The organism is Pseudomonas sp. MF08831, from assembly GCF_059862645.1.
Window position 1 is genome coordinate 1 of sequence record NZ_JCBCUX010000011.1, and the last position, 56,557, is coordinate 56,557.

Annotated in this window: 53 protein-coding genes and 3 pseudogenes (1 of these 56 cut by a window edge); 34 read left to right on the forward strand and 22 right to left on the reverse strand. The window is 60.3% G+C overall.

What is annotated here, in order from left to right; genetic code table 11:
- Positions 1–137: 137 nt before the first annotated feature.
- From AC19YS_RS21425 to AC19YS_RS21445, 5 genes and pseudogenes are all read left to right on the forward strand, one after another.
- Positions 138–260: pseudogene (locus AC19YS_RS21425) on the forward strand (ubiquinol oxidase subunit II); the annotation flags it as partial.
- A 360-nt stretch (positions 261–620) separates the two neighbouring features.
- Positions 621–869, forward strand: a complete 249-nt coding sequence (locus tag AC19YS_RS21430; RefSeq protein ID WP_200625418.1) for a hypothetical protein — start codon at positions 621–623, stop codon at positions 867–869.
- Positions 870–958: 89 nt separating this feature from the next.
- Positions 959–1,396, forward strand: a complete 438-nt coding sequence (locus tag AC19YS_RS21435) for a hypothetical protein (RefSeq protein WP_200625417.1) — start codon at positions 959–961, stop codon at positions 1,394–1,396.
- A gap of 628 nt (positions 1,397–2,024) precedes the next feature.
- Positions 2,025–2,263: pseudogene (locus tag AC19YS_RS21440) on the forward strand (DNA-binding protein); the annotation flags it as partial.
- Positions 2,264–2,279: 16 nt separating this feature from the next.
- Positions 2,280–2,582: a secretin GspD/PilQ domain-containing protein gene (locus tag AC19YS_RS21445; RefSeq protein ID WP_442793545.1), complete on the forward strand. Its 303-nt coding sequence runs from the start codon at positions 2,280–2,282 to the stop codon at positions 2,580–2,582.
- Positions 2,583–2,637: 55 nt separating this feature from the next.
- On the opposite strand, the gene AC19YS_RS21450 is transcribed toward AC19YS_RS21445, so the two are convergent.
- Together AC19YS_RS21450 and AC19YS_RS21455 are read right to left on the reverse strand one after the other, a co-directional pair.
- A complete protein-coding gene (locus tag AC19YS_RS21450; protein ID WP_200625415.1) occupies positions 2,638–2,877 on the reverse strand; it encodes a hypothetical protein in 240 nt (79 codons plus the stop codon).
- Positions 2,878–3,099: 222 nt separating this feature from the next.
- The gene (locus AC19YS_RS21455) at positions 3,100–3,654 is read right to left on the reverse strand and encodes a hypothetical protein (RefSeq protein WP_200625414.1); all 555 of its coding nucleotides are present in this window, start codon (positions 3,652–3,654) and stop codon (positions 3,100–3,102) included.
- Positions 3,655–3,983: 329 nt separating this feature from the next.
- Between AC19YS_RS21455 and AC19YS_RS21460 the strand changes: the two genes are divergently transcribed.
- Complete coding sequence (locus AC19YS_RS21460; RefSeq protein ID WP_500602605.1) at positions 3,984–4,484, forward strand: hypothetical protein; 501 nt, start codon at positions 3,984–3,986, stop codon at positions 4,482–4,484.
- A gap of 322 nt (positions 4,485–4,806) precedes the next feature.
- On the forward strand, positions 4,807–5,868 hold the full coding sequence (locus tag AC19YS_RS21465; protein WP_200625413.1) for an SDR family oxidoreductase: 1,062 nt from the start codon (positions 4,807–4,809) through the stop codon (positions 5,866–5,868).
- 35 nt (positions 5,869–5,903) lie between these two features.
- On the opposite strand, the gene AC19YS_RS21470 is transcribed toward AC19YS_RS21465, so the two are convergent.
- Positions 5,904–7,274 carry a heavy metal sensor histidine kinase gene (locus AC19YS_RS21470; protein ID WP_500602690.1) on the reverse strand — a complete coding sequence of 457 codons (1,371 nt, stop codon included), beginning with the start codon at positions 7,272–7,274 and terminating at the stop codon, positions 5,904–5,906.
- The gene (locus AC19YS_RS21475) at positions 7,271–7,942 is read right to left on the reverse strand and encodes a heavy metal response regulator transcription factor (RefSeq protein WP_500602608.1); all 672 of its coding nucleotides are present in this window, start codon (positions 7,940–7,942) and stop codon (positions 7,271–7,273) included. Before AC19YS_RS21475 ends, AC19YS_RS21470 begins: the two co-directional genes overlap by 4 nt.
- A gap of 146 nt (positions 7,943–8,088) precedes the next feature.
- On the opposite strand from AC19YS_RS21475, the gene AC19YS_RS21480 reads away from it, so the two are divergent.
- The 5 genes from AC19YS_RS21480 (at position 8,089) to AC19YS_RS21500 (ending at position 11,142) form a co-directional block, all read left to right on the forward strand.
- A complete protein-coding gene (locus AC19YS_RS21480; RefSeq protein ID WP_500602610.1) occupies positions 8,089–8,592 on the forward strand; it encodes a GlcG/HbpS family heme-binding protein in 504 nt (167 codons plus the stop codon).
- A 10-nt stretch (positions 8,593–8,602) separates the two neighbouring features.
- Positions 8,603–9,013 (forward strand): hydroxyisourate hydrolase, encoded by a 411-nt coding sequence (uraH, locus tag AC19YS_RS21485; RefSeq protein WP_124417469.1) that lies wholly within the window; start codon positions 8,603–8,605, stop codon positions 9,011–9,013.
- 194 nt (positions 9,014–9,207) lie between these two features.
- Positions 9,208–9,672 (forward strand): thiol-disulfide oxidoreductase DCC family protein, encoded by a 465-nt coding sequence (locus AC19YS_RS21490; protein ID WP_200625410.1) that lies wholly within the window; start codon positions 9,208–9,210, stop codon positions 9,670–9,672.
- Positions 9,673–9,825: 153 nt separating this feature from the next.
- The gene (gene folE / locus AC19YS_RS21495; RefSeq protein WP_106580338.1) at positions 9,826–10,395 is read left to right on the forward strand and encodes a GTP cyclohydrolase I FolE; all 570 of its coding nucleotides are present in this window, start codon (positions 9,826–9,828) and stop codon (positions 10,393–10,395) included.
- A 36-nt stretch (positions 10,396–10,431) separates the two neighbouring features.
- Positions 10,432–11,142 (forward strand): SDR family oxidoreductase, encoded by a 711-nt coding sequence (locus tag AC19YS_RS21500; RefSeq protein WP_106580339.1) that lies wholly within the window; start codon positions 10,432–10,434, stop codon positions 11,140–11,142.
- Positions 11,143–11,165: 23 nt separating this feature from the next.
- Here the strand turns inward: AC19YS_RS21500 and AC19YS_RS21505 are convergent, their stop codons facing one another.
- Both AC19YS_RS21505 and AC19YS_RS21510 read right to left on the reverse strand, forming a co-directional pair.
- Positions 11,166–11,747: a DedA family protein gene (locus tag AC19YS_RS21505; RefSeq protein ID WP_500602613.1), complete on the reverse strand. Its 582-nt coding sequence runs from the start codon at positions 11,745–11,747 to the stop codon at positions 11,166–11,168.
- 332 nt (positions 11,748–12,079) lie between these two features.
- Positions 12,080–12,328 (reverse strand): CsbD family protein, encoded by a 249-nt coding sequence (locus AC19YS_RS21510; RefSeq protein ID WP_106580341.1) that lies wholly within the window; start codon positions 12,326–12,328, stop codon positions 12,080–12,082.
- Positions 12,329–12,628: 300 nt separating this feature from the next.
- On the opposite strand from AC19YS_RS21510, the gene AC19YS_RS21515 reads away from it, so the two are divergent.
- A complete protein-coding gene (locus AC19YS_RS21515; RefSeq protein WP_200625407.1) occupies positions 12,629–13,096 on the forward strand; it encodes a PAS domain-containing protein in 468 nt (155 codons plus the stop codon).
- A 76-nt stretch (positions 13,097–13,172) separates the two neighbouring features.
- Here AC19YS_RS21515 and AC19YS_RS21520 read toward each other — a convergent pair whose 3' ends face one another.
- From AC19YS_RS21520 to AC19YS_RS21535, 4 genes are read right to left on the reverse strand one after another with little or no spacing between them, the layout of a single operon-like run.
- Entirely contained in the window at positions 13,173–14,144 is a 972-nt protein-coding gene (locus AC19YS_RS21520; protein WP_500602614.1) for an XdhC family protein, read from the reverse strand.
- A 1-nt stretch (position 14,145) separates the two neighbouring features.
- A complete protein-coding gene (locus AC19YS_RS21525; RefSeq protein WP_500602615.1) occupies positions 14,146–15,381 on the reverse strand; it encodes a c-type cytochrome in 1,236 nt (411 codons plus the stop codon).
- A 2-nt stretch (positions 15,382–15,383) separates the two neighbouring features.
- Complete coding sequence (locus AC19YS_RS21530; RefSeq protein WP_119740456.1) at positions 15,384–15,923, reverse strand: (2Fe-2S)-binding protein; 540 nt, start codon at positions 15,921–15,923, stop codon at positions 15,384–15,386.
- Positions 15,916–18,747, reverse strand: coding sequence for a xanthine dehydrogenase family protein molybdopterin-binding subunit (locus AC19YS_RS21535; RefSeq protein WP_500602616.1), 2,832 nt, complete (start codon positions 18,745–18,747; stop codon positions 15,916–15,918). Before AC19YS_RS21535 ends, AC19YS_RS21530 begins: the two co-directional genes overlap by 8 nt.
- 296 nt (positions 18,748–19,043) lie before the next feature.
- Between AC19YS_RS21535 and AC19YS_RS21540 the strand changes: the two genes are divergently transcribed.
- A complete protein-coding gene (locus AC19YS_RS21540) occupies positions 19,044–19,634 on the forward strand; it encodes an acyl-homoserine-lactone synthase (RefSeq protein WP_200625403.1) in 591 nt (196 codons plus the stop codon).
- 49 nt (positions 19,635–19,683) lie between these two features.
- On the opposite strand, the gene AC19YS_RS21545 is transcribed toward AC19YS_RS21540, so the two are convergent.
- On the reverse strand, positions 19,684–20,409 hold the full coding sequence (locus tag AC19YS_RS21545) for an autoinducer binding domain-containing protein (protein WP_339385059.1): 726 nt from the start codon (positions 20,407–20,409) through the stop codon (positions 19,684–19,686).
- 431 nt (positions 20,410–20,840) lie between these two features.
- Between AC19YS_RS21545 and AC19YS_RS21550 the strand changes: the two genes are divergently transcribed.
- Genes AC19YS_RS21550 through phzG form a run of 7 tightly spaced genes read left to right on the forward strand, consistent with a single transcriptional unit; the run spans position 20,841 to position 27,128 of the window.
- Positions 20,841–21,332, forward strand: coding sequence for a PhzA/PhzB family protein (locus AC19YS_RS21550; RefSeq protein WP_500602617.1), 492 nt, complete (start codon positions 20,841–20,843; stop codon positions 21,330–21,332).
- Between the two features lie 25 nt (positions 21,333–21,357).
- Positions 21,358–21,849, forward strand: coding sequence for a PhzA/PhzB family protein (locus tag AC19YS_RS21555; RefSeq protein WP_500602618.1), 492 nt, complete (start codon positions 21,358–21,360; stop codon positions 21,847–21,849).
- A gap of 23 nt (positions 21,850–21,872) precedes the next feature.
- The gene (locus tag AC19YS_RS21560; protein WP_200625400.1) at positions 21,873–23,075 is read left to right on the forward strand and encodes a 3-deoxy-7-phosphoheptulonate synthase; all 1,203 of its coding nucleotides are present in this window, start codon (positions 21,873–21,875) and stop codon (positions 23,073–23,075) included.
- A gap of 15 nt (positions 23,076–23,090) precedes the next feature.
- Positions 23,091–23,714 carry an isochorismatase family protein gene (locus AC19YS_RS21565; protein ID WP_106580352.1) on the forward strand — a complete coding sequence of 208 codons (624 nt, stop codon included), beginning with the start codon at positions 23,091–23,093 and terminating at the stop codon, positions 23,712–23,714.
- Positions 23,715–23,734: 20 nt separating this feature from the next.
- Positions 23,735–25,624: an anthranilate synthase family protein gene (locus tag AC19YS_RS21570; RefSeq protein WP_372239328.1), complete on the forward strand. Its 1,890-nt coding sequence runs from the start codon at positions 23,735–23,737 to the stop codon at positions 25,622–25,624.
- A 2-nt stretch (positions 25,625–25,626) separates the two neighbouring features.
- Complete coding sequence (locus AC19YS_RS21575) at positions 25,627–26,463, forward strand: PhzF family phenazine biosynthesis protein (RefSeq protein ID WP_124417462.1); 837 nt, start codon at positions 25,627–25,629, stop codon at positions 26,461–26,463.
- Positions 26,460–27,128: a phenazine biosynthesis FMN-dependent oxidase PhzG gene (gene phzG / locus AC19YS_RS21580; RefSeq protein ID WP_200625398.1), complete on the forward strand. Its 669-nt coding sequence runs from the start codon at positions 26,460–26,462 to the stop codon at positions 27,126–27,128. Before AC19YS_RS21575 ends, phzG begins: the two co-directional genes overlap by 4 nt.
- Positions 27,129–27,137: 9 nt before the next feature.
- Here phzG and AC19YS_RS21585 read toward each other — a convergent pair whose 3' ends face one another.
- The 6 genes from AC19YS_RS21585 to AC19YS_RS21610 form a co-directional block, all read right to left on the reverse strand.
- Positions 27,138–27,755 carry a dTMP kinase gene (locus AC19YS_RS21585; protein ID WP_200625397.1) on the reverse strand — a complete coding sequence of 206 codons (618 nt, stop codon included), beginning with the start codon at positions 27,753–27,755 and terminating at the stop codon, positions 27,138–27,140.
- 185 nt (positions 27,756–27,940) lie between these two features.
- Entirely contained in the window at positions 27,941–29,173 is a 1,233-nt protein-coding gene (locus AC19YS_RS21590) for a phosphopentomutase (RefSeq protein WP_500602619.1), read from the reverse strand.
- Positions 29,170–30,477: a thymidine phosphorylase gene (gene deoA, locus AC19YS_RS21595; RefSeq protein WP_500602620.1), complete on the reverse strand. Its 1,308-nt coding sequence runs from the start codon at positions 30,475–30,477 to the stop codon at positions 29,170–29,172. The genes AC19YS_RS21590 and deoA overlap by 4 nt, the downstream gene beginning before the upstream one ends.
- Positions 30,478–30,487: 10 nt before the next feature.
- A complete protein-coding gene (locus tag AC19YS_RS21600; RefSeq protein WP_500602621.1) occupies positions 30,488–31,753 on the reverse strand; it encodes a NupC/NupG family nucleoside CNT transporter in 1,266 nt (421 codons plus the stop codon).
- 54 nt (positions 31,754–31,807) lie between these two features.
- On the reverse strand, positions 31,808–32,206 hold the full coding sequence (locus AC19YS_RS21605; protein ID WP_256587063.1) for a cytidine deaminase: 399 nt from the start codon (positions 32,204–32,206) through the stop codon (positions 31,808–31,810).
- A gap of 315 nt (positions 32,207–32,521) precedes the next feature.
- Positions 32,522–33,427, reverse strand: coding sequence for a LysR family transcriptional regulator (locus tag AC19YS_RS21610; protein WP_500602622.1), 906 nt, complete (start codon positions 33,425–33,427; stop codon positions 32,522–32,524).
- Between the two features lie 150 nt (positions 33,428–33,577).
- On the opposite strand from AC19YS_RS21610, the gene AC19YS_RS21615 reads away from it, so the two are divergent.
- Positions 33,578–33,775, forward strand: coding sequence for a tautomerase family protein (locus AC19YS_RS21615; protein ID WP_164487938.1), 198 nt, complete (start codon positions 33,578–33,580; stop codon positions 33,773–33,775).
- A gap of 50 nt (positions 33,776–33,825) precedes the next feature.
- Positions 33,826–34,176 (forward strand): annotated as a pseudogene (locus AC19YS_RS21620) (putative quinol monooxygenase); the annotation flags it as partial.
- On the opposite strand, the gene AC19YS_RS21625 reads toward AC19YS_RS21620, so the two are convergent.
- Both AC19YS_RS21625 and AC19YS_RS21630 read right to left on the reverse strand, forming a co-directional pair.
- Entirely contained in the window at positions 34,169–35,488 is a 1,320-nt protein-coding gene (locus AC19YS_RS21625) for an LLM class flavin-dependent oxidoreductase (RefSeq protein WP_500602623.1), read from the reverse strand. The pseudogene AC19YS_RS21620 and the gene AC19YS_RS21625 sit on opposite strands and share 8 nt — an antisense overlap.
- 23 nt (positions 35,489–35,511) lie before the next feature.
- Positions 35,512–36,468, reverse strand: coding sequence for an ABC transporter substrate-binding protein (locus AC19YS_RS21630; protein WP_500602625.1), 957 nt, complete (start codon positions 36,466–36,468; stop codon positions 35,512–35,514).
- A 317-nt stretch (positions 36,469–36,785) separates the two neighbouring features.
- Here AC19YS_RS21630 and AC19YS_RS21635 point away from each other — a divergent pair, with 317 nt between their 5' ends.
- The 4 genes from AC19YS_RS21635 (at position 36,786) to AC19YS_RS21650 (ending at position 43,645) form a co-directional block, all read left to right on the forward strand.
- Positions 36,786–38,393, forward strand: coding sequence for an efflux transporter outer membrane subunit (locus AC19YS_RS21635; RefSeq protein WP_500602626.1), 1,608 nt, complete (start codon positions 36,786–36,788; stop codon positions 38,391–38,393).
- A gap of 91 nt (positions 38,394–38,484) precedes the next feature.
- Positions 38,485–39,597, forward strand: coding sequence for an efflux RND transporter periplasmic adaptor subunit (locus AC19YS_RS21640; protein WP_177413700.1), 1,113 nt, complete (start codon positions 38,485–38,487; stop codon positions 39,595–39,597).
- A gap of 9 nt (positions 39,598–39,606) precedes the next feature.
- Positions 39,607–42,672 carry an efflux RND transporter permease subunit gene (locus AC19YS_RS21645; protein WP_106580367.1) on the forward strand — a complete coding sequence of 1,022 codons (3,066 nt, stop codon included), beginning with the start codon at positions 39,607–39,609 and terminating at the stop codon, positions 42,670–42,672.
- 22 nt (positions 42,673–42,694) lie between these two features.
- Complete coding sequence (locus AC19YS_RS21650) at positions 42,695–43,645, forward strand: LysR family transcriptional regulator (RefSeq protein WP_119740496.1); 951 nt, start codon at positions 42,695–42,697, stop codon at positions 43,643–43,645.
- 180 nt (positions 43,646–43,825) lie between these two features.
- Here AC19YS_RS21650 and AC19YS_RS21655 read toward each other — a convergent pair whose 3' ends face one another.
- Positions 43,826–44,767, reverse strand: a complete 942-nt coding sequence (locus AC19YS_RS21655) for a cupin (protein WP_500602627.1) — start codon at positions 44,765–44,767, stop codon at positions 43,826–43,828.
- A gap of 279 nt (positions 44,768–45,046) precedes the next feature.
- Here AC19YS_RS21655 and AC19YS_RS21660 point away from each other — a divergent pair, with 279 nt between their 5' ends.
- Positions 45,047–45,916 (forward strand): isocitrate lyase/PEP mutase family protein, encoded by an 870-nt coding sequence (locus tag AC19YS_RS21660; RefSeq protein WP_106580370.1) that lies wholly within the window; start codon positions 45,047–45,049, stop codon positions 45,914–45,916.
- A 45-nt stretch (positions 45,917–45,961) separates the two neighbouring features.
- Here the strand turns inward: AC19YS_RS21660 and AC19YS_RS21665 are convergent, their stop codons facing one another.
- Positions 45,962–48,580, reverse strand: a complete 2,619-nt coding sequence (locus AC19YS_RS21665) for a type III effector HrpK domain-containing protein (protein WP_500602628.1) — start codon at positions 48,578–48,580, stop codon at positions 45,962–45,964.
- A gap of 463 nt (positions 48,581–49,043) precedes the next feature.
- Between AC19YS_RS21665 and AC19YS_RS21670 the strand changes: the two genes are divergently transcribed.
- Positions 49,044–50,366, forward strand: coding sequence for an OprD family porin (locus AC19YS_RS21670; protein WP_179610182.1), 1,323 nt, complete (start codon positions 49,044–49,046; stop codon positions 50,364–50,366).
- Here the strand turns inward: AC19YS_RS21670 and AC19YS_RS21675 are convergent.
- Positions 50,353–50,844: a winged helix-turn-helix transcriptional regulator gene (locus tag AC19YS_RS21675; protein WP_106580373.1), complete on the reverse strand. Its 492-nt coding sequence runs from the start codon at positions 50,842–50,844 to the stop codon at positions 50,353–50,355. The two genes, AC19YS_RS21670 and AC19YS_RS21675, sit on opposite strands and share 14 nt — an antisense overlap.
- Positions 50,845–50,951: 107 nt before the next feature.
- On the opposite strand from AC19YS_RS21675, the gene fabF reads away from it, so the two are divergent.
- The 5 genes from fabF to AC19YS_RS21700 form a co-directional block, all read left to right on the forward strand.
- Entirely contained in the window at positions 50,952–52,220 is a 1,269-nt protein-coding gene (fabF, locus tag AC19YS_RS21680; protein WP_200625385.1) for a beta-ketoacyl-ACP synthase II, read from the forward strand.
- Positions 52,221–52,291: 71 nt separating this feature from the next.
- Positions 52,292–52,672, forward strand: coding sequence for a RidA family protein (locus AC19YS_RS21685; protein ID WP_500602629.1), 381 nt, complete (start codon positions 52,292–52,294; stop codon positions 52,670–52,672).
- Positions 52,673–53,630: 958 nt separating this feature from the next.
- Complete coding sequence (locus AC19YS_RS21690) at positions 53,631–53,915, forward strand: DUF6124 family protein (RefSeq protein ID WP_178125284.1); 285 nt, start codon at positions 53,631–53,633, stop codon at positions 53,913–53,915.
- Between the two features lie 147 nt (positions 53,916–54,062).
- The gene (locus tag AC19YS_RS21695) at positions 54,063–55,304 is read left to right on the forward strand and encodes an exonuclease SbcCD subunit D C-terminal domain-containing protein (protein WP_106580495.1); all 1,242 of its coding nucleotides are present in this window, start codon (positions 54,063–54,065) and stop codon (positions 55,302–55,304) included.
- Positions 55,301–56,557 carry the start of an AAA family ATPase gene (locus AC19YS_RS21700; RefSeq protein WP_500602630.1) on the forward strand. The gene runs 2,382 nt beyond the window's last position, so the window shows 1,257 of its 3,639 coding nt (coding positions 1–1,257); its start codon is at positions 55,301–55,303; its stop codon lies beyond the right edge, outside the window. Before AC19YS_RS21695 ends, AC19YS_RS21700 begins: the two co-directional genes overlap by 4 nt.

Genomic DNA, 56,557 nt, shown 5'->3' on the forward strand with positions numbered 1-56,557 from the left:
GCTCCGCATGAGCTACGTCAGATACAGGCTTATTCAATGGGTATACCTGCGGGCAAGGCTTTGTTTTCCACCCGTTCTTGTCTGAGCTGGTCTGTGTGCTGAGAGGTGAGTTGGCCAGACGGTTACGATGCATCGCGCCTTCCAGCCAGTTGTTCATCCTGATTGGCACCTTATTCATCCTGCCGATCATCTTGATGCACAACTGCTGGAGCTACTTCGTGTTCCGCGGGAAAGTGAGGATCGGCGATGGCTCCCATTAATAGCGCCACATCAAGCTGCTGAAAAAAACTTACCTTTTTACAAGCAGGTGGCGCGGTTAAGCCTACTGTATTTAGGATCGCTGATCATGCTGGCAGCCGCAACAGCACTAATGATGGAGTTGGTCCATGGAGCCTTCTGCCAACTTGGACCCTAGTACAAGCGGGTGTCGTGGCTGGTCGCTATTTGGCTAGCCAGTGTGATTGCAGTTTTCGCTGGATGGTGCATATGGCTGGTATGACCACCCATTGAAGGTCAGTTTTACAGGGTAAAGATCCGGCACTGACGTTAGCGCCGAATCTTTTACTGAATTTCAGCTACTAGTTGTTACTCACGCCTAGCGCTGGATCGAGGACAGACAAATGTCGGTACGCATTGATAAATCGCATCCCGTTGAGTACAAGACTAAAAAGGGTGTCATCGTGCAGATTGGTTTCAGTTGGAGCCCACCACTCGATATCCCTGTCGGGTCAACGTTGACTTTGGTAAGGTCACATGTAGAGCCTCACCTCATGGCTTTTGTAGAAGGTGATCACTGGGGAAGTTACGATCAGGCATTTAAAGAAGCGCAAGAGGCTGCGGATCGTAGGGCGAACCTCCTGCGCCGATAATTCGGGCTAGCTGCCAAGGTAATTAGCTACCAATCTCTGTAGTGGGTTTCATCAATCGTACATCGCTGAATGTCTATTGGAGGTTAAATATGCAATTCGAACGCCTTTCACTTCTACGAATTAAGGAGCGCGAAAAAACAGGACCGCACCTGACGTCACAAGAGCAATTGGGACTAAATGGGCGCATCGCTCTGCTCATCACCAATGCGGTTGGCACCATGTGGTGTGCCTACATTTTTGGGGTGATTGCCCTTATCAGCTTACCCTCAGCCATCGAGGGGGGGATCTCGACGCTGATTGCCTGGATTGCCCAGACATTTCTACAGTTAGTCTTGCTCTCCGTCATCATGGTGGGCCAAAAAGTAGCGGCCGCCGCCTCAGACAAGCAAGCGCTGCAGACCTATAAGGACGCTGAAGCACTTTTGAAAATTCAGGATGAGATGCAGCGCCTCATTGAGGTCAATAACACGATGACCGAAGCCATTCATGCCGCTGTAATCGCAAAGGATTCATCAGTAGTGAAGTAGCTGGCTACTGACCGCATACCAACTGAGGCGTGGTGCTGATCAATCGGATCTTCCAAGGTAGCGTTTTATCCGGGTATGAGGCTATGGTTCGACGCGTTAAGACACATAGATTCGTTTCGATCATGTGACTGGTCTATTGAGCGTCGAATTCTTCGAGGTAATGCGGGACCTCATAGCCTCTTCCTAACCTTCCCGAGTCCCAACCTTAGAATCGGCTACTCCCGCCATAGAGGACCGTAGAAGCTCCGGCTATTGCCCTGGAACCTTTTCAGCTCACGCGATGGTGTGTGGTTTTGGAGATGCTGAGGCGAATACAAAACTCGTGAGCTCTTTTTTTCCGCAAATCTGGGTCGCCGATCTTGTAGCTTGCGATGGAGGTACGGTAAACAACCGCGTTTGCGTTAGTTGCGCCCCCCTGAAAGACAACGATGCTCTCAAGCTTCTCAAGAGCCCATTCACGTCGACCGCTGACCGTCGGAGCGCACATCATGTGGACATGCTCGACTACTACGACATTTTGGCCAGATGTGCGCTCAAGGCTCGGAAGCAATTCGTTGGTCCCGTGTAAAATGCGTCATTTCTCACGATTACTTCACGTTCCAAATCAAGAATTGCTTCCGAGGACTGTTTGCTCGATCAATGGTGGGCGAGGCTGACCGAAAGGCTGAGTGGGGAGGTTCGCCTGCCGACATTGCCGGCGGGGGGGGGTCGCAGGCCTTTGTCGCCGTGTGGCAACAGGCGATCCGTCTGGCTCAGGGCGTTGCTGAGCAGGCGTTGTCCGAACAGCGTAAGGTCTTGGCCGCCGAGCGCGAGCGAGTCGCGGTCGTGGAGGACAAGGCTCGTCAGGACGCAGCACTTGCTCGACAACATACGATGGTCTGGGGTGATTTTTACCATCACCCCCCAGGTGCGCCAGGCTGTTGTCGATCTCACTATTGATCAGCAGCTTTCCGACTTCGTTCAGACCACTACCGGTGTAAATGGAAGCCCGACTTTGACCAAGCGGCAATTGACGACAAACGTGCAGATGCGTAACGCCGAGGTCCTCATTTTGGATGGATTGACCGAGGAAAAAACCTCAGAAACGCAAACTGGCCTATCTTTCCTGCCGTCTATTTTCCGTTCCAGGGTTACTGAGTCGAGCAAGTCGGAAATCTTATTGGTTATCCAGATGATGAGGATGTGAGGGCAGGGTGCTTCACGTAGTCAGAACCCGTAGGAGCGGACATGCCCGCAGCGCGTCAGCGCGAGGACTTGACCACTCCTACGGGTACATTCATAGGGGTAAATAGGGGAGGAGGGATGCGTTGACGGCGCTTTTCGTCGTCTGGTTTTCGCATCACTTCTTTTAGGAGTTGGGACGGGCCTTCAATGTCAGACGGCGCCGCGACGCTAACAGCAAGCATTAACGCCTCGCGGCGTTTCTTCTTGCCGTCCAAGATTTCAGCGAAACTACTTTCCGGCTGGCTTTGTTGGCTCATCATTGCTGCCTTTAGCTGTGCTTCATTGGATGCTAGCACGGGCTTGATTCGACTTAGTTCGGGCTCGACACGTTGTCGATTTAGCAGCTAAATTTCTGAACGATCCTTCTGGCGCTCAATCGGCTTTCACCGTGAAAAGCTGAGCATCTTGTTATAACTAAACTAAAGAACTATTTAGTTTAGTTATAATTAAGATGCATATCAGGGGGAGGGGAGGCAAGATTACCGGCTGGTTCGTCCAACCATTAAAAGAGCCTGAAAGGCAGCTTCAGCCGCCGCCTCAGCCGTTTTGATTTGGTTGAGAACCGTCATTAAGTGAAGGTCAATCACATCTTGCAGCTCTTTATCTGACAGGTCACCGAATAAGCCGACGAATTGTTTTAAGCGATTTACTTCAGAAAATGCGTTTGCCAGGGTGCTGCTGACAGCCTCACTGAAGAAATCAGCTTTGTCCAAAAACTGGGATGGAAGCTCAATCGTAATTGCTGATGCCTTTTCGACCAGCTGCTTTCGCGCATTTTTGTCCTGCAGCAAACTGCCGATCAGGGGATCACTGCCAGTTGGAAAAAGATCGCTTTTGAATTTAGAAATCTGGACATGAGCAGCTCCAACAAGTGTCGTCATGATCTGAGCTAGAAGCCTAGCACTGGCCTTGCGTTCGAGCCTCCGTTGATGCTTGTCGTAAAGCCAAACGGATAATGCGATGAGTGCGGCTGCGGCAGTAGCCACGGCGCTGATTGCGTTCCAATCAATTTTCCAGTCTGTACAAAGCCACATTCCGTTTCTCCGGCGCCGAGTGGAAGCAACAGCGTTGCTAAAGGCCGGCATTCAAGCATGCGGAGAAAGCATCGCCAAGCCGAGCCTGTACGAGCTGGAGACGGTGATCGAGGGTTGAGCCTGGCTTGAAATCTGACCAGCAGAGCCCCCCAGACCCGCATAGGACGGTTCGCATAATGTATATTATGTTAAACGATGTGCTATGTCATATAAAGTCCGTCAGAATCGACCTAGCCACCGAGACAACATTCCAGGTGGGCGCCAACAACAGCGGCAAGTCCTCTATCTCAAGCCGTAAGCTCTGCACTACCTATCAAGGACGATCCAGCATGCCCGCAACGCTCATCCCATCAGAGAATGCGCAATGGTTCGCAATGCTCGGTCTGGGCGACATGCCCGACTACAGCGCCATCTCCATCACGCTGAGCAACGAGCCCATCGAGCATTGGTTTTACAAGCGCAATAAATTGAGACCTGAGAGCCTGAAGCTCCGGTTACTCGTTCCTTCCTTAGGAGGCTGGCGGGTCGAGCTGGAACGGCACGACGAGCTGTTCCTGGCTCAATGGCGCCCCAAGGACGACCTGCGAATTGAGTCTCAGCAATTGCGTTATCGAAAGCTTGTGGCGTGGCCACGCCTGTCGAGAATCATCGACTTTCCGCAATTGATCGGATCGCTGGAGCGCAGCCTTGAGGTAAGTTTCTTGCCGCATGCAGATATCGGCGCGCGCCTGATTGACCCCGAGACCTTGGCCGCAAATCTACAGCTACGCCAGTGGTTGGCTCCGTGCGCCAGTAGCCTCGGATGGAGCCTGAAAGTGCAGCCGATGTAGAGGCTGAACAACCAATCGGCACCACGCCTCGCATTAGAAATGCCTCAAGCCTCACCTCAATGCCGATCTCTTTAGCCATCGCAATCATGATGTCCACGCGGTCGGCATTCACGATGAAACCCACGTGCTCGTTACCGCCAGTGTCCAGGTGCAAATAGCTTGCGCCCTGCCCCTCAATATTCAGTGTTCGCCTAGGTCAGAGCATTCAATAGTTAGTTAAGTGTGTTCGACATCCGCTTACGGCACACGCCCATACGGATCCGGTTCAGGTTGAACCTCTGCTGCTCGGGTGAACTCCCAACTCTAAATCTAGGAGGAACTCATGAGCCAAACAGCTTTGGTCGTCGGCGCCAGCGGCATTGTCGGCAGCGCCATCACTCAGTTATTAATCGACAACCATTGGCAGGTCGCCGCGCTATCGAGGCGCCCGTCGCAATCGCAAGGTGTGATCCCCATCGCCGCAGACCTCCAAGATCCCGCTTCGCTGGAACGTGCGCTTGCGGACCTGAAACCTACTCATGTGTTCATCACCACATGGTCACGGCAAGCCACCGAAGCCGAAAACATCCGCGTTAATGCCGCCATGGTACGCAACGTGCTGGCCGCTATTCGACCAGCCAGGAGCGTTAAGCACGTAGCACTGGTTACTGGCCTGAAACACTACCTCGGGCCTTTCGAAGCCTATGGTAAAGGCAGCCTCCCGCAAACACCGTTCCGCGAGGATCAGGGGCGTCTGAATGTGGAGAATTTCTATTACGCCCAAGAGGACGAACTTTTCGCCGCTGCCGAAAAGGACGGCTTCACCTGGAGCGTTCACCGCCCGCATACCGTGACCGGCGTTGCCGTCGGCAACGCGATGAATATGGCAACCACCCTCGCCGTCTACGCCTCGATTTGCAAACAAACCAGGCGCCCTTTTGTATTTCCGGGATCAAGCGTGCAGTGGGACAGCCTCACCGATATGACGGATGCACGGCAGTTGGCGAAACAACAACTGTGGGCGGCCACTACGCCGGCGGCGGCCAACCAGGCTTTCAATGTCACTAATGGCGATGTGTTTCGCTGGAAGTGGATGTGGAGCCGAATTGCCGAATACTTCGACCTGCCTGCTGCCGATTATCCCGCCGCACTTTCACCTCTCGAGAAGCAAATGGCTGACGACCAAGCCGTGTGGACGCAAATAGTGGCGGAGCACGGCTTGAAAGAAGCCGATATTGGTCGCCTGATATCCCCCTGGCACACCGATGCAGACCTTGGTCGACCCATCGAAGTCGTCACTGATATGTCGAAGAGCCGTGCAATGGGCTTCACCGCCTACCAAGCGAGCGATCAAGCCTTTTTCGATGTGTTCGACAAACTCCGCGAGATGCGCTTGATACCCTAGGTCGTGCCACAACGGCTAGGCTCAAGGGCATTCGCTCAAGCATTCTGTAGCAGAAACACCAAGCAAAAGCGCGTACCCGTACCAGTGCTCTCAACGGTTACGCGCCCGCCATGCAATTGCATAATTGAGCGCACGATTGCTAACCCCAAGCCACCAGAATCGTCCGGCTGATTACGTGACGGGTCGCACCGGTAGAAGCGCTCAAACAGCCGGGGTAAATGTTGCGCTGAAATCGGCGGGCCTTGGTTGTGCACGGTGACTTCGATCCTGTCCTCCCGCGCCACACTGCCAATCGTCACCGCGCTGGCAGTAGCGCCATAACGCAGCGCGTTGGACAGCAAGTTAGCCAATGCTCGACGGACCAAGGCCGGATCGGCACGCAAGTGGTCATGGGCCTGATTGATCAGCGTGACGTCACGCTCTTGCGCCACGCCTTCAAAATACTCACACAGTTGCTCGACTAGATCGTGCAGGTTGATGAGTTCATCACTGACCGACGCATGCGACTGTTCGTTACGAGCGAGAAACAGCATGCTGTCGATCATTCGTGCCAGACGCTCATATTCTTCCTGATTGGAAACCAGCAGGTTCTGATAGTCCTCAATTGAACGACCATGCCTCAGGGATTGTTGGGTATGCCCCATCAGGTTAGTGAGCGGAGTTCGCATCTCATGGGCGAGATCCTCTGAGAACCGTGATAGCTGGGCGAACCCCTCTTCGAGGCGTGCGAGCATTTGATTAAGCGCCTGGCTGAGCACTTGCAGTTCACTAAATTCGTTGAACTCATCCAGCCGCAGATGCAGATGGTGTGCATCAATGGCGGCAGCGCGCTTGGCCAGCAGGCGCACAGGTCGTAACCCTCGCTGACTGACCCACCCGCCGAGTACAAAAGCCAGCAGCGCGCCGACCGACATCGCGAGCCACAGCTTGAATCGGTAAGCCCCCAGCATTTGCTCGCGCTCGCTCAACAACTTGCCAGCAATCAGGGTCAAGCCGCGATTACCCTGCATGACATGCTGCCAGGCAAGCCGCACCGGCACCGAAGTGTCACCGTCACCCAATTGAGCCTGGGCTGCAGCCGGTAACGTGGGCAAGCTCATGCTGACGGGGTTGATTTCGATCAGCACCTGGCCTGTGTCATCGATGATCCACAGCAGGTTGTCGCGATTGCCCAGCATATTTTCGTATAGCTTGGGCCGGTTTCTGAGTTGCTCGACGCTGACACTGTCGTTGATCAGCGCCTGCATGCGCTCCAGGCGCCCGAGCAGGGCCTGGTCATCGCGCCACGCGATTTCTCGCTGTAACGACTGATAAAGGTAAAACCCAATGGAGCCCAGCAGCAGCGCGCTGACTAACGCGAACATGACCGCCAGGCGCAAGCTCAGGGCGCGCGGAAACAGTTTCAGGATTGCACCTCAAGCATGTAACCGATGCCACGCACTGTCTGTATCAACTTGAGCGGGTAAGGATCGTCAACCTTGGCGCGCAGTCGCCGGATGGCGACGTCGACCACATTGGTATCACTGTCAAAGTTCATCTGCCAGATCTGCGAAGCAATCAACGAGCGCGATAGCACCTCCCCTTCACGGCTGACCAGCAGGTGCAACAGGGCAAACTCCTTGTTGGTCAGGGTGAGGCGCTCTCCTCCGCGCGTCACTTTACGCCGCAACAGATCCAGGCTCAGGTCTGCAACCAGGAACTGCTCGACCTCACGTGGCGGCCCCCTGCGCAGCAAGGTACGTACGCGCGCCAACAACTCGGCATAGGAAAAAGGTTTGACCAGGTAATCATCGGCCCCTGCCTCAAGCCCCTTGACCCGATCCTCCACAGAGTCCCTGGCCGTCAGAAAAAGCACCGGGGTTTGCCACTTGCGCCGAATAATCTGCAGCAATTGCCATCCGTCCAGGCCCGGCAGCATGACGTCCAGGATGATCAAGTCGAACTCACTTTCCTGCGCCAGATACTGGCCCCCCAGGCCATCCAGGGCGACTTCCACCACGTAGCCCGATTCAGTCAGGGCTTTGTGCAGGTAATCCGCTGTTTTCGCTTCATCTTCTACGACCAGGATACGCATCTTTTCCTCCGGAACTGGAGCATAGGCTAGCGCGCCCGAGCGTTTTGGCACATTACATCTTGGTAATCATCAGGCAACCATTTTGACGGAGTGCACGGGGCATCATGCCTGGCTATGACTCAGCCAGACCACACAAAGGACAAAGCATGCGTATAAGCCTATCGACCTCATTGCTGATGTCACTCGCCATGAACTCAGCGCTCGCCGTTGCAGCCCAGGATCAAGTGCTGCAGCGTAACGACGTATCACTGGCAATGGCCAATGATTTGCTCAACGCCGCGCTGACAGCCTGCCATGCCGATGGCCGTACAAGTGTTGCTGCCATTGTCGACCGTGGGGGCAATTTGGTCGCCCTGCAGCGTGACGATAACGTGGGCCCACACAACACATTAGCCGCCCAACGCAAGGCCTACACCGCCCTGTCGACCAAGACGCCAACGCGACTATTGGCAGAGCGGGCCCGCAGTACCCCCGATGCAGAAAACCTCAACACCCTGAATGAGCTATTGCTGCTGGGCGGCGGCGTGCCGTTGCTGTTTGAAGGGCAAGTCATTGGCGCGATCGGAGTGGCCGGTGCCGGTGGTGCCGCAAACGATGAAGGGTGCGCATTGGCCGCTATCGACAAAATCCTACCTACCGTCAAAAACTAAGGACATCATCATGACTGGATTAAAAACATGCTTCGCGGGCCTTGTATTGAGTGTCGTATCGTCACTGGCGCTGGCGGCAGGAAACCCGCTCAGCGTGCATGTGCTCAACTTACAAGATGGTCTGCCCTCCCCTGGCGTCAATGTCACGCTGGAAAAACAGGACGGCAACCACTGGAACATGCTCAACAGCGCCGCGACAAATGAGCAAGGGCGTATTCCCGGGTTGTACCCCGAGGGTCAGGCGCTGGAGAAAGGCACCTACCGCGTCACGTTTAAAACCGGGGAATGGTTCAAAGCGCACAAAGTTGCCAGTTTCTTTCCGGAGGTACCGGTCATTTTTGAGGTAGACGGTACGCTTTCGCACTACCACATCCCATTACTGCTCAGCCCCTATGGTTTCTCTACCTACAGAGGCAATTGAGCGTCGACCAGACATAGAGACAAGGCCGCCCCAGAACTCATGGGCGGCCTTTTTGCTTAATGAGTTTGCATCAATATCGTGTCCGTACCTGTATCGCACCGTTGGCCACGCTCAGTACAGCAAAAACAGAGTGCCCATTGTCAGTCTGTTTCTTTCAGCCTATCTTGTACAAAACCTATACAAGAGCATGGCCCATGTACAAGAAAGTGAATTGGCCGCTGACGCTGTATTTTGACGGTGAATGCCCTCTGTGTGCGCGCGAAATCAAGCTACTGCGCGGCCATGCCGTAAAGGATCGACTGCTGTTTGTGGACATCAGCAGCCGTGCATTCGACGCCCAGGCACTCGGGTTCACATTCGAGCACATGCAGTCCTCGCTGCACGCCCGTTTCGCTGATGGACGCTGGGTAACAGGCCTGGATGCCACGCTATGGAGCTGGCGAGCCGCAGGCCTGGGTTTTTGGGCAACACCACTGACGTGGCGGGCCCTGCGCCCATTGCTCGAGTTCGGCTATCGGCTTTTCTGCCGCTTACGTCCCCATTTGGCGTGGTTGCCCCACCCAGACGGTGGGCGCCGCTGCGTCGATAGCCGTTGCGCGGTGCCTGCTTCCAACCCCGACTCAGACGAGCAGTCCACATCGAAAAAAAAGCACACCTAGAACGCTTTGCTTGGTCATGGGCCCGACGAAGAGCCAGGGTCATGGCTGACCTGGCAAGTCCTAGGGTGTACGCCTCAGATCGTGCGCAGCAGATACTCCCCACTGCCAAGGATTGCCGTCACAGAAAGCGCAGCAAGGCTGCGAGGAATCAAGATGAACGCATCGACCCCATCACTCGCCGCACATTACCGTGAAATTCTCGTCGGCGTGGGCGAGAACCCTGAACGTGAAGGACTGCTGGACACACCCAAGCGTGCAGCCAACGCGATGCAGTACCTGTGCAATGGCTACACGATGAGTCTGGAGGATGTGATCAATGGCGCATTGTTCGAATCGCAAAACGATGAAATGGTCATCGTGCGCGACATCGAGCTGTACTCATTGTGTGAGCATCACATGCTGCCCTTCATCGGCAAGGCGCATGTAGCGTACATCCCCACCGGAAGGGTGCTGGGCCTCTCGAAGGTGGCCCGAGTGGTGGACATGTTCGCCCGTCGCCTACAGATCCAGGAAAACCTTACCAAACAAATTGCCGACGCCATCCAGCACATCACCGATGCCGCCGGCGTGGCCGTGGTCATTGAGGCGAAGCACATGTGCATGATGATGCGGGGTGTGGAGAAACAAAATTCGGTGATGACCTCATCGGTAATGCTGGGCGCCTTTCGCGAGTCCTCTGCGACACGTCAGGAGTTCCTGCAACTGATAGGGCGACGGGGCTAACACCAACACATCGCATCAGAACGCAGGAGAGCCTGGATGAACACTTCCTTCACGATGAATTCCCTGGGTGAGGGCTATCGTGCCCTCGTGATAGGCGCCAGCGGGGCGCTGGGCTCGGCTTTTTGTGAGTTGCTTAACCAGGACCCACGGTGCGCGCATGTTCATGAGTTAGGGCGCAACAGTGTTCCATTCCTTGACCTGGAGAATGCCGACAGTATCGCCAGCGCCGCAGCCGAATTGACTGAGCAAGCACCGTATCAGTTGATCTTGCATGCCGCAGGTCTGCTCCATCGCGACAAAATAAAGCCTGAGAAAAGTTATTCCGCGATAGATGCAGATGCGTTGCAGTCGGTATTTCAAGTCAACACCATCGGGCCTGCGCTGGTTTTGCGCCACTTTTTACCCTTGCTTGACCCTCGCGGCGCGATGGCGATGCTCTCTGCCAAGGTAGGTAGCATCGGCGATAACCGCTTGGGCGGCTGGTATGCCTATCGCGCCTCTAAGGCAGCCCTGAACATGCTGATTAAAACGGCGGCCATCGAACTGGCAAGAACGCGACCTCAGAGCCGACTGCTGAGCCTTCATCCGGGCACAGTTGTATCAGCGCTGTCGCAACCCTTTCGAGGCGCGTCTGCCGCCAGGCCGGCAAACGTGGCCGCCTATGAATTACTGTCGCTGATCGACCGACTGGAGCCTGCCGACAGCGGCAATTTCTTCGCTTATAACGGAGAGCGCCTTCCCTGGTAGGTACGCAGGTCTATGCCAATGCCTCAGCGGTGCAACCCCTTGGTTCGGCTGCGCAAATACCGCACCAGCGCCGCAAGGCTCACAAGGGCTACCACCCCGATGAAGATCGGCAGGCGATACGGTCGCAGGTCGCCAAAGAAATGCTGCAATGCTTCGCCAGCCCAATAGCCGGCGCTGACGAACAGGGTGGCCCAGATCGCCGCACTCAGCATATTAATCAGCGCGAAACGCCAAGGGGCAAGACCGCTTGCACCTATCACCATAGGGCCCACTAAGCGCATTCCGTAGAGAAAGCGCACAGCGAATACAGACGTCATCGGGTAGCGATGGATAAGGCGCTCCACCCGTTGGATGGCAGACTGGTGACGCTTGAGTTTGGGCAGCAGGCGGCTCCCGGAATAACGTCCGGTCCAGAACAGTAACTGATCGCCGAGTATGCCGCCCAGGGTAGCCCAGCCGATCACATGCAGCCATTGCAGAGTGCCCTGGTGTGCAGCCATACCGCCGAGGAGCAAAACTGTTTCGCCTTCCAGCAGGCAGCCCACGAGGATGACCCAGTAGCCGTAGACGGCAATCAGCGCGTTGAGGTCGAGATGTTCGAACATGGGCATTCCCGGATGCGGTGGGGGCAATGGCGGAATCATTGCATGTATTCGACCCAGCGTTAATGGGCATAAACAGATCGGTTCCTCGATCGATTCACGCCAATGCTTTAGCCGTCACGTTTGACGCCTTGGCGAGATGGGTATGCGTCCCGCCGAGCCATAATTCTTTGATTGACCTAAGGTCGGTGCTAGCCAGTTGATCCAGCGTGCTTGGCGTGTCCATTGCGCTGTGCCTTACCAATAAGTAGACATACAGGCTTAGGTCCTCGCACTGTCGAGGTAGACGCCCTGGGCAGTGCGAGGGAAAGCGACACAAGCCCTCTCCTTGCGGCTTAGCGGCGCAAGAGACGGTCCAGCACAAGCAGGGCTACTGCGCCAATGGCCAATGCAGCAACCGGTTTTTCCTTGACGAACGTAGACACGCTGTCGAGTGCATCGCCATAGGTCTGGGTCAGCTGGCCCGCAGCTTGACGTCCAGCGCCTTCAGCTTCCAGCTTCGAATCACCCATCAGCTTCCCGACCGCGCTCTGCGCCTTGCCGGCCAGTTTCTCTGCAACACCTTCTACCTGTTCACTCTTCATATTCATAAACCTTCGTGTCAGTGGGACGCTTAAATAAGCCCACTGCGATGGCGCCACGTTCAACACCATCGCAGCCAGGGGATGTGGACAGAAAAGTTGACCGGTGGTGAAGAGTCGGAGTTCCACTTTTTATGTGCACCTCGTCTGCGACGCCCATAAAAAGAGACGCTGTAATAAGCACCGTCACAGCGAACCGTCGGCCATGCTTCGGTCGATCACAGGGATACGTTCAATTATTCCGAAACGCGCTTGACCCTCAAGTTGTCCTAGAATGATGTGAAATTCGCCGGGGCTCTGAAGATGATCGACGCAGAACTGCTGAAACTGATGGTTGAAACCTCGGAAGATGGCATTGTCATTGCGGAGCAGGAAGGCGATGAGCATATCCTGATCTACGCCAACCCCGCCTTTATGCGCCTTACGGGCTATAACGCTGACGAAACGCTGTACCAGGACTGCCGCTTCCTGCAGGGTGACGACCGAGACCAGGCGGGTTTGGTCGTGATCCGCGAGGCGATAAAGTCGCGTCAGCCCTGCCGGCAAATCATTCGCAACTACCGTAAGGACGGCAGTGCCTTCTGGAACGAGCTATCGATTACTCCCGTATTTAACCGGGCAGATCAGCTCACCTATTACATTGGCATCCAGAAGGATGTCAGCGCCGAAGTCGCGGCCAGCGAACGCGTGCGCGAACTTGAGGCGCAGGTTGCCAGCCTGGAAGCTCAACTGGCTCAATTGCACAGGCTGTTACCGGGCAAGCCCAGGTAATGCGCGGTCGGCATCCTGGGCCCATTACTTGGCAATCACCGCGCCGATACCTTTGAAAGCGCCGATCACAGGCGGGTCAGAGTCGATCCCGCGCGATGCCGCTGCGCGTACGAAGAATATCGGCCAGCACCGCCAACGCGATTTCCGCCGGAGTCTTGCTGCCCAGGTTCAAACCGATCGGCGCATGGATGCGTGCCAATTGGGCCTCGTCCAACCCGCCAATCCGCCGCAAGCGCTCGAAGCGCTTTTGTGACGTGCGCATCGAACCCATTACACCGATGTAAAACGCGTCGGTGCGCACCGCCTCCATCATCGCCAGATCATCAATACGCGGATCATGAGTCAACGCGACCACCGCAGTGTCGTTGTGGCAGCCGCCGTCAGCGATGACCACCGACGGCAGCTGGCGGCGGATTTCGACGTTGTGCAGCACCACGCCTTCGAGCACCTCGTCGCGTGGGTCGCACAGAATCACCTCAAACCCCAGGCCCACGGCAAACTCGGCGCAGGCCTGGGCGACACTGGAATAGCCCGCCAGCAGCAAACGCTGCGCCGCGCCGACCCGCACACGGACCCGGTCGATCTCGCGCTCAATGCGCGCGCCCTGCTCGCTGTCTGCACACACGCGGCGCGCACCGCTGGCCAGGTCGACTTCGCGAATTAGTCGGCGCTGGCCCACCAACGCGCACTCCAGCTCGCGCAGATGCGCCTGAACCGCGCAGTCCGGCGCAAGCTTCTCCACCAGCACATCGAGCACGCCGCCACACGGCAGGCTCACGCGCGAGCGCGGGTCCTCGCCTTCGCCGTAACGAACGACGTTGACCGCCTGCTCAAACGCGCCTTCGGCCACTCGCTCAAGAAAGTCTTCCTCAACGCAGCCACCCGACAGCGAGCCGATCCATTGCCCGCTCACGTTCACTGCCAGCAACGAGCCCGGCGCACGGGGCGCCGAGCCGTAGGTGGCGAGCACCGTGCACAGCCAAACCGGCTGGCCGGCCGTCGACCATTCCAGCGCCCGGCGAATGACTTGCAGATCCAGATGCTGCATGTCAGTGCGCCTTGTGCTCGGCTGGCGGTGCATCGGCCTGAAGCTTCTGCACGTCGCTGACCGCCAGCTCACTCGACTGACCGCCCCAACCCTGGCGCAAATAATTGAGCAAATCGGTCAGCTGTGCCGGAGTGAGCTTGTCGGCAAAGCCGGGCATCGGTTGCATGCGTTCAAAGCCGGTGAATGTCTGCTCGCCGATGCCGTCTTCGATCACCCGCAACAGGTTGCGCGGATCTTCCAGGCGCAACGTGGTGTTGCCGCGCATGGCCACCGCGATGTGCGGCTTGCCCTCGCCGTTCGGCGCGTGGCAACCGGCGCACACGTTCAGGTAATCCTGACGACCGCGTTGGGCGCTTGGGCTCATGTTGTCGAGTGGCACCTCGCTCAGCACTTTGGCGGCCGGGGCTGGATCGCCGAGCAGATAGGTGGCCATCGCCGCCAGGTCCGTGTCACTGAGGCCCTGGGTGCTGTTGTGGAACACTGGGAACATCTCGTTGAACATCGTGCCCTGGGCGCCCATGCCGTGCTTGAGGAAGGTGCTCAGGTCTTGTTGATTCCAGCCGCGAGCGGCCAGGTCAGTGGCCAACAGGCTCGGTGCCAAGTAGCCGTTGAGCAGGCCGCCGGTCAGGCGTTTGTCCTGCTGCATGGCGCCGGGCAACCCGCGTGGGGTGTGGCATTCGCCGCAGTGCCCGAGCACTTCGACCAGGTATTCACCCCGCTTGAAAGTTTCGCTTTTGCCCTCGGTTGGCGCGAGTTTCACGTCTTTGCCGTAGAGCAGGTTCCAGCCCATCAGGCCCAGACGCACGTTGAACGGGAAACTCAGGCGAGTGACCGGCGCGGCACGTTCAATCGGCTCGATGGTTTTCAGGTACGCATGGATCGCATCCGAATCTGCGCGCGGCATCAGGTGATATGAGGTGTACGGCATTGCCGGGTACAGGTTCGCACCATCGCGGCGTTTGCCTTCGGTCAGCGCGGCGAAGAATTCGTCATCGTTGTACAAACCAATGCCGTGCGCTTTGCTCGGGGTGATGTTGGTGCCGTAGATGGTGCCGAACGGCGACACAATCGGCAGGCCGCCCGCAAACGGCGCGCCGCCCGGTGCGGTGTGGCAGGCCATGCAGTCAGCGGCGCGGGCAAGGTATTCGCCGCGTTTCACTTGATCGTCCGCGTGCGCCAACAACGCCGGCGCAGCCAGACCAACCGCCAATGCCAGGCGGGAAAGTAGATGCTTCATGCTTAACCCTCCTTGACCAGGCCGAGATCGGTCAGCACGTTGCGGGTCGCGTTGTAGTAACGCACGTAGCCGGTGCAGCGGCAGATGTGGTGACCGAGGCTGTCCTCGATGACTTTTTCCAGCTGGCTTTTAGCGATGGGCTGACGCTGCAGCTTCTCGACCAGTAGGGTCGCGGCATTGACGAAACCTGGCGCGCAATAGCTGCACTGGAAGGCGAATTCGTCGACGAAACGCTGCTGGATCGGGTTCAGTTGAGTGACGTTGCCCTGCTCATCGCGGGTCGCGTGCCCCTCGATGGTCCGCACTTTTTTGCCTTCGAAATAGTGGGCGCCGGTGATGCAGGTGCGCACTTCTTCGCTGGTGCCGTCCGGGTTGTCGACGATCACCACGCAGGCGTGGCAAATGCCCTGGCCGCAGCCGAGCCGCGAACCGGTGAGGTTTTTGTATTCGTGCAGGTAGTCGATCATCGGCAGGTCATCAGGGATGTCCACCGGGCCGACGGATTGACCGTTGAGGGTCAGTTGAAACGGACGGTTAGCCATTGAGGGCCTCCTTGATGCGCGCAGAAGTGATAGGCAGGTCGCGGACACGTTTGCCGATGGCGTGGGCCACGGCGTTACCGATAGCGCCGACGATCGGGATCATCACCACTTCTGCGATGCCCTTGGACGGGTCGCTCGGCGACAACGGCGGCAGGATTTCAGCCGTCTGGTTCCACACAGCAACGTGTCGGGCCATCGGCAAGCGGTAACGGTTGAAATTCCAGTCACCCTCCCCCGGCCCGCCTTCGTACAGCGGCATCTCTTCCATCAACGCATGGCCGATGCCCATGGCGATCCCGCCTTCGAGCTGCCCCTTGACCAGCTCTTCCACCAGCACCCGACCGCACTCGACCCACGAGTGGTGGTTGAGCACTTGCACTTCGGCGGAGCCCTTGTTCACTTTCAACTCCACCAGCGTCGCAACCGGGCTGTAGTAAGTCACCGCCGCGTTATTCAACTGGGTGTCCGGGTAGTGGACGTTCTGGCGATCCAGCAGATGGAAACCGTTGCTGGTCATCTGTGCCAGTTTCGCCTTCGGCGCGCCGTCGCCGTACTTCACCGCCAAAGCATCCAGGGGCAGACGCTCGCGCACGCCGTCGATGCTGTACTCGGCCTCGGCCCAGCTCCAGCGGTTGAAGCCGTGCACAGTAGCGCCGGTCACCAGGCCCTTTTCGTGCGCGTACCTGGCCAACTGCTCAAAACTCAGCGGCTGCATGCCGTTGGCGGTGAGTTTGCCGTCGACCCAATGCGCATCTTCGCGGCGCACCACGTATGGGTTGGCCTGGCCGCCGTAAGGGCCTTGGCCCCAGATCTGCAACGCTGCCGGCCACAAGCCGTGGTTGAACAGCACCCGTGAGGCTTCACGGGTGGCGTGGCTGAAGTAGTACGCGGAGTTGGTCGCCGACGAGGCCGACGCCAGTTTGCCGACCCAACGCGGGTTGCGCAGGAAACCATCCTGTTCGGCCTGGCTCATGGTGTACGGGTTGCCACCCGTGGTCAGTTGCAACTCTTTCCATTCGGTTTCGCCGGTCTTCACTTGCGTGGCCGGAATGCCGATGAAATCGGCCACCACCAGGGCTTGCGAGGTGGACATGCCGGTGCCGATTTCAATGCCGATATGGCGCAACGTCACGTGCCCTTCAGCGGTGAATTCGATGCTGGCCATCGGCGCCTCGGAACCGGTGCCGAAGTCTTTTTGGCAGATGGCAAAGCCGACGCCATACCAGTGATCCGGGTCAGCGGCTTCGCGTGTCTTTTTGATCAGGTCGCGATTTTTCCACACGTCATGGGCAGCCGCCTTGTCGAGAATCTCGTGCAAGCGCAATGCGCCGGCCGGCACCGCGCCCTGGGTGTTTTTCATGCCCGACAGCATGGCGTTTTTCTGGCGCAGGTCGATGGCGTCGATGCCGAGACGGCCGGCGATTTCGTCGACCATCATCTCGGTCGACGCCATGCTTTGCAGGGTGCCGTAACCGCGCATCGAACCCGCTTCAACCGCGCGGGAATGGTAGGCCGTGACCTGCAAATCGTTCTGCGGCATGTAGTAGATCGACTGCGCTGCCGTGGCGCCAACCGCGGCCACCGAAGGGCTGTAGTTGATGCGCCCGCCGCCATCGACGTTCATCTCGGCGCGGAAAATCTGGAAGCTGTGATCGTTTTTGTCCACCGCCAATTGGTAGCGGATATCGAACGGGTGACGCTTGATGCCGCTCTGGAACTGCTCATAGCGGTCGTTGGCCAGGCGCACCGGCACACCCGCGCCGTACAACGCGGCGAGGGCTGCGTAGTAGACAAAAATGTTGTGGTCCTTGGAGCCGTAACCGACGGTGTAGCCCGGGTGCATGTGCAGATTCGCCAGGCCGAAGCGCGATGGCGCAATCATCTTCGCGGTTTCGGTGGCCGCTTCCAGCGGGCACTGGGTGGCGACGACAAAGTGCAAAGTCCTGGTGGCCGGGTCGTACCAGCCGTTGCCGTTGTCCGGCTCCATCGCGGCCGGCTCAATGGACGGGGTTTTGTAGCGCTCGTCAAACACCAGCCAGTGGTCGGGCGGCGCGTCGATTTGCTGCTTCATCCGGTCGGCGTAAAACAGCCCGCGCTCGGTGAGGTTGCCGTGCAGGTCCGGCTGGGAATTCCACACCGGACGACGGTTTTTCAGCATCGGGAACAGGATCGAATCCTTGAGGCTGGCGAATTCATCTTCGTCCGCCGAGGTCGCACCGCCGACGCGTACATAGCGGAAGCTGCCATACGGGTCACGTTCGTAGTACGGCGCTGAGGCGCCGTAACGGATCGCTTTGTCATTGAATTTGAGCTTGGCCTTGGCCTGGCGGAAACGCTCGAAGTCGTTCCAGATCAGGATCGCCACGGGGTGACCGATGAACATTGGCACCTGGCCTTCGGGCAACAGCGGATCCGGCGCGTGCTCTTCCGGGAAGACAATACCGTCTTTGTCCAGGTCGGCGGCCGTCACGATGCGGTCAGGTTGCAGGTCGGCGCCAAGCCACGACAGATCGTAGCCGGCGTAGATGCGATCGGCCTTGGTGGTCTTCAGCAACAGGGCGTGGCCCTGTTGCTGCGGCCAGCCCGGCATGTCCTTGGAACGGATGTCGCGGGCAAAGACTTTGCTGCCGCAGACCTTGGACAAGGCGTCGTTACGCGAGCGCGCCTTGCCATTGTTGCCGAGCCATTGCTCGGACGGCACGGTCACGCTGTTTTCCATCAACGCAGCCAGCGCCTGGGTGCTGAGCGGTGTAAGCGTCACGCTCACACCCGCCACCAGCCCGCCCTGAAGGAACGAGCGCCGGGAGATATCACGGTTGGACATGGATCATCCTCTGGGCGGTTATAGGTCCGCCCTTATGGTTATGTTCTGGGGATCTCGGGTCTGGCAGAAGCGCTTTTGCCGGAACAAAAGGCTGTACGTGGCAGTGCAAAGCTGACCGAAAGGTTAACTTTATAGGTTTATGCGTCAGCCGCAAACAAGCTGTTACAAAAAATTGACCGAAGAATCAAATCTGCGAACCGCATGCCAACGCCACCTACAAGATCTTGTAGGTGCCAAGCCTGTGCAAGTCCTCTATAAAAACCGCACTCACCCCCACCCCCAAGGAGCTCCGGACCATGCACATGGAAGAGCACACGCTGAGCGCAATGAGCGACGAGCTCAAACTCAGGCTAGGCCGCTTTCGGCACGAGCAATTTGTCGAGAAACTCGGCTGGCGGCTGCCTGGCCATCCGCACCAGGCGGGTTGTGAATGGGATCAATACGACACCGAGCATGCGCGCTACCTCTTGGCGTTCAGCGAGCACCGCGCCATTGTCGGCTGCGCGCGTCTGATACCCACCCCATTCCCAAACCTGCTGGAGGGTGTTTTCAGCCATACCTGCGCTGGCACGCCGCCCAAGGATCCTGCCATCTGGGAAATGACACGCTTCACCACCCGCGAGCCGCAATTGGCCATGCCGTTGTTCTGGAGAAGCCTGAAGACCGCCAGCCTGGCAGGCGCCGATTTCATTGTCGGCATCGTCAACAGCACGATGGAGCGCTATTACAAAATCAACGGGGTCAACTACGAACGACTGGGACCGGTCACCGTGCACCAGGACGAAAAAATCCTCGCGATCAAACTCTCGGCTCACCGTGAACACCACCGGTGCGTCCGCCCGCCTTCAGCCTTCATGCCCGGCGCACTGTTGAAAGACACCGCTTGATACCGGCCGAGTCATCCTTTTGGGATGGCTCGGCAGCAGTTGATGAACCTCAGATATACCCCAGCGCCACCGCGTAAGACACCGCCTGCACACGGTTGCTGGCGCCGATTTTGCGTTGGATATTGCGGTGATGGTAATTCACGGTGTCGGTGCACACGCCCATGATCACGCCAATTTCCTCGGAGGTTTTGCCGTCCGCGGTCCAGCGCAGCACATCACACTCCCGTTCGCTGAACTCGACATCCGTGTTGAACACACGAGCGTCATTCTCCAGCTCAGAAATTTTCTGGTGGGCCGCAGCGGCAAACGCTTTGGTCACCGGCTTCAAGGCTTCGAACTCCTGAGGGCTGATGACGTTGTCCTTGCGTGCAATGCTCAACACCCCTACCCGGCCCTGGGTGTTGAACGAAGGTTGCGCCAGGCCATGGCACAGACTCGAATCGTTGGCCTCAGACCACAGCTCAGGGCACCCCTTGAATAGCGCATTGCTCCACAAGATGGGGGCGGACGAGACTTTGCTGTGTTTCACCGTGGGGTCAATCGCCGCGTAGTTCGCTGCCTGGTATCGCGCTATCCAATCCTTGGGATAATTACTGTACATATACGTTTTGGGCCGCATGAACGGGGTTGCGCTGCACATGCCATAGGCGAAAAAATCAAACTGCAGTTCACGTAAGGCCCTCAATGCAACAGCCGTAAACTCCTGCATGTTCATAGTTTGCGCAAAGATACTGTAAAAATAAGCATCCCATCCCAACAGCTGTCCTAATTCCATTTGAACACCACTCGAGTTGGAAACGAGTCGTGAGACTAGACGAACCTGAACTCATGTCAATACACAATGTTCGAAGGTTATAGACCGCTTCGCAATAGCGAAGGGTTTATTGTGCCTAACGAACTAACTAGCCATAGGCCATTGATAGCCTGGCGATGTTAGCGGGCCATCGGTACGGTTTGGCCGACGAACGAGCCGGTTGATTCATAATAGTGCAACACACCCTCCGATGGATTTGCATCCAACCCATTCACGCACCCGCCGCTACAAGATCTGGTAGTTCCTGCCGCGAGAAGTGCAGGTGTATAAACAACACGCCTCAGCACGCTCTCACCCTCCACAGTTAAAACCTGTCAATGCTGACGTGCGTTATTAACTAAATATTTACTTGATTTTCAAAAACGTTAATCAAATTAAGGAGAACATGGCTCATGTCGGTTTCGCTTTGCGCCAGTGGCTTTAATGATCAGCTTGAACTTCGCCGAAAAAACCGCGCCACCGTGGAACAGTATATGCGCACTCATGGCAAAGATCGCCTGCGTCGGCATGAACTGTTCACCCCGGATGGCAGCGGCGGTTCGTGGAACACCGAAACCGGTAAACCCTTGGTATTCAAGGGCCACGCGAAACTTGCCGCCCTTGGCGTGTGGCTCGAGCAGTGCTTCCCAGACTGGCAGTTTCACAACGTGCGGGTGTTTGAAACCGACAACCCCAACCACTTCTGGGTCGAAAGTGATGGCCGTGGCAAAACCCTGGTTCCCGGCTATCCGGAAGGTTATTGCGAAAATCATTACATCCATTCTTTCGAATTGGACAACGGCAAGATCAAGCAAAACCGTGAATTCATGAACCCCTTCGAACAACTGCGCGCCTTGGGCATTCCGGTGCCAAGCATCAAGCGTGAAGGTATCCCCGCCTCATAAACCCTTTCATTATTGGAGAGTGAACATGCCTACTCATGCAGCGCGACAACTAACCGCTCACGACATAAGCGAACTTCGCCGCAAGAACCGCGCCACAGTCGAGCAATATATGCGCACCCATGGCCAGGATCGCCTGCGCCGCCATGAACTGTTTACCGAGGACGGTTCGGGTGGCTTATGGACCACAGACACCGGCGCGCCGATTGTAATCAGTGGCAAGGCCAAGTTGGCCGAACATGCTGTTTGGTCACTCAAGTGCTTCCCGGATTGGGAATGGTACAACGTCAACGTATTTGAAACCGACGACCCCAACCATTTTTGGGTCGAGTGCGATGGCCACGGCAAGATCCTCTTTCCAGGTTATCCCGAAGGGTATTACGAGAACCACTTCCTGCACTCCTTCGAACTGGAAGACGGCAAAGTAAAACGCAATCGCGAGTTCATGAACGTCTTTCAACAACTGCGCGCCTTGGGCATCCCCGTGCCGCAGATCAAGCGTGAAGGCATTCCTACTTAATCCTTTGGGAGAGTAATCGCATCATGGAAGACTTACTGAAACGGGTTCTAAGTTGTGAAGCGTTCCAGCAGCCTCAATGGAGCGAGCCCTCACAATTGCATGACGCGCAGGCCTACCTCAGGGACAGCGCATCACTGATTCGCGTCGAAGACATCCTGGTGCTGCGTGCCACCTTGGCCAGGGTGGCGGCGGGCGAAGCGATGATCATCCAGTCCGGAGACTGCGCCGAGGACATGGATGAAAGTGCTCCCAGCCATGTGGCCCGCAAGGCCGCGGTGCTGGACATCCTGGCCGGTGCGTTCCGGCTGGTGACGCAGCAACCGGTGGTGCGCGTCGGGCGGATTGCCGGGCAGTTCGCCAAGCCGCGTTCCAACAACAGCGAGCGCATCGGCGATGTCGAGTTGCCGGTGTATCGCGGTGACATGGTCAACGGCCGCGAAGCGGTCTGCAACCATCGCCAGCATGATGCACAACGCCTGGTACGAGGCTATCGCGCGGCCCAGGACATCATGCATCACCTGGGCTGGAAAGAACCCGCCAGCAAGGAACAGCTGAGCGGCTCTCCCGCCTGGACCAGCCACGAAATGCTGGTGCTCGACTACGAATTGCCGCAAGTGCGCAAGGACGAACAGGGCCGGGTGTTTCTCGGCTCAACCCACTGGCCGTGGATCGGCGAGCGTACCCGTCAGTTGACGGGTGCTCACGTGGCACTGCTCAGCGAAGTGCTCAACCCGGTGGCCTGCAAGGTCGGCCCGGACATCACCCAGGACCAGTTATTGAGCCTGTGCGAGCGCCTGGACCCAAGGCGCGAGCCCGGCCGCCTGACCCTGATTGCGCGCATGGGAGCCCACAAAGTCGCTGATCGCCTGCCGCCACTGGTTGAAGCGGTGCGCCACGCCGGGCACAAGATCATCTGGCTCAGCGACCCGATGCACGGCAACACCATCGTCGCGCCCTGCGGCAACAAGACCCGCATGGTGCAGACCATCACCGAGGAAATCACCGCCTTCAAACATGCCGTGACCTCGGCCGGTGGCGTGGCTGCCGGCCTGCACCTGGAAACCACCCCTGATGACGTCAGCGAGTGCGCCTCCGATGCCGCCGGCCTGAGCCAGGTGGCCAGCCACTACAAAAGCCTGTGCGACCCACGCCTGACCCCTTGGCAAGCCATCACTGCAGTGATGGCCTGGAAAAACCTGCCCTCCTCCACCCTTGCCTACCTTTGACTGGAGTTTGTCGCCATGACTGGCATTCCATCGATTGCCCCGTACGCCCTGCCTACTGCCCGCGACCTGCCCGTCAACCTCGCGCAATGGCGCGTCGACCCCGAACGCGCCGTGCTGTTGGTGCACGACATGCAGCGTTACTTCCTGCGGCCCTTGCCCGATGCCCTGCGTGAAGCCGTCGTGGCGAATTCCGCGCGCATTCGCCAGTGGGCTGTCGACCACGACGTGCCGGTGGCTTACACCGCCCAGCCAGGCAGCATGAGCGAGGCACAGCGCGGGCTGCTCAAGGATTTCTGGGGCCCTGGCATGAAGGCCAGCCCCGCCGACCGCGAGGTGGTCGACGCGCTGACGCCCAAGCCGGGTGACTGGCTGCTGACCAAGTGGCGCTACAGTGCGTTCTTCAACTCCGACCTGCTGGAGCGCATGCACGCCAACGGGCGCGATCAGTTGATCCTGTGCGGGGTGTATGCCCATGTCGGGGTACTGATTTCTACCGTGGATGCCTACTCCAACGATATCCAGCCGTTCCTCGTTGCCGACGCGATCGCGGACTTCAGCAAGGCGCACCACTGGATGGCGATCGAATACGCCGCCAGCCGTTGCGCCATGGTCATCACCACCGACGAGGTGGTGCTATGAGCCAAGCTGCCGCCTGCCTCATGGAACGCATTCTGCAGCCGGTGCCCGAGCCGTTTGCCCTGTTGTATCGTCCCGAATCCAGCGGCCCGGGGCTGCTGGACGTGCTGATTGGGCAGATGTCGCAGCCGCAGGTCCTGGCCGATATCGACTTGCCTGCCCCCTCAATCGGTGCCCCGCGCCTGGATGTACTGACGCTGATTCCTTACCGCCAGATTGCCGAACGCGGCTTTGAGGCGGTGGACGATGAGTCGCCGCTGCTGGCGATGAACATTACCGAGCAACAATCCATCGGCATTGAACAGTTGCTGGGATTGCTGCCAGACGTGCCGATCCAGCTCAACGGCGAACGCTTCGACCTCAGCGACGCCCGCTATGCCGAGATCGTCAGCCAGGTGATCGCCAACGAAATCGGCTCAGGGGAAGGCGCCAACTTCGTGATCAAACGCACCTTTATGGCGGAAATCAGCGAGTACGGCCCCGCCAGCGCGCTGTCATTCTTTCGCCATCTGCTGGAGCGCGAGAAAGGTGTTTACTGGACCTTCATCATTCACACCGGCAGCCGCACCTTCGTGGGCGCCTCGCCCGAGCGGCACATCAGCGTCAAGGATGGGCTGGCGGTGATGAACCCCATCAGCGGCACCTACCGTTACCCGCCCGCGGGGCCCTGTCTGACGGACGTCATGGCCTTTTTGGCCGACCGCAAGGAAGCCGATGAGCTGTACATGGTGGTCGATGAAGAGCTGAAAATGATGGCGCGCATTTGTGACGACGGCGGCCACGTTCTCGGTCCTTACCTCAAGGAGATGACGCATCTGGCCCACACCGAATACTTCATTGAGGGCAAGACCCGACGCGACGTTCGCGACATCCTGCGCGAAACCCTGTTCGCCCCGACCGTCACCGGCAGCCCGCTGGAAAGCGCCTGTCGGGTCATCCAGCGCTATGAACCGCAAGGCCGCGCGTACTACAGCGGCATGGCCGCGCTGATCGGCAGCGATGGCAAAGGTGGACGGTCCCTGGACTCGGCCATCCTGATTCGCACCGCCGACATCGATAACAGCGGCCAGGTACGCATCAGCGTGGGCTCGACCATCGTGCGTCATTCCGAGCCCATGACCGAAGCCGCCGAAAGCCGCGCCAAGGCCGCCGGCCTGATAGCGGCCTTGAAAAACCAGGCGCCCTCGCGCTTTGGCAGCCACCTGCAGGTCCGCGCAGCGCTGGCCAGCCGCAATGCCTACGTCTCGGACTTCTGGTTGATGGACAGCCAGCAGCGCCAACAGACCCAGGCCGATTTCAGCGGGCGCCAGGTGCTGATCGTCGATGCCGAAGACACCTTCACCTCGATGATCGCCAAGCAGCTGCGGGCCCTGGGCCTGATAGTGACGGTGTGCAGCTTCAGCGATGAATACAGTTTCGACGGTTACGACCTGGTGATCATGGGCCCAGGCCCCGGCAACCCGAGTGATGTTCAGCTGCCGAAAATCGACCATCTGCACGTGGCCATCCGTTCCTTGCTCAGCCAGCAGCGGCCATTCCTCGCGGTGTGCCTGAGCCATCAGGTGTTGAGCCTGTGCCTGGGCCTGGAGCTGCAACGCAAGGCCATTCCCAATCAGGGCGTGCAAAAACAGATTGACCTGTTCGGCAACGCTGAGCGGGTGGGTTTCTACAACACCTTCGCCGCACAGAGTGCCAGTGACCGCCTGGACATCAACGGCATCGGCACCGTCGAAATCAGTCGCGACAGCGAGACCGGCGAGGTGCATGCCCTGCGTGGGCCATCGTTTGCCTCGATGCAGTTTCATGCCGAGTCGCTGCTGACCCAGGAAGGCCCGCGCATCATCGCCGACCTGCTGCGTCACGCCCTCATTCACACGCCTGTCGACAGCAATATATCGGCCGCCGGGAGATAACCATGCACCACTACGTCATCATCGATGCCTTCGCCAGCGTCCCGCTGGAAGGCAACCCGGTCGCGGTGTTCTTCGACGCCGATGATTTGCCGGCGCCGCAAATGCAACGCATCGCCCGAGAAATGAACCTGTCGGAAACCACCTTCGTGCTCAAGCCACGCAACGGCGGTGATGCGCTGATCCGGATTTTCACCCCGGTCAACGAACTGCCCTTTGCCGGCCACCCGTTGCTGGGGACGGCCATCGCGCTGGGCGCGCACACCGACAATCACCGGCTGTACCTGGAAACCCAGATGGGCACCATCGCCTTTGAACTGGAGCGCCAGAACGGCAGCGTGATCGCCGCCAGCATGGATCAGCCGATACCGACGTGGACGGCCCTGGGCCGCGATGCCGAATTGCTCGAGGCGCTGGGGATCAGCGACTCGACCTTTCCCATCGAGATCTATCACAACGGCCCGCGTCATGTGTTTGTCGGCCTGCCGAACATCCAGGCCTTGTCGGCCCTGCATCCGGACCACCGTGCGCTGTCGAGCTTTCACGACATGGCGATCAACTGTTTCGCCGGCGCCGGGCGGCGTTGGCGCAGCCGGATGTTCTCACCGGCTTACGGCGTGGTTGAGGATGCGGCCACCGGCTCGGCTGCCGGGCCGTTGGCGATCCATTTGGCGCGCCATGGCCAGATCGAATTTGGCCAGCAGGTGGAGATCTTGCAGGGTGTGGAAATCGGCCGCCCGTCCCTGATGTTCGCCAGGGCTGAGGGCCGCGCCGATCAACTGACGCGCGTCGAAGTCTCCGGCAATGGCGTCACCTTCGGGCGGGGGACCATCGTGCTATGAACAGTTCATTGCAAGGTAAGCCGCTGCTGGGTAAAGGCATGTCCGAATCCCTCACCGGCACACTGGATGCACCGTTCCCCGAGTACCAGACACTGCCCGCCGACCCCATGAGTGTGCTGCGCAACTGGCTGGAGCGCGCACGGCGCGTAGGCATCCGCGAACCCAAGGCGCTGGCGCTGGCCACCGCCGACGGCCAGGGCCGGCCCTCGACGCGCATCGTGGTGATCAGTGAGATCAGTGACACCGGGGTGTTGTTCAGCACCCATGCCGGCAGCCAGAAAGGCCGTGAGCTGAGCCACAACCCGTGGGCGTCGGGCGTGCTGTATTGGCGCGAAACCAGTCAGCAGATCATCCTCAATGGCCAGGCCGTGCGCTTGCCGGATGCCAAGGCGGATGAGGCGTGGCTCAAGCGCCCGTATGCCACACATCCGATGTCGTCGGTGTCTCGCCAGAGCGAAGAACTGCAGGATGTTCAGGCCATGCGCAACGCCGCTCGCGAACTGGCCGAAGGCCAAGGTCCACTGCCGCGTCCTGAGGGCTATTGTGTGTTCGAGTTGCGTCTTGAATCGCTGGAGTTCTGGGGGAATGGGCAAGAGCGGCTGCATGAGCGGTTGCGCTATGACCGCAGCGATAACGGCTGGAGGGTGCGGCGTTTGCAGCCTTGACTGCACAAACTACGAACATCGAAGGACGCTGTAGATCTCAGAAACCACCTGAGCCGTGGCGTCCTCGATCGTTGTTTCATTACGGCATAAAACCCAGCCGTGATCGGTCATCGCGCGCTCGAACGCCTGAGTACACGCGACATGCTCTTCCAGCTTGTGCATCACAGTACTGCTCAGCCCACGCCGTCGCTCGGCTGCCCTCGCCCAAGAAATATCAGGGGCGGTGACCACGCCGACATGCAGGTCGGGCACTTGCACGTTTCGATCAATGTTCAACTGCAGAATGTCTGCAAACCCGACGATCCGGCGAAACGCTGCATCAGAGGGGTACCAGCGATCAATCAAGATGATGCTACCGGCGGGCTGTCTGGCCAGTACGTGGCGGGAAATCCAGGCACGGCTGTCAGCAAAGCGCTCACACACCCTCAGCTCCAACTCCCGGCTGGGGTGTCTGACGAGAGTGTTAACGAGGGCCATGGTTTCAGCCCTGTAGGGATCGCTTTTTTGCTCGCTGAGTCGGATCACCTTTTGCCTGTCTGCCCTCAGCACTTGGGTCACAGCTTCCAAAAGCGTGGTTTTACCAGTGCCCTTGGGGCCATCGAGAGAAACAAACAGTGGACGACTCATACTTCACATAATGATTGGTAGCGGTTTATTGGGCTCTGTTCGTTCGCTGGAGCCGCCTGGCGCGACGACGCGAATCGAGTGCGGAGCCCATATGAACAGACATTACTGAAGGCGTCGATGAACAATTGGCAAACCCGCCATCAAGCTACCCCGCCCGATTCCAAAGCACGGGGTGCCAGGCGGACTCAAGGGTGACCCTTCAGCAGAAACGAAGTCCCCCACGCCAACGGCGCCAAGCCCAAATGTGCCGCCAGCGTCTGGCCGATATCGGCAAAGCTGCCGCGCTCGCCCAGCCAGCCAGCCGCAACGCCTGCCCCAAAAGCCAAGACCGGCACATGCTCACGGGTATGATCGCTGCCCGGACGCGATGGGTCGCAACCGTGGTCGGCGCTGATGATCAGCAACGTCTGTGGGTCCATCAACGCCAATAATTCCGGCAGCCTGCGGTCGAACGCTTCCAGCGCGGCAGCGTAGCCGACCAAGTCGCGACGGTGCCCGTAGAGCATGTCGAAGTCGACGAAATTGGCGAACACCAGGCTGTTGTCCGGCGCCTGCTGGTAAGCCTTGAGCGTGGCATCGAACAGCGCGTCGTTGCCATCTGCCTTGTACAACCGGCTGATGCCGCGGTGCGCGAAGATATCGCCGATCTTGCCCACCGCCTGCACGCTGCCGCCAGCTTCGCACAGATGATCCAGCAGCGTCGGCGACGGCGGTGGCACCGTGTAGTCGCGACGATTGCCGGTGCGGCGAAACTCGCCCGCGCGCTCGCCGGTGAACGGCCGGGCAATGACCCTGCCGACGGTGTATTCATCACACAAATCGCGCGCGATTTCACACACCCGGTACAGCTCATCCAGCCCGAAATGGCCTTCATGGGCGGCGATCTGCATCACGCTGTCGGCCGAGGTGTAGCAAATCGGTTGCCGGCTGCGGATGTGTGCTTCGCCCAATTCGTCCAGCACCGTAGTGCCCGAGGCATGGCAATTACCCAGAACACCCGGCAACCCGGCCCGCTCAATCAGGTCGGCCAGCAGCTTGGGCGGAAACGACTCGACCGGCCGCTCGAAATACCCCCAGTCGAACAACACGGGCACGCCCATCATTTCCCAATGCCCGGACGGTGTGTCCTTGCCTGAGGATTGCTCGCGCGCATGGCCGTAGGCGCCGACCGGAGTAACGTCGCCCCAGTGGCCCGGCAACGGTCCGTCACCGCTGGCCGCGGCGGCAGCGCCCAGGCCCAGGCGACCCAGATTTGGCAGCCACAGCGGCCCCCGGCGCAGTGGCCCATCGGCCTCACCGCGGGCACACGCCTGGGCGATATGGCGCAAGGTGTCGGCGCCGGTATCGCCAAAAACAGCAGCGTCGGCACTGGCGCCGATGCCCAACGAGTCCAGCACCAATACGATGGCTTTGCTCATAGGATGGCCTGGATCAAATCACGTGAGGCCAGGCTCGAACCGCCCAACCGATAGGCGGCGCGCAAGGCGGATGCGCCCTGCGCGGCCTGCTCTGGATTGCGCGCGTGAACCCAGCCCAGCGGCCGTTGCGCGCTCACCTGTTCACCAACAAAGGCCAACTCGCTGAAGCCCACGGACAAGTCCAGCACGTCGTCGGGATGACTGCGCCCACCGCCCAATGCCACCACTGCCAGGCCCACCGCCCGGGTATCGATCTCGGTAACGCAGCCCTCTTCCTCGGCCCACACCGGCACCGACACGGCGGCCTTGGGTAAATGCGCTTCAGGGTTTGCCGTGAAGCCCGGCGGGCCGCCCAGAGCGACGACCATTTGCTCGAAGCGCTGCAAGGCTGCCCCGCTCTGCCAGGCCTGAAGCAATTGATCACGGGCCTGGGCTTCATCCCGCGCCAAACCGGCCATCGTCAATGCCTGGGTGGCCAGCGCCAGGGTCACCGCCCACAGTCGCTCACTGCGCACCTCGCCTTTGAGCAAGGCGACTGCTTCGGCAACCTCCAGGGCGTTGCCGGCACTGCGGGCCAGCGGTTGATTCATGTCGGTGATCAGCGCGCGGGTATTGACCCCGGCGCCGTTGGCCACCGCGACGATGCTGGCGGCCAGTTCGCGTGCCTGTTCCGGCTCTGCCATGAAGGCGCCGTTGCCGGTTTTCACATCCATGATCAGTACGTCGAGGCCGGCGGCGAGTTTTTTGCCGAGGATCGACGCGGTGATCAGGTCAATTGACTCCACCGACCCGGTCACATCGCGGATCACATACAAGCGCTTGTCCGCCGGCGCCAGGTTGGCGGTCTGGCCGATGATGGCGCAACCGACCTCGGCCACCACCGCGTGCAGGCGTTCGGGGCTGGGTTGGCAGTCGTAACCGGGAATGCTCTCGAGCTTGTCCAGGGTGCCGCCGGTATGGCCCAGCCCACGCCCGGAAATCATTGGCACGTAGCAACCGCAGGCCGCCAGCAACGGCGCGAGCAGCAAGCTGATCATGTCGCCGACGCCACCGGTGGAATGCTTGTCCACGACCGGCCCCGGCAGGTCCCATTTCAGCACTTGGCCGGAATCGCGCATCGCCTCGGTCAAGGCCAGGCGTTCGCTCACGTCCATGCCCTTGATGAACACCGCCATGGCGAACGCCGCCACCTGCCCATCGCTGAGGCTGGCGTCGGCAATGCCGGCGACAAAGCGTTGAATGTCCATTGCGGCCAGGGCGTGCCCGTCGCGCTTACGCCGAATCACTTCTTGTGGCAACCACATACTGTGCTCCTTACAGCGAAATGAAAAAGCCGACAATCGCCGCGCTCATCAGGTTAGAAAGCGTGCCGCCGATCATCGCCCGCAAGCCCAGCCGCGCGAGTTCCTCACGGCGTTGCGGGGCGATACCCGTGAGGCCGCCCAGTTGAATGGCAATCGAAGACAGATTGGCAAAGCCGCACAGGGCGAAGGTGACGATCACCTGGGTGTGCACCGACAACAGCGGCACGCCGGCTTCGGCGGCCTTGGCCGGGGTAAGGTAGTTAGCCAGGTCGGCGTAGGCGACAAACTCGTTGAGCACCAGTTTTTCGCCGATAAAACCGCCGGCCATGACCGCCTCATGCCACGGCACTCCGAGCAGAAAAGCGATGGGCGCCAGCACGTACCCAAGGACCAGTTGCAAGGTCAATTGCGGGTAGCCAAACCAGTTGCCCGCCCAGCCCAGAAGCCCGTTGAACAGCGCGATCAACGCGATAAATGCCAGCAGCATGGCACCCACCGACAAGGCCAGGCGCAAGCCAACCTGGGCGCCATCGGCGGCGGCGTCGATGATATTGGTGGGGCGATTCTCGGCCTGGCCCAGCTCCTCGATCACCTGTTCGGTGCGGGCGGCTTCGGTTTCCGGCTCCATGAGTTTGGCCATCAACAGAGCGCCCGGTGCCGACATGAAGCACGCCGCGATCAGGTACTTGAGCTCCACGCCCAGCCCGGCATACCCCAGCAGCACCGAGCCGGCCACGGCGGCGAAACCACCGACCATCACCGCGAACAACTCAGAGCGCGTCAGCTTGGCAATGAAGGGCCGTACCACCAGCGGCACTTCCGACTGGCCGATGAAAATCGCCGAGGTCACCACCATCGACTCGATGCGGCTGGTGCCCAGCAACAGGCGCAGGGCACCGCCCACCAGCCGAATGATCCAGCCCATCACACCGATGTAATACAGCACCGAGATAAAGCTGCCGAAGAACACGATCATCGGCAACACCCGGATGGCGAACACAAAACCACCGCTGCCGAACACTTCAAACATATGCGGCGAGCTCAGGCCGCCGAACAGAAACTCGATGCCTTTGTTAGCGTAAAGCTGCAGCGATGCCACCGCCCCTGACAGCGAGGCGAGTACCGTCTGGCCCCACGGCACGTAAAGCGCAAACGCGCCGATCAAGACCTGGATCAAAAACGCCACCGAAACCGTGCGCCAGTTGATCGAGCGTCGTTGATGAGATAAAGCAATGGCAATGAGAATAAGCGTCGCTATTCCGACAAGACTGATCATGCAGGCGTCTCAACAATGGACCACGCGAATGCAGACCCGAAGGCCTGCCCAGGATTAGAAAGCGTCGAAGGCGCCCGGCAGCAATTGCTCCAGGGTCCAGGTGCGCGTGGCGGCCGGGTCACTGCCCTGACAGATCACCACCGCATCCTTGGCCATCAACTCCAGCATCACCTGGCGGCAGGCACCGCAAGGGCTTATCAGTGAAACGTTGGGTGCATAAACAGCCATGGCTTTGAAACTGCGCGGGGCATGACCCTGGCTGATGGCGCTGAACAAGGCGCTGCGCTCGGCACAGTTGGTCAGCCCGTAGGAGATGTTCTCCACGTTGCAACCCTGCACCACCTCACCGTCGGCAGTCAGCAATGCCGCGCCCACGGGGAAATGGGAGTAAGGCGAGTACGTGCTCTGGGCGGCACGCTTTGCCTGTTCCATCAAACGCTCTTCAATTGTCATGCACAGGGTCATCCCATCTTATTGCGAGCACGTCCAGGGCGGTCGTGACGCTATTGTGGTGTTATTTAAATAACAATTGATGTGAATATTCAATCTTTTTCTGCGCCTGTGAACGCACGTTCATGATGCCCGCGCAATTGCAGCGCACCACCTATCGCCTGAGCGGTCGCTGATCGCCTCCTTGCACACCGCGCAGCACGCGGAAACTGCGCATGAGGTCACTGGCGTTGGCAGGTTCAAGCACACCGATCTGAGCTGGCCGACCAGGCACGAATGAAGTAAGCCGGTCGAAAAGTCGATTGCGGTTTTATTCACCTACAACGGCCACTGCGCACACCGCTTGACCAGCTCATCCACCACGTACCTCACCTTCGGCCGCAAGTGCGATACCTTCGGCCACACGGCATGTACATCAACGGCTTCCGGCTCGTAGGTGTGCAGCACTTCAACCAGGCGCCCCGCGTCGATATCGTCCTGGAACAGGCTGCGCGGCATCTGGCACAGGCCAGCGCCGGCAACCGCCGCCAGAATCATGGCTTCGCCATCGCCAATCTGATGCGCGGCGGGAGGCGCGTACCACTGCGTACGCCCTGCCTGCATGACTCGCCAGGCCAAAGGCTGGCCACGTCGATGCCCGACAATGCAGCGGTGATGGCTCAGGTCTTCAAGGGTTTGAGGCATTCCAAACCGTGCCAGGTAACCGGGCGCGGCACAAATGGCCCAGCGTTGGCGCGTCAACCGCCGCGCTACCAGCCCACTGGTGTCCGGCAATTCGCCGAAGCGCACCAGCAAATCAATCCCCTCTTCGAACGGGTCCACCAAGTGATCGGAAAACGTCAGGCTCAATTGCAGCGCGGGGTATTTATTGGCGATCTCGAACAGCAAGGGCGCAACCACGCGACGCCCGAAAGCCACTGGCACATCGACGCGCAAGCGCCCCGAAGGCTCACCCCCATTGGGGCCCAAGCCACTTTCGGCGGTGCCGATTTCTTCCAGTGCCGTAGAGCACGCCAGGTAGTAAGCCTCGCCATCGGCGGTGAGGGAAATTCGCCGTGTGGTGCGATGAAACAGCTGCGTGCCCAAGCGCTCTTCAAGCCGTGCGATAGCTTTGCCCACGGCAGATTTCGACAGGCCCAAGCGCTCCGCAGCCTGTGTGAAGCTGGCCGAACGCGCGGCGACGACAAAGGTGATAACACCCTGGAAGGAATCGATAGGGACCATGCCGCACTCGCTGATTGTAGAGTTTTAGTCTACCCAGACTATAGCCAGAGGCCGTTTATCGCCAGCTTGCTCAACAGTAGGATGGCCTCAGTCACATAGCGGTGCACATGGCGCACCGCTCCCAGATCAATCTCTCAAGAGGAATACGTCATGCCCGTCGTACGAGTGAGCTGGTTCGAAGGTAAAGAACACGCGCAAAAAGCCGCCGTTGCCGCCGACATCACCGAAAGCATCGTCAAACACACCGGCACTGATGCCAATTACATCTACGTCATTTTTGAAGACGTTGCGCCGTCCGATTGGGCCGGTGCCGGCAAACTCTTCGCAGGCGCCCCCGACAAGTCTTGAGCGCCTCCCACTCAACAGGCGCCGCCTGGCGCCTCTGACGGAAACCCAGCATGCACCCTTATATTTCCTGTTTGTTTACCCTTGAAGTACAGCCCGCAGCGTTCGCCGAATTCAAGGCGCTGATCGCCACCATCGTCACGGCCACCCGTGCCGAGCCCGGCACCCTGATTTACGAATACAGCGCAAATGAGGATACCCGCACCGTGCATATCCTCGAGCGCTACAACGCTGATGCCGTGGTCAGCCACGTCGACACCACGTTTGCACCCTTCGGCCAGCGCTTCCTGGAACTGTGCAGCATCACCAGCCTGGTGGTGTACGGCACGCCGGACGCCGAGATCCGCAAGCGCCTGGACCCATTCGGCGCGGTGTACATGACCCCGTTTGACGGCTTCAGCCGCCAAACCGCGGAATCTCCAGCCCCAAACTCTCGCGCAACGTCGTCCCCTCATACGCCGTGCGATACACCCCGCGCGCCTGCAGCAACGGTATGACTTCCTGCGTAAACCGCGCGAACTGCTGCGGATGCCCAATATAGATATTGAACCCATCCACCGCCCGCGCCTGGAGCCACTCCTCCATCTTTTGTGCAACCGTGTCCGCCGTGCCCACAAACGCGCCCGGTCGCAGTTGGCGACCAAACTCCACTGCTTGGCGCAGCGTGAAACCTTTCTCCCGTGCCTGGTCGGCAATGCGCTTGGCATTGGTGAAAAAGCTGCTGCGCGCTGCTTCCAGGCTCTCTTGCGGAAACGGAGCATCGAGGTCGTATTGGCTGAAATCATGCCAGCCGAAATTGCGCCCGAACTCCTTCAGCGCCAGCTCGAAACTGTGATCGGCGTGATGGTAGTGCTGCTCGATTTCCCGCGCGTGCTCATCGGTGTCGCCCACATAGATCTCGGCGCCGGGCATCACCAGCAATTGCTCCGGGTCGCGCCCCAGTTGCGCCGCCCTGCCCTTTATATCGCGGTAAAACGCCTGGCCCTGTTCGATGCTGGCCGCGTGGGTGAAGATCACGTCCGCCGTGGCCGCGCCCAGGTCACGACCTTGCTCTGAGTCGCCAGCCTGGAAGATCACCGGCTGGCCTTGCGGCGAGCGTTGAATGTTCAGCGGGCCGACCACCGAAAAATGTTCGCCCTTGTGGTTCAGGCTGTGCAGTTTGCTGGGGTCGAGGAACTGGCCGGTTGCACGGTCACGCACGAAGGCGTCTTCCTCGTAGGAGTGCCACAGGCCTTGCACCACCTGGACGTGCTCGGCGGCGCGGCTGTAGCGCGTGTCGTAATCGTAATGTTCGTCGCGGCTGTAATTGCCGGCAGTGCCGGCGTCGCCGCTGGTGACCACATTCCAGCCGGCGCGGCCTTTGCTGATCAGGTCGAGTGAGGCCAGGCGCCGGGCCACGTTATAGGGCGAGTTGTAAGACGTGGTCAGCGTACCGACCAAGCCCAGATGCCGCGTGCTGACGGCCAGCGCAGAGAGCAGCGTCAGCGGTTCCAGGCGGTTCAGGTAGTGGGACGGCGAGCCCGGTGTGATGAATTGGCTGTCGACGATAAACATCAGGTCGAACAGCGCCGCCTCGGCCTGGCGGGCAATGTCGATGTACCAGTCGACGTTGACGCTGGCGTCGGCCGGCAATTGCGGGTCGAGCCATAGATTGTGGCGGCCCGGCCCACCACACCCCATGGTCAGGGCGCCGAGTTTGAGCTGTCGTTGGGTCATGTCAGAAGAGTTCCTTGAAGCGTTCACGGCTGGGTTTGGGCGACGGCGGGTTGCAGCGAGGCCGAGAAGGAATCATCGAACAGGCTCGCTGCAGAGTAAGACTTGACCAGGCCTAGGCTGGCGAAGAAGTCCACGGTTTTTTGCGCCTCGACAGGCGACTGGGCCGTCAGGGGCTCGACCGTCGTGCGCGCTCGTGCAAACCAGGCGCGTGCGATGTCGGCGTCGGCGCGGGTGCGCTTGGCCCACGCATCGGCATACGCGTCAGCGTTGGCCGGGCTTTGGCGCGTCCAGTCACGGGCCTTTTTCAGGCGCTGGAGGAAGTCACTGATTGGCGCACGTTTGGCCTCGACAGCCTTGGCATTGGCGGCGATAAAGCTCTGCGCCGGGATCAAGCCTTCAGCGGTTGCGAGTACCCGCGCCCCTTGGCGTTCCTGTTGTGTGACGTAGGGTTCCCAGGTGGCGATGACGTCAACCGAGCCACCTTCCAACGCATGGGAAGCGTCGAGTGCGCTGAGGTAGCGCAGCTGGAGTGAGTCGCGCGGGACGCCGGCTTTGTCCAGCGCGGTAAGCAGCAATTGCTGGCTCCAGGAGCCCTTCCAGACCGCCGCACGTTTGCCGGCAAGGTCGGCCAGGCTGTGGATCGACGAATCCTTTCTGACCAGGATGGCCACGCCGTCGAGGTTTTGCCGGCTGACGGCAATCACCTTGATCGGTGCACCCAATGCGCCCAGGAACAGCACCGGCGCGTCCCCCAGCAAGCCGATATCCAGGCTGTTGGCATTCAGCGCTTCGGCGACCGGCGAGCCTGCGGTGAATTGCTTCCATTCAAGCGTGTACGGCAGGTTTTCGAGCACGCCCGCCGCTTCCATCACGGCTTGCGCGTTGTAGCTTTGATCGCCCACCACCAGCGTTTGCGCGTTCGCGGTCAGGCACAGCAAGGTGGCGGCCAACCCGGCCGCCAGTGTTGTCAGGTAACGCACGTTCGTCTCCAGATGCCTGGTCAGGCATGCAAGTCGATCCGCGCGTGCGGTCTCGGCAGTGTCAGTAGGGGTTCATACGATGCCGTTATAAAGACCGCCTGTAAAATACTGATAACGCATAACCTAATTCACAAATAATGCAACTTAAGCATTTTCACGCCGCGCGCGTTGCGCCGGCACATTGCACAGTGCCCTGCGCCACCTACACTGGTTGAAACCCCGGCACCCCGCGGCCTTCTCAAGCCGCCCGGTCGGACGCAGCCGCACGCATTGCTCAACCATGACTGCCGTTGGCCAACTGATTAATCCGAGTAAATATGAAAGAGCAGCTTCGCCAGCGTGCACCCGCAGTGGTGCCAGTCCGCACCCCGTTTCGACATGCCTGTTTGCTGGCGCCGCTGAGCCTGCTGTGCCTCGCCCTCGCCGGCTGTACCGTGGGGCCCGACTTCACACGGCCCGACGTACCGGCCAATGCTGGCTTTGCCAAGAACCCACTCACGACCACCGCCCAGGCGGACATTGACGCCGGTGGCGCGGCGCAGCGGCTGATCGCCGGGATGGATATTCCTGGGCAATGGTGGACGCTGTTCCGCTCGCCTTCCCTCAACGCTCTGGTCGAAGAAGCCCTGCGCGCCAACCCGGACGTCAGCGCCGCGCAAGCGGCACTGCGCCAGGCCAACGAGCTGGTGTATGCCGACCAGGCGTCGCTGTTTCCGTCGGTGAGCGCCAATGTGCAAAAAGCCCGCGAGAAAGTCTCCGGCGTGACCTCGGGCATCCCGGAGTCGCCGATTCTCACAGTGAGTTCGGCGTCGCTGAGCGTTTCCTATGCGCCGGACGTGTTTGGCGGCACCCGCCGGCAGATCGAATCCACCACCGCGCAAGCCGAGTACGAGCGCTTTCAGCTGGAGGCGACTTACCTGACCCTGACCTCCAATGTGGTCAACACCGCGGTCAGCCTGGCGTCGTTGCGTGATCAGGTGGCCGCCACCGAAGAAATCATCACACTGCAGGGCGGTCAGCTCGACCTGCTGCAAGCTCAGCGCCGACTGGGCGCCATCGGCGATAGCGACGTGCTCACGCAGCAAACCGCACTGGCGCAAACCCGCGCGACCTTGCCGCCGCTGCAAAAGCAATTGGCACAGACCCGCAACCAATTGATGGCGTACCTGGGGCGCTTTCCAAACCAGGATCAAGGCGAACGCTTCAATCTGGCCTCGTTGCATCTGCCAGAGGCGCTGCCGGTCAGCCTGCCCTCGGCCATCGTCGGCCAGCGCCCGGATGTGCGTTCGGCGCAGGCGCAACTGCATCAAGCCAGCGCCAACATTGGCGTGGCCGTCGCCAATCAGTTGCCGCAATTCAGCATTACCGGGTCGTTGGGTTCCACGGTGGCAAGCGGCACCAAGCTGTTTTCGGCGGGCAGCGGTGTCTGGAGCCTGGCGGGTTCGATTACCCAGCCGATCTTTGACGCCGGCGCACTCGAGCATCGCAAACGTGCGGCCGTGGCTGCCTACGACGAGTCCGCCGCGCGCTATCGCGGCACGGTAATCACCGCCTTTCAGGATGTCGCCAACGCGCTGCGGGCGCTGGAGGCGGACGCCGATGCGCTGAATCAGCAGGTCGTGGCCGAACACTCCGCGCAAGCCAACCTTGACCTGGTGCAAGCCCAGTTCCGCCTAGGCGCGGTGGCGTATATCAACTTGCTCACGGCCCAGCAAACCTACCAAAACACCGTGCTCGCCCGCGTCAAAGCCCAGGCCGCCCGCTACAGCGACACCACGGCGCTGTTCCAGGCGCTGGGCGGCGGCTGGTGGAACCGCACGGATGTGAACCCCGCCACCCAGGGCACGCCGGACCGCTTCGGCCTGCCGTCGTGGCAAGAGATCATGCCGGCTCACAGCAAAGCCGCACCCGACTTGAATCATTGAAACAGTGAGAACTCCCATGGCTGACGTTCAGACCGCCTCTACCCTGCCCCCCGAACCCGGCGTACCGCGCAAGCGTCGCTTGTGGCGGCCGATGCTGATCATGATCGTGGTGGTGCTGGTGATTGTCGCGATCATTGCCGGGGTGAAATTCGTGCAGATTTCGGCGCTGATCGCCCAATCCAAAGCGCCCTTGCCTGCCGCCGTCGTGACGGCGCTGCAGGTGCCGTTCAGTGACTGGCAACCGAGCGTTTCCGCCGTGGGCTCGATGAAGGCGGTGCGCGGTGTGGATGTAACCACGGAAGTCGGCGGCATCGTGCGCACCCTCGGCTTCACGCCCGGGCAAGAGGTGGCAGCCCAGGCATTGCTGGTGCAATTGAACGCCGACTCGGACATCGCCCAATTGCATTCCCTGGAGGCAACCGCGGACCTGGCCGGTATCGTGCTCAAGCGCGACAAGGCGCAACTGGCGGTCAACGCCATTTCCCAAGCCCAAGTGGACACCGACACCGCCGACCTCAAGGCCAAACTCGCCGCCGCCGAACAACAGCGCGCGCTGGTGGCGAAAAAAACCATTCGCGCCCCTTTTGCCGGGCGCATCGGCATCACCAGCGTCAACCCCGGCCAATACCTCAACCCCGGCGACAAGATCGCCACGTTGCAGACCTTTGATCCTATCTACATCGATTTTTCGGTGCCGCAGACCCAACTGGAGGCCATTGCCATCGGCCAGGTGGTTTCGGTGACGGCTGACGGCCTGTCAAAGCAGACCTTCACCGGGCGGATCAGCACCATCGACACCCAGTTCGACTCAACCACGCGCAACGTCACCGTCGAGGCGACCGTCGAGAACCCCAAGCAAAGCCTGGTGCCCGGGATGTTTGCCCGTGCTGTGGTCAACTCGGGGACCACCCAGCGCTACCTCACCGTGCCGCAGACGTCAGTGACCTACAACCCTTACGGCACCACGGTGTTCATTGCCACGTCGAGCAAAAACGACAAGGGCGATGAGGTACTCACCGCGCAACAAACCTTCATCAAGACCGGGCCGACCCGCGGTGATCAGGTCGCGATCCTGTCGGGCGTGAAGGAAGGCGATCTGTTGATCACCAGCGGCCAGATGAAGCTCAAGAACGGCTCGCCGGTGAAGGTCGATAACAGTGCCGCGCCGCTGAACGACCCGGCGCCAACTCCCCAAGAACATTAAAGGTGTCCCATGAAGCTTACCGATACCTTTATTCAGCGACCGGTGTGGGCAGTGGTGGTTTCGCTGTTCATTCTGATCCTGGGGCTGCGCTCGATCTTCGAGTTGCCGGTGAACCAATGGCCGCGCACCGAAAACACGGTGGTCACCATTACCACCGCCTACTACGGCGCGGATGCGTCCACAGTCGCCGGTTTTATCACCCAGCCGCTGGAGTCGGCCATCGCCCAAGCCCAGGGCATCGATTATTTGTCCTCGACCAGCATCACCGGTGTCTCCACCATTACCGCGACCTTGCGGCTGAACTACGACGCCAGCAAGGCCCTCACCGAGATCAATACCCAGGTCAATTCGGTAAAGAACCAGCTGCCCGCGCAGTCCCAGGAACCGGTACTCACCATTGCCGTCGGGCAGACCACCGACGCCATGTACCTGGGGTTCTACAGCGACACGCTGCCCACCAATAACATCACCGATTACCTGGTGCGGGTGGTCAAGCCCAAACTGGATTCGATCCAGGGCGTGCAAACCGCAGAGATTCTCGGCGGGCGCCAGTTCGCCCTGCGCGCCTGGCTGGACCCGGACAAGCTGGCCGCGCATAACGTCACGGCGCAGGACGTCTCCACGGCCCTGGCCAACAACAACTACTTGTCTGCCGTGGGCTCGACGCGCGGGCAAACGGTCACGGTCGACCTCACGGCCGGCACCGATCTGCACACGGTGGATGAATTCAAACGACTGGTGATCAAGCAGAAAGGCGATGCCTTGGTGTACCTGGAGGACGTGGCCACCGTCACCCTCGGCGCTGAAAGCTACGACAGCAGCGTGGCGTTTTCCGGCAAGCGCTCGGTGTTCATCGGCATCAAGGCGGCGCCGACCGCGAATATCCTGACCGTCGCCGACAGCGTGCGTGAGGCCTTCCCCGAGCTGCAATCGCAACTGCCCACGGGCGTGCGCGGCGAGATCGTGTACGACTCAACCGAGTTCATCAATACCTCGATTTACGAGGTGGTGAAGACCCTGGTCGAGGCGATGATCATTGTCTCGGTGGTCATCTACCTGTTCCTCGGGTCGTTCCGCGCGGTGATCGTGCCGCTGGTGGCGATCCCGCTGTCGCTGGTCGGCACCTTCTTCATCATGTACCTGCTGGGGTACTCGATTAACCTGCTGACCCTGCTCGCGCTGGTTCTGGCGATTGGCCTGGTGGTGGACGACGCGATCATCGTGGTGGAAAACGTCGACCGGCATATCAAGGAAGAAGGCAAAGGCGTGCTGGAAGCCGCGCTGATCGCGGCGCGGGAACTGGGTGGCCCGATCGTCGCGATGACCGTGGTGTTGATCGCCGCGTACGTGCCCATCGGCCTGCGCAGCGGCCTCACCGGTGCGCTGTTCAAGGAGTTCTGTTTCTCGCTGGCGGGCGCCGTGACCGTGTCGGCCGTGGTGGCGCTGACCCTCTCGCCAATGATGACGTCCAAGCTGTTCAAGTCCGGGCAGGAAGAAGGTCGTTTTGCACGTAAGCTCGACCAGTATTTTGACTGGCTGCGCGGGCGTTACCACCGCGTGCTGTCTGGCGGGCTGAACATATGGCCGGTGCTGGTGACCTTTGGGTTTGTGCTGTTCCTGCTGGTGGCCGCCAGTGGCATGACCGCCAAAAGTGAACTGTCGCCCACCGAAGACCAGGGGCTGGTGTTCATGCAGATCAAAGGCCCGCCGACGGCCTCGCCGCAGCAGATGGAGCGCATCGCCGACCAGGCCTTCCAGATCGCCAGTAAAGAGACGGAATACGCGCAGATGTTCCAGCTGACCGGGCTGCCCATCCTCAATCAAGGCCTGGGCGGCGTGCTGCTGAAAACCTGGGGGGATCGCACGCGCTCGCAGGCCCAGCTGATACTCGACCTGCAGCAAAAGTGGAATCAGGTGCCGGGCGCTACCATCGCGGCCTTTCCGCTGCCGTCGCTGCCGGGCGCCCAGGGCTTGCCGGTGCAATTTGTGATCACCACCACCGACTCCGTGGAAAACCTCAATGAGGTCGCGCAGGCCGTGATGGCCGAGGCGCAGAAACAGCAGTTGTTCTGGTTTGCCGACATGGACTTGAAACTCGACAAGCCGCAAGCCCGGCTGGTGGTGGACCGGGAGAAGATCGCCGCATTGGGCCTGACTCAGGCCGACGTCGGCGCGGCGCTGTCGGCGGCGTTGGGCGGTAACTACGTGAACTACTTCTCGACCGCCGGCCGCTCCTACAAAGTCATTCCCCAAGTGCTGCAGGTCAACCGCCTCAACCCGGAGCAGATTCTCGATTACTACATTCGCACCCCGTCCGGCTCGATGATCCAGGCACGCACCGTCGCGCATATCGAAACCTCGACGCAGCCCGAATCGATCAACCACTTCCAGCAACTCAACTCGGCCACCCTGTCAGGCGTCAGCGGCGTGGCTCAAGGTGAGCTGCTGGCCAAACTCAACACGATCCTGACCAACGTGGCGCCCTCGGGTTACACCTCGGACTTTGCCGGCGAGTCGCGCCAATTCATCCAGGAGTCTGGTGGGTTCTTTGGTTTGCTGATGTTCTCGATTCTGATCGTCTACCTCGCCCTGGCCTTCCAGTTCGAGAGCTTTCGCGACCCGGTGGTGATCCTGTTCTCGGTGCCGCCCGCCCTGTTTGGCGCGCTGGCCTTCATCACCATGGGCTACGCGTCGATCAACGTGTACACCCAGGTGGGCCTGGTGACGCTGCTGGGGTTGATCACCAAGCATGGGATCCTGATCGTGCAGTTCGCCAACGAACTGCAACGCGCAGGTCACAGCAAGCGCGAAGCCATAGAAGAGGCCGCCGGCGTGCGTCTGCGCCCAATCCTGATGACCACGGCGGCGATGGTGCTGGGCGTGGTGCCGCTGGTGTGGGCCTCTGGCGCCGGCGCTGCGGGGCGGCACGACATGGGGCTGGTGATCTTCGCCGGGTTGTCGATTGGTACGCTGTTGACGTTGTTCATGGTGCCGGCGATGTATATGTTTATTGGGGAAACGCACCATCAGCAAACACCGCAGACACTCCCAGGCTCAGACTTGAGGACAACATAAACCCAAGCCCGGCAGGTCACACTTGGATTATTTCACCGCGCTGACCGCCTTCGTCGAAGCTGCCGAAGGCAACAACTTCTCGCGCGCCGCCGAGCGGCTCGGCATCAAGGCGTCAACCGTTTCTCGCTACGTGAAGGACCTTGAACAGGACTTGGGCATCGCCCTGTTCAACCGCTCGACGCGCACGCTGCACCTGACCGAGGGTGGCCGGACGTTTCTGCTGCATGCGCGCAGGGTGCTGGATGAGCTTGAACAGGCCAAGGCGGCGACGTCGGCGCTGAACCAGGAGCCTCGTGGGCTGCTCAAGCTCAACTTGCCGCCAGCGTTTGCCCGTCACCATATCCTTCCCCTGTTGAATACATTTGTGGCTCGCTACCCGCAGATCAAGCTGGAACTGGTATTGGATAACGCCCAAGTCAACCTGATTCATACCGGCGTTGACCTGGCGATTCGCATTGGCGCGCTGGCTGATTCCACGCTCAAGGCGCGCAAGATTTGCGCGGGCAACTACCTGCTGGTGGCCAGCCCGGGCTTTTGCGCTGCGCACCCTGCCCCTTCAACGCCGGCCGAGCTGGCCCGCCTGCCGGCAGTACTGAGTCAGCATGATTTTGCGTTTGCATCTTCTGATGAAGTGGTGCCGCTGGTCCCTCACGACTGTATCCGTATCAATGACCTCGATGCGCAGCTGATCGCGGCGCGCCAGGGCCTGGGGTTTGCCCTGTTACCCGACTGGTTGGTGGCAACCAGTATTGAAGCGGGCGCGTTACAGGTATGGCTGCCGGAATGGAACATCCTCGGTGCCGAGCAGGCATTTTCTGTGTGGTTCGTTTATCCACCCAAGAAGATTGTGTCGTCGAAGGTCAGGTGCTTTATCGACTTCATCGTTGAGCAGTTGGGTGAAACACCTGATTGGAAGCGCCAGGGCTGTCCGTGCCCAAGCGGACCGCCAGCCGACCTAAAAGGTGGGTGTTAAACTCGGTCAAATTGTGGGAGCGGGCTTGCTCGCGAATGCGGTGTGTCAGCAAGCTTGTTTTTAACTGAACGACCGCATTCGCGAGCAAGCCCGCTCCCACGTTAAGGTCTCATCACATCAGCAGATGCCGTGTGGCTGTGCGTTTGCCTCTACCACTCAGAAAGAAACGACCTCTTCCCATCAGCTGAAGCGAATATCCAGCGCGCGCAAGTAGGTTTGCAAGCCAGCATCCTGGATAGGGATCAGGAATGCTTCCTGGTCGGACTCATTGAAGTGCGCGTGCCAGTACCCCGGCGGGGTCACGAACGCCAAGCCCGGCGACCAGTCGACGCGTACCGGGTTGCGAATCTGCCCATCGGCGTCCAGTTCGGTGCCCACCAGCGAGTAACAGCCCGTGGGGCAGTCGATGATGAAATCCAGTGCAATCGATTGGTGCCGGTGCGGCTTCTGGATCGAGCCGGGCGGCAGTATGCCGTACATGGCCCACAGCACATGCGTGACGGTTCGGGTCTGTGGAAAGTTGCGGTTACCCAGCAGGATGCTGATACGGCTGCGGTCCTGGGCACGCGGATCATCGGCCGCTTCACGCAGCTTCAGGTTGGCCAGTGCGGCCGGATACAGCGTCGGCGCGAAACGGTCGGTGCTGCGCGTAACCCCCAGGTAGCGCAACAGCGGCTCATCGTGCACGTAGTACAGGCGCGCATCCTGCGAGGCGCGGAACCGGGCTGTTAGCAAACCGGGCAGCGCGATAAAACAGCCGGCCGACCATTCGATCTGGTGTTCGCCCTGGCTGACGCTGCCCTCTCCGGCGATCACATAAAACACTTGGGAGGTGGCATTGGGGTGCAGCTCCAAGGTGTCATCGGCGTTCAGGCGGATGAAGTTGGCACACAACCCGGGCCCGGTCGCCGGACCCTCACAGCCCAGCGCAGCGCTGAGGTCCAGCACGACCACCCGCGACGGGCCGCTGTCATACAGCGAGGCCGGGAAGCTGTGGTAAGGAATTCGGGTAATCAGATTAGCGCTGATCGGGTTGGCTGCCTTGCTGTATTCAAAATACTCGGCATCGACTTGTTCGGGTGGAGTATCAACGGCCAGGTCGGGCTTGAATTCGCTGTTCATGGTTCACCTCAGTCTTGGGCTGGTTTGAAACAACTATAGGCATTGCGCCCATCGCGATTAAGCACTCGGTTGGCACAGCAGTTGTGCAAGATGGGGTGGCTAGGCTCCTGGATGGTGCGACAGGCCTGTCCATGGCCAAAGCGTGAACCGATGATCCATGTGTATGGCATCTATCTCATGCTCAAACGTCATAATCCCGCGTTCGTCTGCGTGGTAATCTGGCGCCACCATGAATAGACATTGATCGTCACTTGACGATGACCAGAGCCAGGAAAGAACATGCCAAAGATTTCTCACTCAGCACTGCGCCGCAACTTCCGTGAACTGCTTGCCAAACACATCTGCGTTGAAACCGCCTCCGTCTTTGACCCCATGTCTGCGCGCATCGCCGCCGACCTGGGTTTCGAAGTCGGTATCCTCGGCGGTTCAGTCGCATCGTTGCAGGTCCTCGCGGCACCCGATTTTGCGTTGATCACACTGAGTGAGTTCGTCGAGCAGGCCACCCGCATTGGCCGCGTGGCCCAACTGCCGTTCATCGCCGACGCCGACCACGGTTACGGCAATGCCCTGAACGTGATGCGCACCGTCGAAGAGCTTGAGCGCGCCGGGGTTGCGGCACTGACGATTGAAGACACGTTGTTGCCCGCGCAGTTCGGGCGTAAATCCACCGACCTGATTTCGGTTGAGGAAGGCATCGGCAAGGTCAAGGCCGCGCTTGAAGCGCGGGTCGATCCAGAGCTGTCTATCGTCGCCCGCACCAACGCTGGCGTGTTGCCGACCGAAGACGTCATCGCCCGCACCAAAGCTTATGAAAAGGCCGGCGCCGACGGCATCTGCATGGTGGGCGTCAAAGACTTCGACCACCTTGAGAAGATCGCAGAAAACCTCAGCGTGCCGTTGATGCTGGTGACTTACGGCAACCCGCAGCTCAATGACAGCGAACGCCTGGCCGCGCTGGGTGTGCGCATTGTGGTGGCCGGCCACGGCGCCTACTTTGCGTCGATCAAGGCGACTTACGACAGCCTGCGTGCGCAACGCAAGTTGACCAGCAGCACCTCGAACCTCAGCGCGACTGAACTGACGCATACCTACACGCTGCCGGAAAGCTACGTGGCGTGGGCGGAAGAATTCATGGACGTGAAAGAGTAAGCCTCAGCCAATCGGCGGCCAGTTCCGACTGGCCGCCGATCGCGCTCAGTAGTTGGCGTTGGGATTACCCACGTCCACGTAGCCATTTTTGGGCGCAATGATCACCTCCAATGGCGGCGGCGTAACGCCAAAGTCATCAAGCTGATCCTTGAGCCCGGTGTACCACTCTTCCTGCTGTTTCTTGCGCGCATTGTCGGCCTTGATGTCGGCAATGATCGCGTAGATCAAGCCACCGACCGCCGCGATGCCGCCCACGGCACCCGCCAAGGCGCCGGCCGCGCCGCCAATCACGCCTGCGGCTTCTGCAACGCCGGCCGCCACCGTGGTTATGCGCGGCACCACGTAGGTGGCGACCTCCACCATGCCGGCCACGGCCGACAGGCCATTAAGCCCCGCGAAGGTGCCCTGGAACCCGGCGCCGACCTTGTCGCCGCTCTGGGCCGAGTTTTTCGCGGAAATGGCCCCGGTGACCAAGCCCAGTACGTTACCCGCCACGCCGCCCAGGCTCTTGCCGACGTTTTCCACGTCCTTCACGTACTTGGGCGCGTCGAACTTGTACGTGCCCTGCTGGGTGCGATCAAACTGGTCCTGGACAAACTTGGCGCCACCTTCAAGGAACAGTCCGGCCGCCTGAAACGACTGCCCGACGGTTTGCGCGGTGCTGCCGCCCTTGCCGCTGGCGATGCGCGTGCCGATGGCGCCTGCCAACAACACGCCGGACACGCCATGCATCACCCCGGCCTTGTACGCCGCGCTGACCCCGGCCGGCAGCTTGCCGCCCCAGGTGCTTTGGACTTTTTTGATCGCATCGTCGAACTTGGCGCCGCCGCGCATGGCGTCGTCCACGGCCCGAATGCCACTGATGATATCGGCGGTTTTCGGTGGGGCCTCGCCAGGTGGCGTGAATGCAGCGATGTTGTCGTTGATCACTTGCTCAAGGCGCGGGTCATTGGCGCCGGTAACGCCCAGGCCGCGGTAGAAGTCGTCAATCGACTGGCCTTTAAGCAGGTCTTCGCGCCCCAGCTTGGCGGCGACGTCGTTGAAGCTCGAACTGCCCGCCTGCACGGTCTTGTCGTCCAGTACGGCGTCAAAGATTGCCTTGTTCACACCGGACTGAATCACCGCCTTGTCTGCCGGCACGCCGCTGGCGATCAGGTCGTTGATCTGCTTGCCGCAGGTGATCTCTGCGTACTCGGCGTTGACCTCGTCCTTGATGGCTTGCGGGGCGTTTTCCAGGGCTTTCTTGTAGTCCGGCTGTTTGCCCAGGGCCTGGGCATAGAAGTCCGGGTACTTGATAAAACTCGACAGCGCATCAGTGGTGCTCGCGCCCTTGGCGGCAAACGCGCTTTGCAGCGCGTCGCAACTCGATGAAGCGTCCAGGCGCCGCTCCATCTCGGCTTTCAAGGCTGGGTCGGCGGCGACCATTTTCTGCAGCTGTTCGGTGCCCTGGGTGTTGAGGAACTGCTGCACGTCCGGGTCTTTACTGAGCGTGTCGATGCGCCCTTGCACATCCTTGATAAAGTCTTCGCGTTGCTGGCCCGGTGAGGGGCCGTCGCCGGACCACTCATTGGCCGCATCCGGCCCCTGGTGCGCAAACGCATCGGCACCCGCCTTGTAGTTGGCCAGGCCCGTGGACAGCTGGATGATCGCTGCGGTCTTGTCCGCACCGCTGGCGCTGCTGTTGCCTGTGACGAAATAGTCAGCGCCTACTTTGGAGGCGTCACCACCGGCCGCCTTGACGGCGTCATCAGTGGCCTTGGCATTCAAGTCCTTGATCTGGTCATCCGCGCTGTTGCCGTCCAGGCCCTTGAGGTTGTCGTAGCCGTATTTGCCGAAGTCCTGCAGGCGCCCCGCTTCCGTGCCGTGGCGTGCTTCGCCATCCTTGGTGAAGCCGTCGATGCGGCCATTGCCCACGTTGCCGCCGTCGATATGCTTGCCGGTCTCGTCGTAGTTCTCGACATAGTTGAGCACCTGCGCGGCACGCCAGGCCGCGTCGGCGTCGTGTTCAACGTCGCCGACACGCTCGCGCAGAGCGTCCTTGACCCCGCTCTGGTTGCCGAGGTTTTTCAGCAACGGGTTGTCTTCAATGATTTGCTCGGCACTGCGGTTGTCGCCCATCGGCCGGCCTTCACCCGGCAACGGCAGATGGTTGGACGGCGCATCGCCCTTGGGCGGCGTGCTGGGTGGGCTATGCGGCAGCTCGCCTTTGAGGGTCTCCCAGCCGTACTTGCCGAAATCCTGCAGGCGCCCGGCTTCGGTGCCGTGGCGGGCGTCACCGCCTTTGGTAAAGCCGTCGACCTTGCCGTTGCCGGCCTCATTGAGTTCTGGCCGCTTGACGGCAGGCTTGCCGTTTTCGTCGAGTTTTTCGATGTGCTCCAGCACCCGGCTCGCGCGGTAAGCGGCGTCCGGATCATGCTCAAAGTCGCCAACGCGTTCGCGCAATGTGTCTTTCACGCCACTCTGGTTGCCGAGATTCTTGAGCAGCGGGTTGTCGTCGATGATCTGCTGCGCCGTGCGAAAGTCACCTTGGGGCCGCTTTGTATCGGGGCCCAGACTGTTGTCGTCGGGCTGATTGCCTAGCGCTTTCGACACCGCTTTATTCCAGTTGGGGTTGTCGCCCGCGTTGGGGGTGCTATCAACCTGACGAAGCTGATTGACTTGCATGGCCTGTCTCCTGATCTGGCATGGGAGAAGGATTATTGGAGGGCAAGTGCAACAGTCTTGTTACATGGGCGAATTTGAATCAAGCGCAATCATATAGCCACCACTGAACGGCGGCGGCGTACATAAACTTTTAGATAACTAAGCATTAAAAAATCCGCCGCAGAGCCTGCGGCGGCAAACCAAAGGTTTTTGTCGAAGCAGAGCGGCTAAGACCCTATCAACGCTACACCCGCTGGTGATTAAAAGACGTGAAGTTTAATTAATCGAGTTTAATCCGCCACACCGCTGCAGGCCGCGAAAAATATGATAAAAATCGGCTTCGGCAACCACGCCGAGCACAATAAAAAACGTCACTACGCTCACCTGAAAACATCTGCCCATAACACTGTATGCGTCCTAAAAATTGCGATGTTTCTGCGCGCGCGTTATTTATTCCGGGGAAGTAAACACCATGATCAAACCCATGATTAGACAGTGCAGCCTGCTCACACTGGCAGTGTGCGCGAGTGTCAGCCAAGTGGCCTTTGCCGAGTCCGTCACCGACCAGGCCGATTCCAAGGGTTTTATTGACGGCAGCAGCATCACGGGCCTGTTGCGCAACTATTATTTCGACCGCGACCGCCAAAGTGGCAAGGCAGACAACCGCGACTGGACCCAAGGCGCAATGCTCAACTACGCCTCGGGCTTTACCCAAGGCACGATTGGTTTTGGCGTGGACGCCTACGCCTATGGCGCGATGAAACTCGACGCCACCCACGCGGATGCTGGCACCGGTGACCTGCCAACCGACCGTCATGGCGACCCGGAAAACGGCTATGGCTCGGTTGGCGCCGCGGTGAAAATCAAGGTCTCCAAAACCCAACTGAAGTTCGGTGACATGCAACCCACGGCGCCGGTCTTTGCGACCGGCGGCACGCGAATTCTGCCGCAGACCGCCACCGGGTTTGACCTGACCAGCAGCGAAATCGCCGGGCTGGACCTGGAAGCCGGGCATTTCACCAGCACCAACAGCGGCATGACCAGCAACCATGACCACGATATTTATGCCACCTACGCCAACGTCGCGGCCAACAGTGCGAGCTTCGTCGGCGGCAAATACACCTTTACGCCATCGCTGAGCGCAACCCTGTACGCCGGTGAGCTGGAAGATATCTGGCGCCAGTACTACACCAACCTCAACTACGTGTTGCCGTTGAGCCATGACCAGTCGCTGGCGCTGGACGCCAACCTGTACCGCACGCTCGACACCGGCAGCGCCAAGGCCGGGGCGATCAACAACACCACGTATTCGGTGGCGGCGGCCTACTCGTTCCTGGCGGCCCACACGCTGACGCTGTCGTTCCAGAAGGTGCACGGCGACACGCCGTTCGACTACATCGGCACCGGCAACAACGGCGCGGGTGAAGGCGGCGATTCGGTGTTCCTGGCCAACTCGATTCAGTGGGGCGACTTCAACGGCCCGGGCGAGCAGTCCTGGGGCGTTCGTTATGACCTGAACATGGCCGGCTACGGCGTGCCGGGCTTGAGCTTCATGACCCGCTACGTCAACGGCTCCGACATCAACGGCACGCACACGCCGGCCAACAGCGCCTACGTCGGCGACTACGGTGCCGATGGCGACCACCACGAGACGGATGTCGAGGCCAAATACGTGCTGCAAAGCGGCCCGGCGAAGAACCTGTCGCTGCGCGTGCGCGATGCGATGGTTTCGTCAAACGCGGATCAGCGCGACGGCAAATTGAACGAGCTGCGGGTGATCGTCGACTACCCGTTCACTCTGCTGTAACCACCCCAGGCTCCAACCGTTGGCGCATGCCTGCGCTGGCGGCTGGACCGGCCTGCACCACGCACGCATCCAACGGCACGAGTGTGCCTTGGGCCGTGACCATCATCGGTTGCACCGGCTGGCCCGTCTCGCGCTCAACCACCTCGACACTGGTGCCCTCTTCGGCAAAATGCCGATTGCCCCACGCCACCAGTGCCATCAGCACCATGCGCAAATCCTCGCCCTTGGCCGTCGGCACGTATTCATACCGTGGCGGCCGCTCGCTGTAGGCGCGGCGCTCAAGCATCCCGGCGTCCACCAGGCCATTCAAGCGGCGCGTCAACATGTTCGGCGCGATGCCCAGGCTGCGTGAAAACTCATCGAAGCGACGCAAGCCATGCAATGCATCGCGCATGATCAACATGCTCCACCACTCCCCTATCCGTTCAAGGCTGCGGGCGATCGGGCATTCGTCGCTGACAAGAGACTTGCGTTGCATAAGGGTTCCCAGGTGCCGGTACAAAGTTGTGTGACGCCATGTTACTTTCATCATGATAGTGACGTCCATAGGGTCTGTACCCTCAACGCAACCGGAGTCAATTGATCATGAGTAAACGTATCGTCGTGACAGGCATGGGCGCACTGACGCCGCTGGGCGCCAGCGTGGAATCCACCTGGCAACGCCTGTTGAACGGGCAGTCGGGCATACGCCGTCTGCCTGAGGAATTGATCGGTGACCTCGCCATCAGCATCGGTGGCCAGGTGCAAAGCGTGCTGCAAGACCCTGAGGCCGGGTTTGACCCTGATCGGCTGCTGGCCGCCAAGGAACAGCGCAAGATGGACCGCTTTATCCTGTTCGCCCTGGCGGCAGCCGATGAAGCCCTCAAGCAAGCCGGCTGGGCGCCTCAAACGCCGCAGGCACAGGAACGCACGGCGACCATCATTGCCTCTGGCGTCGGCGGCTTTCCGGCGATTGCCGATGCCGTGCGCACCACCGACAGCAAAGGCCCGCGACGCTTGTCGCCCTTCACCATTCCGTCCTTTCTGAGCAACATGGCGGCCGGGCATGTGTCGATCAACTATGGCCTGAAAGGCCCGCTGGGCGCGCCGGTAACCGCCTGCGCAGCCGGTGTGCAAGCGATTGGGGACGCGGCGCGGATGATCCGTGCCGGGGAAATCGATGTGGCGGTGTGTGGCGGTGCGGAAGCGGCGATTCACCGGGTCAGCCTGGCCGGTTTTGCGGCGGCGCGGGCGTTATCCAGCGACTTCAATGACACGCCAGAGCGGGCGTCGCGGCCTTTCGATCAGGCACGTGACGGCTTCGTGATGGGCGAAGGGGCCGGCATCCTGGTCATCGAAGAACTGGAACATGCCCTGGCACGCGGCGCGCAGCCCATCGCCGAACTGGTGGGTTATGGCACCAGTGCCGATGCCTACCACATGACGGCCGGGCCGGAAGACGGTGATGGCGCGCGGCGGGCGATGACTCAGGCACTGCGTCAGGCAGGCATCGAGGCGGCCCGGGTGCAGTACTTGAACGCCCATGCAACCTCGACGCCGGTGGGTGACAAAGGCGAACTGGCAGCGATCAAGACCGTGTTCGGCGCCGAGGGCGGCCCGGCCATCAGCTCAACCAAATCTGCCACCGGCCACTTATTGGGCGCTGCAGGCGGCATCGAAGCGATCTTCAGCGTGCTTGCCCTGCGCGACCAGGTCGCCCCGGTGACGCTGAACCTGGACAACCCGGACGCGCTGGCCGACGGCCTGGACATGGTGCGCGGTGAAGCGCGGCACATGCCGATTGAATATGCGCTGTCCAATGGCTTCGGTTTTGGTGGCGTGAATGCCAGCGTGCTGTTCCGCCGCTGGGCGTAACCCTCGGTTTGCCCCTGCCGTGATTTTCGGGGACCATGTGCGCCTTCTGCTACAGCCAACCAGAGGCGCCCATGGCCAACCACGACCTGAGCTACACCCCCGATCCGGATGCCGACTCGATTTCCTCCGACGTCGTCGGCTTCAACGGCATCCTGGTCTCCACCCAGATCCCGACCCGCGCCGATGGCAGCCTCGAACTCGGCGACATCACCCTGCAAAGCGAATGCACCCTGCTAGCGCTGAAAGTCGCGCTGGAAAAAGCCGGCAGTTCCATGGACCGAGTGATGCACCTGACCATCTACCTCACCGACATGGCTGATCGCGCCGCGTTCAATGAGGTCTACAAACGCTTTTTCGCCAAGCCGTGGCCGGTTCGCGCCGCCGTAAGCGTGGCCGCACTGGCCGTTGAAGGCATGCGCGTGGAAGTCACCGCGATGGCGGCCAAGGCCTGAGTTATCGCTGGCAATACCCATCAAGGGTTGGCGCGATAGCGTCAGATAGACCGAGGTGTCTGCATCGCAGGCAAGCCAGCTCCCACAGAAAAGCCAAGCAGTGCGGTGGTGGCGGCTGCACTCGGTCAAACTGTGGGAGCGGGCTTGCTCGCGAAGGCGGTGTGTCAGTCAGCTCATGTGTAGCTGACACACCGCATTCGCGAGCAAGCCCGCTCCCACATTTGGATCTCTGTGCATCAGATAGAGATGTGCTGCTGTGCTTTTGATCTGCTTTTGCTTCTACCACTCAGGTCGGCTACTAGGCCGCCGTGCTCTGCTCTTGATCTTGCTTTTGATCTGACAGGCCCCGTCAACCACGCTGGCCGAACGCAGGCTTGAATCCGTGGGTAACCCGGCAGGACGCCGGGTTAGCCGCGTTGGGCCATGGATGGCCCGTCGCGGCGGCCCACGGATTCAAGCCGGAGTGAGGGCACACCGAGCCTAAGCGAGGTGCCGAGTGGTGGGGCAAAGACCTTTTGGTTACTTTTGGGGCGTTTGCCAAAAGTGACCCGCTGTAAGAGCGGAACCCTAAGTGGCCGTTACCGCAGCAACGGATATGTACTCACCCCCCCGCCCCCACGGTAGATCAGTGCCACCTGATCGACACGCATTGTTAAAGGCCAGCAATCCACATCCCTTTAATTCGAGGGAAGTTTCCTAGACAATCCTTCGGCCTTGCGCCTGCCCACCTCACTGGCTAGCCTTCGCTCCGTCGCTGCATATCAGCGATCAGGGGTGAGATCCTGTGTAGGCGCCAAGTGTCACAACCGCGAGCAATATGCTCTATGGCGGCTGTGTGCGGGCAGACTTCGGTCTGGCCGGGTGCTCCTACCGGTTATCTCACCCCGCACATAGCTGCCACCTTTTGTCGAGTGAGATCTGCAAAAGAATGGCTCCCAATCTTCCAGGAGTTTCATTCATGAACAAAATCGTCCCCGACCCACCCCGCGAAATTTTTGAGCGTGCCCTGCGCCACTACTTGCAACCCGATTCACTGCCGTCCTTCGTCGCGCATCACGACCTCAGCTTCGAAGACGCCCTGGCCCAAATCTGCGACCTGCTGCGCTGCGCCGCCGCCACCGCGGCCAGCACCACGCAAACGCTGCTCGGCCATGAACGCGACATGGCGAGCGCCACCGAACACCTGATCAACAACGCCAAAACCTTGGCCGACCGCGCGCTGAACTGCCTGCACGCCGCATAACCCCTGTGGACGCTGGCGTGCCTGCAACACAGCCACCTCGCTCTGTCGGCACGCCAACCCCCACAGCCGATCTGGCTCGTCCGCGGGCACGGTGCAGGCTTTTACAGGTAAACTCCCCTCCTTTTCATCTTCTCCCCGGAGTTCGCCTTGCGTCTGTTCCACACCTCCGACTGGCACCTCGGCCAAAACCTGCATGGCCAGGAACGCGACTTCGAACACGCCTGCTTCCTCGAGTGGCTGCTGGGCCAATTAAAAGCCGAGCAGCCCGATGTGCTGCTGATCGCCGGCGATATCTTCGACACGGTCAACCCGCCGCTCAAGGCCCAGGAGCGGCTGTACGACTTCATCATCAGCGCCCACGAACACAACCCGAAGCTCACGATTGTGATGATCGCCGGCAACCACGACTCCGGCTCGCGCATCGAATTGCCCGCGCCGTTGATGCGCCGCCTGCGCACGCATGCCCTGGGCCGCGTGCTGTGGCTGGATGACGGCCAACTGGATGCCGAGCGCCTGCTGATCCCGCTGCCAGACGCCAAAGGCAAGATCGCCGCCTGGTGCCTGGCGCTGCCGTTTTTGCGCCCGGCGGAAGTCACCGGTGCGCACTTGGGCGACGACTACCTGCGCGGCATCGGCCAGGTGCATGAATGGCTGATCGCCGCCGCCAATGCCAAACGCAAAAAAGGCCAGGCGCTGATTGCCATCAGCCATGCGCATATGGCCGGTGGTTCGGTGTCGGAAGACTCCGAGCGCAGCCTGATCATCGGCAATGCCGAGGCACTGCCCGCCAGCCTGTTCGATGCCAGCGTGAGCTATGTGGCCCTGGGCCATTTGCACAAGCCACAAAAGGTGAACGGCGAAGAACGCATTCGCTACAGCGGCTCGCCGATTCCCCTGTCGTTTTCCGAAATCGGCTACAAGCACCAGATTCTCGACGTGACCTTCCAGGGCCAACGCCTGGTGGGCGTCGAGCCGCGCCTGATCCCGCGTTCGGTCAACCTGCAACGCCTGGACGCTGCGCCGCTGGCGGATATCCTCAAGCAACTGGCGGATCTGCCCGACATCGACCTGCTCGCCGAGACCCAACGCCACCCGTGGCTGGAAGTGCGGGTGCGCCTGGACGAGCCGCAACCGGACCTGCGCCAGCAAATCGAAACCGCCCTGCAAGGCAAGGCCGTGCGCCTGGTGCGCATCGCCGCTGAATATGCCGGCAAGCGCGGCAGCGACGCCACCGACGACGAGCGCCTGGTCGAACTCGACCAGCTCACGCCCCAGGAGCTGTTCAGCCGCGCCTGGCAGGACAACTACGGCAGTGAAGTGGATGAACAGACCTTGAAGGATTTCGCCGTGCTGCTCCAGGAAGTGCAACAGGCGGGTGAACAGCCATGAAGATTCTTGCCATCCGCCTGAAAAACCTTGCCTCACTGGCCGGCCCGTTTGAAATCGACTTTACCGCCGAGCCCCTGGCCAGCGCCGGGTTGTTTGCCATCACCGGGCCGACCGGCGCGGGCAAAAGTACCTTGCTCGATGCCTTGTGCCTGGCGCTGTTTGGTGCGGTGCCACGCCTGGGCGATACCGGCCAGGCCAAGATGCCGGATGCCGACAGCGACATTTCCATCGGCGACCCACGCACCCTGCTGCGCCGCGGCACCGGCGGTGGTTATGCCGAGGTGGACTTTGTCGGCGTCAACGGCCGTCGCTACCGTGCGCGCTGGGAGGCCAACCGCGCCCGCGACAAGGCCAGCGGCAAGTTGCAGAACAGCCGGCAAAGCCTGATCGACCTGGACAGCGACCAACTGCTGGCCAGCCAGAAGACCGAATACAAGACCCAGCTGGAACTGGCCCTGGGCCTGAATTTCGAGCAGTTCACCCGCGCGGTGTTGCTGGCGCAAAGTGAATTCAGCGCGTTCCTCAAGGCCAACGACAATGAGCGCAGCGAACTGCTGGAAAAGCTCACCGACACCGCGCTCTACACCCAGCTTGGCCGCCGCGCCTTCGACAAGGCCAAGGATGCCAAGGACGCGCACAAACAACTGCAAGACCAGGCCACCGGCGTGGTGCCATTGGCCGCCGAGGCCCGTGCCGAACTGGATCAACAGTTAGCCACGGCGCAGCAGCAGCTCAAGGCCCAGCAGGCCCAGCTCAAGCAGTTGGAGTTGCAGCACACCTGGCTCAAGGAGTTGCGCGAATGGCAGGAGCGCCAACAAAGTGCGACTGAGCAACTGCAACGCGCCCAGGCCGATTGGGATGGCCAGGGCCAGCAGCGCCAGGATTTGAGCCGCCTGGAGCACTTGGCGCCACAACGCCATCAGTTTGCTCGACAGGTTGAACTCGGCACGTTGCTGACGCCGCTCGCCGCGCAGATTCAGCAGCACCGCGAGCAGCAAACCGCGCTGCACACGCGTCAGGAGCAGGCGCAAGCCCAGCAAGTGGCGGCCCAGGCGGCACTGGCTGAGGCGCTGAAGCACCAGGCCGACGCCGTGCCCTTGTTGCGCCAGGCCGTTGAAGCACAAAGCACCCTCGCCCACCTGACCAAGGACCTGGCCAAACGCACCGAGGACCAGCAGCAACACGAAGTCGCCTGCACCCAAGGCCAGACCTTGTTGAAGGGGTTGCAGGACAAACACACCCACGTTGCCGAA

What these genes read in the sequence shown, in the direction of transcription:
- AC19YS_RS21560 (WP_200625400.1), top strand. Translation starts at nt 21,873, where the DNA reads ATGGAAGACTTACTGAAACGGGTTCTAAGTTGTGAAGCGTTCCAGCAG.
- AC19YS_RS21435 (WP_200625417.1), top strand. Translation starts at nt 959, where the DNA reads ATGCAATTCGAACGCCTTTCACTTCTACGAATTAAGGAGCGCGAAAAA.
- AC19YS_RS21645 (WP_106580367.1), top strand. Translation starts at nt 39,607, where the DNA reads ATGAAGCTTACCGATACCTTTATTCAGCGACCGGTGTGGGCAGTGGTG.
- AC19YS_RS21570 (WP_372239328.1), top strand. Translation starts at nt 23,735, where the DNA reads ATGGAACGCATTCTGCAGCCGGTGCCCGAGCCGTTTGCCCTGTTGTAT.
- AC19YS_RS21535 (WP_500602616.1), bottom strand. Translation starts at nt 18,747, where the DNA reads ATGTCCAACCGTGATATCTCCCGGCGCTCGTTCCTTCAGGGCGGGCTG.
- AC19YS_RS21660 (WP_106580370.1), top strand. Translation starts at nt 45,047, where the DNA reads ATGCCAAAGATTTCTCACTCAGCACTGCGCCGCAACTTCCGTGAACTG.
- AC19YS_RS21505 (WP_500602613.1), bottom strand. Translation starts at nt 11,747, where the DNA reads ATGTTCGAACATCTCGACCTCAACGCGCTGATTGCCGTCTACGGCTAC.
- AC19YS_RS21510 (WP_106580341.1), bottom strand. Translation starts at nt 12,328, where the DNA reads ATGAAGAGTGAACAGGTAGAAGGTGTTGCAGAGAAACTGGCCGGCAAG.
- AC19YS_RS21475 (WP_500602608.1), bottom strand. Translation starts at nt 7,942, where the DNA reads ATGCGTATCCTGGTCGTAGAAGATGAAGCGAAAACAGCGGATTACCTG.
- AC19YS_RS21635 (WP_500602626.1), top strand. Translation starts at nt 36,786, where the DNA reads ATGAAAGAGCAGCTTCGCCAGCGTGCACCCGCAGTGGTGCCAGTCCGC.
- AC19YS_RS21685 (WP_500602629.1), top strand. Translation starts at nt 52,292, where the DNA reads ATGGCCAACCACGACCTGAGCTACACCCCCGATCCGGATGCCGACTCG.
- AC19YS_RS21450 (WP_200625415.1), bottom strand. Translation starts at nt 2,877, where the DNA reads ATGAGCCAACAAAGCCAGCCGGAAAGTAGTTTCGCTGAAATCTTGGAC.
- AC19YS_RS21430 (WP_200625418.1), top strand. Translation starts at nt 621, where the DNA reads ATGTCGGTACGCATTGATAAATCGCATCCCGTTGAGTACAAGACTAAA.
- fabF (WP_200625385.1), top strand. Translation starts at nt 50,952, where the DNA reads ATGAGTAAACGTATCGTCGTGACAGGCATGGGCGCACTGACGCCGCTG.
- AC19YS_RS21625 (WP_500602623.1), bottom strand. Translation starts at nt 35,488, where the DNA reads ATGACCCAACGACAGCTCAAACTCGGCGCCCTGACCATGGGGTGTGGT.
- AC19YS_RS21600 (WP_500602621.1), bottom strand. Translation starts at nt 31,753, where the DNA reads ATGATCAGTCTTGTCGGAATAGCGACGCTTATTCTCATTGCCATTGCT.
- AC19YS_RS21665 (WP_500602628.1), bottom strand. Translation starts at nt 48,580, where the DNA reads ATGCAAGTCAATCAGCTTCGTCAGGTTGATAGCACCCCCAACGCGGGC.
- AC19YS_RS21500 (WP_106580339.1), top strand. Translation starts at nt 10,432, where the DNA reads ATGAACACTTCCTTCACGATGAATTCCCTGGGTGAGGGCTATCGTGCC.
- AC19YS_RS21480 (WP_500602610.1), top strand. Translation starts at nt 8,089, where the DNA reads ATGCGTATAAGCCTATCGACCTCATTGCTGATGTCACTCGCCATGAAC.
- AC19YS_RS21690 (WP_178125284.1), top strand. Translation starts at nt 53,631, where the DNA reads ATGAACAAAATCGTCCCCGACCCACCCCGCGAAATTTTTGAGCGTGCC.
- AC19YS_RS21540 (WP_200625403.1), top strand. Translation starts at nt 19,044, where the DNA reads ATGCACATGGAAGAGCACACGCTGAGCGCAATGAGCGACGAGCTCAAA.
- AC19YS_RS21525 (WP_500602615.1), bottom strand. Translation starts at nt 15,381, where the DNA reads ATGAAGCATCTACTTTCCCGCCTGGCATTGGCGGTTGGTCTGGCTGCG.
- uraH (WP_124417469.1), top strand. Translation starts at nt 8,603, where the DNA reads ATGACTGGATTAAAAACATGCTTCGCGGGCCTTGTATTGAGTGTCGTA.
- deoA (WP_500602620.1), bottom strand. Translation starts at nt 30,477, where the DNA reads ATGTGGTTGCCACAAGAAGTGATTCGGCGTAAGCGCGACGGGCACGCC.
- AC19YS_RS21460 (WP_500602605.1), top strand. Translation starts at nt 3,984, where the DNA reads ATGCCCGCAACGCTCATCCCATCAGAGAATGCGCAATGGTTCGCAATG.
- AC19YS_RS21545 (WP_339385059.1), bottom strand. Translation starts at nt 20,409, where the DNA reads ATGGAATTAGGACAGCTGTTGGGATGGGATGCTTATTTTTACAGTATC.
- AC19YS_RS21615 (WP_164487938.1), top strand. Translation starts at nt 33,578, where the DNA reads ATGCCCGTCGTACGAGTGAGCTGGTTCGAAGGTAAAGAACACGCGCAA.
- AC19YS_RS21640 (WP_177413700.1), top strand. Translation starts at nt 38,485, where the DNA reads ATGCTGATCATGATCGTGGTGGTGCTGGTGATTGTCGCGATCATTGCC.
- AC19YS_RS21490 (WP_200625410.1), top strand. Translation starts at nt 9,208, where the DNA reads ATGTACAAGAAAGTGAATTGGCCGCTGACGCTGTATTTTGACGGTGAA.
- AC19YS_RS21565 (WP_106580352.1), top strand. Translation starts at nt 23,091, where the DNA reads ATGACTGGCATTCCATCGATTGCCCCGTACGCCCTGCCTACTGCCCGC.
- AC19YS_RS21515 (WP_200625407.1), top strand. Translation starts at nt 12,629, where the DNA reads ATGATCGACGCAGAACTGCTGAAACTGATGGTTGAAACCTCGGAAGAT.
- AC19YS_RS21585 (WP_200625397.1), bottom strand. Translation starts at nt 27,755, where the DNA reads ATGAGTCGTCCACTGTTTGTTTCTCTCGATGGCCCCAAGGGCACTGGT.
- AC19YS_RS21520 (WP_500602614.1), bottom strand. Translation starts at nt 14,144, where the DNA reads ATGCAGCATCTGGATCTGCAAGTCATTCGCCGGGCGCTGGAATGGTCG.
- phzG (WP_200625398.1), top strand. Translation starts at nt 26,460, where the DNA reads ATGAACAGTTCATTGCAAGGTAAGCCGCTGCTGGGTAAAGGCATGTCC.
- AC19YS_RS21530 (WP_119740456.1), bottom strand. Translation starts at nt 15,923, where the DNA reads ATGGCTAACCGTCCGTTTCAACTGACCCTCAACGGTCAATCCGTCGGC.
- AC19YS_RS21590 (WP_500602619.1), bottom strand. Translation starts at nt 29,173, where the DNA reads ATGAGCAAAGCCATCGTATTGGTGCTGGACTCGTTGGGCATCGGCGCC.
- folE (WP_106580338.1), top strand. Translation starts at nt 9,826, where the DNA reads ATGAACGCATCGACCCCATCACTCGCCGCACATTACCGTGAAATTCTC.
- AC19YS_RS21675 (WP_106580373.1), bottom strand. Translation starts at nt 50,844, where the DNA reads ATGCAACGCAAGTCTCTTGTCAGCGACGAATGCCCGATCGCCCGCAGC.
- AC19YS_RS21655 (WP_500602627.1), bottom strand. Translation starts at nt 44,767, where the DNA reads ATGAACAGCGAATTCAAGCCCGACCTGGCCGTTGATACTCCACCCGAA.
- AC19YS_RS21455 (WP_200625414.1), bottom strand. Translation starts at nt 3,654, where the DNA reads ATGTGGCTTTGTACAGACTGGAAAATTGATTGGAACGCAATCAGCGCC.
- AC19YS_RS21575 (WP_124417462.1), top strand. Translation starts at nt 25,627, where the DNA reads ATGCACCACTACGTCATCATCGATGCCTTCGCCAGCGTCCCGCTGGAA.
- AC19YS_RS21550 (WP_500602617.1), top strand. Translation starts at nt 20,841, where the DNA reads ATGTCGGTTTCGCTTTGCGCCAGTGGCTTTAATGATCAGCTTGAACTT.
- AC19YS_RS21670 (WP_179610182.1), top strand. Translation starts at nt 49,044, where the DNA reads ATGATTAGACAGTGCAGCCTGCTCACACTGGCAGTGTGCGCGAGTGTC.
- AC19YS_RS21605 (WP_256587063.1), bottom strand. Translation starts at nt 32,206, where the DNA reads ATGACAATTGAAGAGCGTTTGATGGAACAGGCAAAGCGTGCCGCCCAG.
- AC19YS_RS21465 (WP_200625413.1), top strand. Translation starts at nt 4,807, where the DNA reads ATGAGCCAAACAGCTTTGGTCGTCGGCGCCAGCGGCATTGTCGGCAGC.
- AC19YS_RS21555 (WP_500602618.1), top strand. Translation starts at nt 21,358, where the DNA reads ATGCCTACTCATGCAGCGCGACAACTAACCGCTCACGACATAAGCGAA.
- AC19YS_RS21610 (WP_500602622.1), bottom strand. Translation starts at nt 33,427, where the DNA reads ATGGTCCCTATCGATTCCTTCCAGGGTGTTATCACCTTTGTCGTCGCC.